This window comes from Streptomyces sp. NPDC005494, assembly GCF_042872025.1.
GTDB lineage: Bacteria > Actinomycetota > Actinomycetes > Streptomycetales > Streptomycetaceae > Streptomyces.
Map to the genome: position 1 here is coordinate 336,303 of NZ_JBIAJR010000009.1, position 56,787 is coordinate 393,089.

53 protein-coding genes and 1 riboswitch (2 of these 54 running past the window's edge) are annotated in these 56,787 nt (G+C 71.6%); of the genes, 42 read left to right on the forward strand and 11 right to left on the reverse strand.

All coding sequences use genetic code 11. The features are described 5' to 3' along the window. The 7 genes from aroC to nusB form a co-directional block, all read left to right on the forward strand. Positions 1–177 carry the 3' end of a chorismate synthase gene (gene aroC / locus ACFYQ6_RS25985; RefSeq protein ID WP_361574256.1) on the forward strand. 1,008 nt of this gene lie to the left of the window's left edge, so only the last 177 of its 1,185 coding nucleotides appear in the window; the start codon falls outside the window, past its left edge; its stop codon occupies positions 175–177. After that, positions 174–1,820, forward strand: a complete 1,647-nt coding sequence (aroB, locus tag ACFYQ6_RS25990; protein ID WP_388765148.1) for a 3-dehydroquinate synthase — start codon at positions 174–176, stop codon at positions 1,818–1,820. The genes aroC and aroB overlap by 4 nt, the downstream gene beginning before the upstream one ends. Next, positions 1,817–2,260: a type II 3-dehydroquinate dehydratase gene (aroQ, locus tag ACFYQ6_RS25995; protein WP_203185035.1), complete on the forward strand. Its 444-nt coding sequence runs from the start codon at positions 1,817–1,819 to the stop codon at positions 2,258–2,260. Before aroB ends, aroQ begins: the two co-directional genes overlap by 4 nt. 107 nt (positions 2,261–2,367) lie before the next feature. Next, the gene (locus tag ACFYQ6_RS26000; protein WP_388765150.1) at positions 2,368–3,207 is read left to right on the forward strand and encodes a Pro-rich N-terminal domain-containing protein; all 840 of its coding nucleotides are present in this window, start codon (positions 2,368–2,370) and stop codon (positions 3,205–3,207) included. 69 nt (positions 3,208–3,276) lie between these two features. Continuing rightward, a complete protein-coding gene (locus ACFYQ6_RS26005; RefSeq protein WP_361574250.1) occupies positions 3,277–4,383 on the forward strand; it encodes an aminopeptidase P family protein in 1,107 nt (368 codons plus the stop codon). 51 nt (positions 4,384–4,434) lie between these two features. Further along, on the forward strand, positions 4,435–5,001 hold the full coding sequence (efp, locus tag ACFYQ6_RS26010; RefSeq protein WP_311313502.1) for an elongation factor P: 567 nt from the start codon (positions 4,435–4,437) through the stop codon (positions 4,999–5,001). A 2-nt stretch (positions 5,002–5,003) separates the two neighbouring features. Continuing rightward, positions 5,004–5,435, forward strand: coding sequence for a transcription antitermination factor NusB (gene nusB, locus ACFYQ6_RS26015; RefSeq protein WP_356739804.1), 432 nt, complete (start codon positions 5,004–5,006; stop codon positions 5,433–5,435). Positions 5,436–5,589: 154 nt separating this feature from the next. Here the strand turns inward: nusB and bldD are convergent, their stop codons facing one another. After that, complete coding sequence (bldD, locus tag ACFYQ6_RS26020; RefSeq protein ID WP_014044812.1) at positions 5,590–6,090, reverse strand: transcriptional regulator BldD; 501 nt, start codon at positions 6,088–6,090, stop codon at positions 5,590–5,592. 221 nt (positions 6,091–6,311) lie between these two features. Between bldD and pyrR the strand changes: the two genes are divergently transcribed. The 14 genes from pyrR (at position 6,312) to ACFYQ6_RS26090 (ending at position 23,180) form a co-directional block, all read left to right on the forward strand. Beyond that, positions 6,312–6,896 (forward strand): bifunctional pyr operon transcriptional regulator/uracil phosphoribosyltransferase PyrR, encoded by a 585-nt coding sequence (gene pyrR, locus ACFYQ6_RS26025; RefSeq protein WP_361574247.1) that lies wholly within the window; start codon positions 6,312–6,314, stop codon positions 6,894–6,896. An 89-nt stretch (positions 6,897–6,985) separates the two neighbouring features. Further along, positions 6,986–8,002: an aspartate carbamoyltransferase catalytic subunit gene (locus tag ACFYQ6_RS26030; RefSeq protein ID WP_361574245.1), complete on the forward strand. Its 1,017-nt coding sequence runs from the start codon at positions 6,986–6,988 to the stop codon at positions 8,000–8,002. Positions 8,003–8,004: 2 nt separating this feature from the next. Further along, a complete protein-coding gene (locus tag ACFYQ6_RS26035; RefSeq protein ID WP_361574243.1) occupies positions 8,005–9,291 on the forward strand; it encodes a dihydroorotase in 1,287 nt (428 codons plus the stop codon). Beyond that, positions 9,288–9,899 (forward strand): hypothetical protein, encoded by a 612-nt coding sequence (locus ACFYQ6_RS26040; RefSeq protein ID WP_361574241.1) that lies wholly within the window; start codon positions 9,288–9,290, stop codon positions 9,897–9,899. Before ACFYQ6_RS26035 ends, ACFYQ6_RS26040 begins: the two co-directional genes overlap by 4 nt. Beyond that, positions 9,896–11,038, forward strand: coding sequence for a glutamine-hydrolyzing carbamoyl-phosphate synthase small subunit (gene carA / locus ACFYQ6_RS26045; RefSeq protein ID WP_361574239.1), 1,143 nt, complete (start codon positions 9,896–9,898; stop codon positions 11,036–11,038). Before ACFYQ6_RS26040 ends, carA begins: the two co-directional genes overlap by 4 nt. Further along, entirely contained in the window at positions 11,031–14,339 is a 3,309-nt protein-coding gene (gene carB, locus ACFYQ6_RS26050) for a carbamoyl-phosphate synthase large subunit (RefSeq protein WP_388765154.1), read from the forward strand. The genes carA and carB overlap by 8 nt, the downstream gene beginning before the upstream one ends. A 56-nt stretch (positions 14,340–14,395) precedes the next feature. Further along, entirely contained in the window at positions 14,396–15,505 is a 1,110-nt protein-coding gene (locus tag ACFYQ6_RS26055; RefSeq protein ID WP_361574926.1) for a quinone-dependent dihydroorotate dehydrogenase, read from the forward strand. Continuing rightward, the gene (pyrF, locus tag ACFYQ6_RS26060; protein ID WP_361574235.1) at positions 15,502–16,341 is read left to right on the forward strand and encodes an orotidine-5'-phosphate decarboxylase; all 840 of its coding nucleotides are present in this window, start codon (positions 15,502–15,504) and stop codon (positions 16,339–16,341) included. The genes ACFYQ6_RS26055 and pyrF overlap by 4 nt, the downstream gene beginning before the upstream one ends. Before the next feature lie 245 nt (positions 16,342–16,586). Continuing rightward, entirely contained in the window at positions 16,587–16,910 is a 324-nt protein-coding gene (locus ACFYQ6_RS26065) for an integration host factor (protein ID WP_014157387.1), read from the forward strand. A gap of 38 nt (positions 16,911–16,948) precedes the next feature. Then, positions 16,949–17,566, forward strand: a complete 618-nt coding sequence (gene gmk / locus ACFYQ6_RS26070) for a guanylate kinase (protein ID WP_388765156.1) — start codon at positions 16,949–16,951, stop codon at positions 17,564–17,566. 102 nt (positions 17,567–17,668) lie between these two features. Further along, positions 17,669–17,941 carry a DNA-directed RNA polymerase subunit omega gene (gene rpoZ, locus ACFYQ6_RS26075; protein WP_003970369.1) on the forward strand — a complete coding sequence of 91 codons (273 nt, stop codon included), beginning with the start codon at positions 17,669–17,671 and terminating at the stop codon, positions 17,939–17,941. A 177-nt stretch (positions 17,942–18,118) separates the two neighbouring features. Next, a complete protein-coding gene (gene coaBC, locus ACFYQ6_RS26080; protein WP_361574231.1) occupies positions 18,119–19,330 on the forward strand; it encodes a bifunctional phosphopantothenoylcysteine decarboxylase/phosphopantothenate--cysteine ligase CoaBC in 1,212 nt (403 codons plus the stop codon). A gap of 230 nt (positions 19,331–19,560) precedes the next feature. Further along, positions 19,561–20,769 (forward strand): methionine adenosyltransferase, encoded by a 1,209-nt coding sequence (gene metK / locus ACFYQ6_RS26085; RefSeq protein WP_361574229.1) that lies wholly within the window; start codon positions 19,561–19,563, stop codon positions 20,767–20,769. A gap of 266 nt (positions 20,770–21,035) precedes the next feature. Next, positions 21,036–23,180, forward strand: coding sequence for a primosomal protein N' (locus ACFYQ6_RS26090; RefSeq protein WP_388765159.1), 2,145 nt, complete (start codon positions 21,036–21,038; stop codon positions 23,178–23,180). Between the two features lie 29 nt (positions 23,181–23,209). Here the strand turns inward: ACFYQ6_RS26090 and ACFYQ6_RS26095 are convergent, their stop codons facing one another. Next, positions 23,210–23,722: a hypothetical protein gene (locus ACFYQ6_RS26095; RefSeq protein WP_361574225.1), complete on the reverse strand. Its 513-nt coding sequence runs from the start codon at positions 23,720–23,722 to the stop codon at positions 23,210–23,212. Between the two features lie 238 nt (positions 23,723–23,960). Here ACFYQ6_RS26095 and fmt point away from each other — a divergent pair, with 238 nt between their 5' ends. Together fmt and ACFYQ6_RS26105 are read left to right on the forward strand one after the other, a co-directional pair. After that, the gene (fmt, locus tag ACFYQ6_RS26100; protein WP_361574223.1) at positions 23,961–24,893 is read left to right on the forward strand and encodes a methionyl-tRNA formyltransferase; all 933 of its coding nucleotides are present in this window, start codon (positions 23,961–23,963) and stop codon (positions 24,891–24,893) included. Between the two features lie 135 nt (positions 24,894–25,028). Next, positions 25,029–26,462, forward strand: coding sequence for a transcription antitermination factor NusB (locus tag ACFYQ6_RS26105; RefSeq protein ID WP_361574221.1), 1,434 nt, complete (start codon positions 25,029–25,031; stop codon positions 26,460–26,462). Between the two features lie 85 nt (positions 26,463–26,547). Here ACFYQ6_RS26105 and ACFYQ6_RS26110 read toward each other — a convergent pair whose 3' ends face one another. The 4 genes from ACFYQ6_RS26110 to ACFYQ6_RS26125 form a co-directional block, all read right to left on the reverse strand. Beyond that, positions 26,548–27,483: a TauD/TfdA family dioxygenase gene (locus tag ACFYQ6_RS26110; protein WP_361574219.1), complete on the reverse strand. Its 936-nt coding sequence runs from the start codon at positions 27,481–27,483 to the stop codon at positions 26,548–26,550. A gap of 60 nt (positions 27,484–27,543) precedes the next feature. Further along, complete coding sequence (locus tag ACFYQ6_RS26115; protein WP_388765163.1) at positions 27,544–28,380, reverse strand: ABC transporter ATP-binding protein; 837 nt, start codon at positions 28,378–28,380, stop codon at positions 27,544–27,546. Beyond that, the gene (locus ACFYQ6_RS26120; RefSeq protein ID WP_361574215.1) at positions 28,364–29,419 is read right to left on the reverse strand and encodes an ABC transporter substrate-binding protein; all 1,056 of its coding nucleotides are present in this window, start codon (positions 29,417–29,419) and stop codon (positions 28,364–28,366) included. Before ACFYQ6_RS26120 ends, ACFYQ6_RS26115 begins: the two co-directional genes overlap by 17 nt. A gap of 71 nt (positions 29,420–29,490) precedes the next feature. Beyond that, positions 29,491–30,384 carry an ABC transporter permease gene (locus ACFYQ6_RS26125; protein ID WP_361574213.1) on the reverse strand — a complete coding sequence of 298 codons (894 nt, stop codon included), beginning with the start codon at positions 30,382–30,384 and terminating at the stop codon, positions 29,491–29,493. A gap of 643 nt (positions 30,385–31,027) precedes the next feature. On the opposite strand from ACFYQ6_RS26125, the gene rpe reads away from it, so the two are divergent. Beyond that, the gene (gene rpe / locus ACFYQ6_RS26130) at positions 31,028–31,711 is read left to right on the forward strand and encodes a ribulose-phosphate 3-epimerase (RefSeq protein ID WP_361574211.1); all 684 of its coding nucleotides are present in this window, start codon (positions 31,028–31,030) and stop codon (positions 31,709–31,711) included. A 139-nt stretch (positions 31,712–31,850) separates the two neighbouring features. After that, a complete protein-coding gene (locus tag ACFYQ6_RS26135) occupies positions 31,851–32,837 on the forward strand; it encodes a sugar-binding transcriptional regulator (RefSeq protein WP_187327288.1) in 987 nt (328 codons plus the stop codon). Positions 32,838–32,915: 78 nt separating this feature from the next. Here ACFYQ6_RS26135 and ACFYQ6_RS26140 read toward each other — a convergent pair whose 3' ends face one another. Continuing rightward, a complete protein-coding gene (locus tag ACFYQ6_RS26140; protein WP_361574209.1) occupies positions 32,916–33,968 on the reverse strand; it encodes a terpene cyclase in 1,053 nt (350 codons plus the stop codon). Positions 33,969–34,262: 294 nt separating this feature from the next. Here ACFYQ6_RS26140 and ACFYQ6_RS26145 point away from each other — a divergent pair, with 294 nt between their 5' ends. The 5 genes from ACFYQ6_RS26145 to ACFYQ6_RS26165 all read left to right on the forward strand — a co-directional run bounded on the left by ACFYQ6_RS26145 (position 34,263) and on the right by ACFYQ6_RS26165 (position 40,826). Next, positions 34,263–35,729: a GuaB1 family IMP dehydrogenase-related protein gene (locus tag ACFYQ6_RS26145; protein WP_361574207.1), complete on the forward strand. Its 1,467-nt coding sequence runs from the start codon at positions 34,263–34,265 to the stop codon at positions 35,727–35,729. Positions 35,730–35,975: 246 nt separating this feature from the next. Further along, entirely contained in the window at positions 35,976–37,433 is a 1,458-nt protein-coding gene (locus ACFYQ6_RS26150) for an aldehyde dehydrogenase family protein (protein ID WP_361574205.1), read from the forward strand. 178 nt (positions 37,434–37,611) lie between these two features. Next, the gene (locus tag ACFYQ6_RS26155) at positions 37,612–38,067 is read left to right on the forward strand and encodes an Lrp/AsnC family transcriptional regulator (RefSeq protein WP_356739758.1); all 456 of its coding nucleotides are present in this window, start codon (positions 37,612–37,614) and stop codon (positions 38,065–38,067) included. 221 nt (positions 38,068–38,288) lie between these two features. Beyond that, positions 38,289–39,086: a carbon-nitrogen hydrolase family protein gene (locus tag ACFYQ6_RS26160; protein WP_388765167.1), complete on the forward strand. Its 798-nt coding sequence runs from the start codon at positions 38,289–38,291 to the stop codon at positions 39,084–39,086. A gap of 48 nt (positions 39,087–39,134) precedes the next feature. Beyond that, positions 39,135–40,826 (forward strand): NAD(P)/FAD-dependent oxidoreductase, encoded by a 1,692-nt coding sequence (locus tag ACFYQ6_RS26165; protein ID WP_361574201.1) that lies wholly within the window; start codon positions 39,135–39,137, stop codon positions 40,824–40,826. Positions 40,827–40,892: 66 nt separating this feature from the next. Here the strand turns inward: ACFYQ6_RS26165 and ACFYQ6_RS26170 are convergent, their stop codons facing one another. Beyond that, on the reverse strand, positions 40,893–41,603 hold the full coding sequence (locus ACFYQ6_RS26170) for a DUF5995 family protein (protein ID WP_361574199.1): 711 nt from the start codon (positions 41,601–41,603) through the stop codon (positions 40,893–40,895). Positions 41,604–41,724: 121 nt separating this feature from the next. Here ACFYQ6_RS26170 and ACFYQ6_RS26175 point away from each other — a divergent pair, with 121 nt between their 5' ends. After that, complete coding sequence (locus tag ACFYQ6_RS26175; RefSeq protein WP_388765170.1) at positions 41,725–42,891, forward strand: glycoside hydrolase family 6 protein; 1,167 nt, start codon at positions 41,725–41,727, stop codon at positions 42,889–42,891. 15 nt (positions 42,892–42,906) lie between these two features. Here ACFYQ6_RS26175 and ACFYQ6_RS26180 read toward each other — a convergent pair whose 3' ends face one another. Together ACFYQ6_RS26180 and ACFYQ6_RS26185 are read right to left on the reverse strand one after the other, a co-directional pair. Continuing rightward, positions 42,907–44,301 carry a solute carrier family 23 protein gene (locus ACFYQ6_RS26180; protein WP_361574195.1) on the reverse strand — a complete coding sequence of 465 codons (1,395 nt, stop codon included), beginning with the start codon at positions 44,299–44,301 and terminating at the stop codon, positions 42,907–42,909. Positions 44,302–44,723: 422 nt separating this feature from the next. Further along, positions 44,724–45,953 (reverse strand): MFS transporter, encoded by a 1,230-nt coding sequence (locus ACFYQ6_RS26185; protein ID WP_388765172.1) that lies wholly within the window; start codon positions 45,951–45,953, stop codon positions 44,724–44,726. A gap of 142 nt (positions 45,954–46,095) precedes the next feature. Here ACFYQ6_RS26185 and ACFYQ6_RS26190 point away from each other — a divergent pair, with 142 nt between their 5' ends. The 11 genes from ACFYQ6_RS26190 to ACFYQ6_RS26240 all read left to right on the forward strand — a co-directional run bounded on the left by ACFYQ6_RS26190 (position 46,096) and on the right by ACFYQ6_RS26240 (position 56,304). Continuing rightward, entirely contained in the window at positions 46,096–47,328 is a 1,233-nt protein-coding gene (locus ACFYQ6_RS26190) for an ROK family transcriptional regulator (protein ID WP_388765174.1), read from the forward strand. Positions 47,329–47,395: 67 nt separating this feature from the next. Then, positions 47,396–47,526: riboswitch (FMN riboswitch) on the forward strand. A 162-nt stretch (positions 47,527–47,688) separates the two neighbouring features. Further along, positions 47,689–48,789 (forward strand): bifunctional diaminohydroxyphosphoribosylaminopyrimidine deaminase/5-amino-6-(5-phosphoribosylamino)uracil reductase RibD, encoded by a 1,101-nt coding sequence (gene ribD / locus ACFYQ6_RS26195; RefSeq protein WP_388765176.1) that lies wholly within the window; start codon positions 47,689–47,691, stop codon positions 48,787–48,789. Next, positions 48,790–49,410 (forward strand): riboflavin synthase, encoded by a 621-nt coding sequence (locus ACFYQ6_RS26200; protein ID WP_361574187.1) that lies wholly within the window; start codon positions 48,790–48,792, stop codon positions 49,408–49,410. Then, positions 49,407–50,051 carry a nicotinamide mononucleotide transporter family protein gene (locus tag ACFYQ6_RS26205; RefSeq protein WP_361574185.1) on the forward strand — a complete coding sequence of 215 codons (645 nt, stop codon included), beginning with the start codon at positions 49,407–49,409 and terminating at the stop codon, positions 50,049–50,051. The genes ACFYQ6_RS26200 and ACFYQ6_RS26205 overlap by 4 nt, the downstream gene beginning before the upstream one ends. Continuing rightward, positions 50,048–51,337: a bifunctional 3,4-dihydroxy-2-butanone-4-phosphate synthase/GTP cyclohydrolase II gene (locus ACFYQ6_RS26210; RefSeq protein ID WP_361574183.1), complete on the forward strand. Its 1,290-nt coding sequence runs from the start codon at positions 50,048–50,050 to the stop codon at positions 51,335–51,337. Before ACFYQ6_RS26205 ends, ACFYQ6_RS26210 begins: the two co-directional genes overlap by 4 nt. Before the next feature lie 25 nt (positions 51,338–51,362). Further along, a complete protein-coding gene (ribH, locus tag ACFYQ6_RS26215) occupies positions 51,363–51,848 on the forward strand; it encodes a 6,7-dimethyl-8-ribityllumazine synthase (protein ID WP_073751806.1) in 486 nt (161 codons plus the stop codon). A 35-nt stretch (positions 51,849–51,883) separates the two neighbouring features. Beyond that, entirely contained in the window at positions 51,884–52,156 is a 273-nt protein-coding gene (locus ACFYQ6_RS26220; protein ID WP_031097852.1) for a phosphoribosyl-ATP diphosphatase, read from the forward strand. A gap of 52 nt (positions 52,157–52,208) precedes the next feature. After that, the gene (gene hisG, locus ACFYQ6_RS26225; RefSeq protein WP_361574180.1) at positions 52,209–53,057 is read left to right on the forward strand and encodes an ATP phosphoribosyltransferase; all 849 of its coding nucleotides are present in this window, start codon (positions 52,209–52,211) and stop codon (positions 53,055–53,057) included. A 129-nt stretch (positions 53,058–53,186) separates the two neighbouring features. After that, the gene (locus tag ACFYQ6_RS26230; RefSeq protein ID WP_361574178.1) at positions 53,187–53,666 is read left to right on the forward strand and encodes a PH domain-containing protein; all 480 of its coding nucleotides are present in this window, start codon (positions 53,187–53,189) and stop codon (positions 53,664–53,666) included. A 188-nt stretch (positions 53,667–53,854) separates the two neighbouring features. Further along, the gene (locus ACFYQ6_RS26235; protein ID WP_361574176.1) at positions 53,855–55,222 is read left to right on the forward strand and encodes a hemolysin family protein; all 1,368 of its coding nucleotides are present in this window, start codon (positions 53,855–53,857) and stop codon (positions 55,220–55,222) included. Continuing rightward, complete coding sequence (locus ACFYQ6_RS26240) at positions 55,219–56,304, forward strand: hemolysin family protein (protein WP_361574174.1); 1,086 nt, start codon at positions 55,219–55,221, stop codon at positions 56,302–56,304. The genes ACFYQ6_RS26235 and ACFYQ6_RS26240 overlap by 4 nt, the downstream gene beginning before the upstream one ends. A gap of 46 nt (positions 56,305–56,350) precedes the next feature. Here the strand turns inward: ACFYQ6_RS26240 and ACFYQ6_RS26245 are convergent, their stop codons facing one another. Next, positions 56,351–56,787: the final stretch of an AAA family ATPase gene (locus tag ACFYQ6_RS26245; RefSeq protein WP_361574172.1), read on the reverse strand. 1,468 nt of this gene lie beyond the right edge of the window; only the last 437 of its 1,905 coding nucleotides appear in the window; its start codon lies off the right edge, out of view; its stop codon occupies positions 56,351–56,353.

The following is a 56,787-nucleotide window of genomic DNA, read 5'->3' on the forward strand; positions in this document are numbered from 1 at the left end:
GCCAAGGCGCACCACCAGCGCTCCGACGTCTGCGCGGTCCCCGCCGCCGGGATCGTCGCCGAGGCGATGGTCGCGCTGGTCCTGGCCGACGCGGTCGCGGAGAAGTTCGGCGGCGACAGCGTCGCCGAGACCCACCGCAACGTGCAGTCCTACCTCTCCCACCTCCAGATCCGGTGAGCGGCCCGCTGATCGTCCTGGTCGGCCCGATGGGCGTCGGCAAGTCGACGGTGGGCGAGCTGCTCGCCGAGCGGCTCGGAACCAGCTACCGCGACACCGACGCGGACGTGGTGGCCACGACCGGCAAGCCGATCGCGGACATCTTCGTCGACGAGGGCGAGGAGCACTTCCGCGCCCTGGAGCGCCAGGCGGTACGGGACGCGCTCGCCGAACACCCGGGCGTCCTCGCGCTCGGGGGCGGTGCGGTGCTGGACGAGGAGACCCGTGGGCTGCTCGGCGGCCGGCGGGTCGTCTACCTGTCGATGGACGTGGACGAGGCGGTCAAGCGGGTCGGGCTGAACACCGCCCGCCCCCTGCTCGCCGTCAACCCACGACGGCAGTGGCGTGAACTCATGGACGCCAGGCGCCATCTGTACGAGGAAGTGGCCGCCGCGACCGTCGCGACCGACGAACGTACCCCCGAAGAGGTCGCCCAGGCGGTCCTCGACGCAACGGAACTGCCGGAGCGCGCGGTCCAGGCCGTGCCGCCCGGCCGGGAGAACACACGCATGAGCGAGCAGGGCACCACGCGCATCCAGATCGCCGGCACGGCAGGCACCGACCCGTACGAGGTGCTCGTGGGCCGCCAGCTCCTCGGCGAACTGCCCGGCCTCATCGGCGAGCGCGCGAAGCGGGTCGCCGTCCTGCACCCCGAGGCGCTCGCGGAGACGGGCGAGGCGGTCCGTGAGGACCTCGCCTCCCAGGGCTACGAGGCGATCGCCATCCAGCTGCCGAACGCCGAGGAGGCCAAGACCGTCGAGGTCGCCGCCTACTGCTGGAAGGCGCTGGGACAGACGGGCTTCACCCGCACCGATGTCATCGTCGGAGTCGGCGGCGGCGCCACCACCGACGTGGCGGGATTCGTCGCCGCGTCCTGGCTGCGGGGAGTGCGCTGGATCGCCGTGCCCACGACCGTGCTCGCCATGGTCGACGCGGCGGTCGGCGGCAAGACCGGCATCAACACGGCCGAGGGCAAGAACCTCGTCGGCGCCTTCCACCCGCCGGCCGGAGTGCTCTGCGACCTCGCCGCGCTGGACTCGCTGCCGGTCAACGACTACGTCTCCGGTATGGCCGAGATCATCAAGGCCGGCTTCATCGCCGACCCGGTCATCCTCGACCTCGTCGAGGCGGACCCCCAGGGCGCCCGTACGCCTGCCGGGCCCCACACCGCGGAGCTCATCGAGCGCTCCATCCGGGTCAAGGCCGAGGTCGTCTCCAGCGACCTCAAGGAGTCCGGCCTGCGGGAGATCCTCAACTACGGGCACACCCTGGCCCACGCCATCGAGAAGAACGAGCGCTACAAGTGGCGCCACGGCGCCGCCGTCTCCGTCGGCATGGTCTTCGCCGCCGAGCTGGGCCGGCTCGCCGGACGCCTCGACGACGCGACCGCCGACCGGCACCGGGCCGTTCTGGAGTCCGTCGGGCTGCCGCTCACCTACCGCGGTGACCAGTGGCCCAAGCTCCTGGAGAACATGAAGGTCGACAAGAAGTCCCGCGGGGACCTGCTGCGCTTCATCGTCCTCGACGGCATCGGCAAGCCCACCGTCCTGGAGGGCCCCGACCCGGCCGTCCTGCTCGCCGCCTACGGGGAGGTCTCCGCGTGACGGCCCGCAGGGTCTTCGTGCTCAACGGCCCGAACCTGGGCCGCCTCGGCTCCCGCGAGCCCGACGTCTACGGTGCGACGTCCTACGCCGGTCTCGTCGACACCTGCCAGGCCCTCGGCAAGGAGCTCGGCTTCGATGTCGACGTCCGCGAGACCAACGACGAGGGCGAACTGATCCGCTGGCTGCACGAGGCAGCGGACGGATCAATTCCGGTCGTTCTCAACCCGGGTGCGTTCACGCACTACTCGTACGGCATGCGGGACGCGGCAGCCCAGCGGACCGCCCCGCTGATCGAGGTGCACATCTCCAATCCGTACGCACGGGAGGAATTCCGCCACACCTCGGTGGTCGCTCCCGTGGCCACCGGCACCGTGGCAGGGTTCGGAATCGGCTCCTACCGGCTCGCCCTGCGCGCCCTGGCCGACGAACTGACGGACTGACACCGGGCACTTCGTGCCTTCCCCGCCCGTTCACAGCCTGGCGGCCGGGGAAGGTACGGTTGCCGTCGACCAGCGCCAGTAGCCTGCACGAGACGGAGTGGCACCGGATGCAGCAAGCAGTGGGGGCCCCGCTGCCGCCTCCCCAGGGTCCCGGGAACGGGCCGTGGACGCACCAGGCCCAGGCCCAGCACTCAGGCAGGCCAGGCCCGCAAGGGCCGCCCCTTCCTCCCCAGGCGCCCCTGACGCCGATGCCCCAGGCCCCTGTGACCCAGGCGCCCGCGACTCAGCACGCCCCGGTGCCGCCGTCCCCGGAGACCACCGGGCACGTCCAGCTGCCGCCGGGCGGTCCCGTACCGCTGCCGGCGCAGCCCGCCGAGCCGGGCACGGGAGCCGCGACCCTGGCCGTGCTCCTGATCGGCCCGGCCGGAGCGGGCAAGACCACCGTCGCCAAGCTCTGGGCCGGCCGTCGCCGGGTCCCGACCGCGCACGTCTCCCTGGACGACGTCCGCGAGTGGGTCTGTTCCGGCTTCGCCGACCCGCAGGCGGGATGGAACGACCACTCCGAGGCGCAGTACCGCCTGGCCCGGCGCACCTGCGGCTTCGCCGCCCGTAACTTCCTGGCCAACGGCATCTCCTGCATCCTCGACGACGCCGTCTTCCCCGACCGGCCCGTCGTCGGCCTCGGCGGCTGGAAGCGGCACGTCGGACCCGGGCTGCTGCCCGTCGTCCTCCTGCCCGGCCTGGAGGTCGTCCTGGAGCGCAACGCGGCCCGCAGCGGGAACCGCAGGCTCTCCGACGAGGAAGTGGCCCGGATCCACGGCCGGATGGCCGGCTGGTACGGCTCGGGCCTGCCGATCATCGACAATTCCACCTACGACGTCGAGACGACCGCCCGAGTGCTCGACGACGTCCTGGCCCGCTCCATAGCCAGCCCGCCGGCCTGGTAGCGCCGCTTCCGTTCCCGGTCGGGTGCGCTGACCGGGCGGGCGGCCACCGGCGCTCGTAGGCTCGAAAACATGTCAGAGGTGTACGCCGTCCGACGCGGGCTGCTGCGCGACCGGTACGCCGCCGCCGGGTCGGCGGCAGCCCTGGTCTCCCGTCCCGCCAACGTCCGTTATCTGGCGGGCGGAGCCCCGCCGGGCGCCGTGCTGCTGCTCGGGGCGCGCGAGGACGTCCTGCTCTGCCCCCGCGCCCCGAGCGGCGACCCCTCCCACGGGCGCCCCGACGAGCAGCTGCGGGTGGACGTACTGCCCGATCCCGCCGGTGACCCCGTCGTCGCCGCTGCCGGACTGGCCCTCTCGGCGGACACGGAGTCGCTCGCCGTCGAGGAACACGACCTCACCGTCGCCCGGCACCGCGCCATGCTCTCCGTCGCCCCTCATCTGCGCCTGGCCGACCTCGGCCACACCGTGGAACAGCTGCGGATCGTCAAGGACGAGGAGGAGATCGCCTGCCTCCGGATCGCCGCCGAGATCACCGACCAGGCTCTCGGCGAGCTCCTGGAATCGATCCTGGTGGGCCGTACGGAGCGCCACCTCGCCCTGGAGCTGGAGCGCCGGCTCGTCGACCACGGTGCGGACGGTCCGGCGTTCCCCACATCCGTCGGGACCGGGCCCCACTCGGGCCTGGGCCGCCACCGGCCCTCGGACCGGAGGGTCGAGGAGGGGGATTTCCTTTCCGTGTGCCTCGGGGCGAACTACCGCGGATACCGCTGCGAGATCGGCCGGACGTTCGTCATCGGGACCAGCCCCGCGGACTGGCAGATCGAGCTCTACGACCTCGTTTTCGCCGCTCAGAGGGGTGCACGGGAGGCTCTCGTGCCCGGAGCCGCCTACCGTGACGTCGACCGCGCAGCCCGCCATCTCCTGGACTCGGCGGGCCACTCGGACGGCCTTCCGCCCAGCACCGGGCACGGCGTCGGGCTCGAAATCGACGAGGACCCGCAGTTGGCACCGACAGCCATGGGTAAACTGGACGCTTGTGTGCCGGTCACCGTCGAACCGGGGGTCCACCTCCCGGGCCGGGGCGGTGTCCGGATCGATGACACGCTCGTCGTGCGCCCCGAGGCGGACGGCGGACCCGAGCTACTCACCATTACGACCAAGGAGCTGCTCGCGCTCTAGCGCGCGTTCGTTGGTTGTCCACCAGCTTTCAGTCCAGGAGATTCCGCAACCGTGGCTTCCACGAACGACCTCAAGAACGGCCTGGTGCTCAAGCTCGACGGAGGCCAGCTCTGGTCCGTCGTCGAGTTCCAGCACGTCAAGCCCGGCAAGGGCCCCGCCTTCGTGCGCACCAAGCTCAAGAACGTGCTCTCCGGCAAGGTCGTCGACAAGACGTTCAACGCCGGTGTGAAGGTCGAAACGGCCACCATCGACCGCCGGGACATGCAGTTCTCGTACATGGACGGCGAGTACTTCGTCTTCATGGACATGGACACGTACGACCAGCTCATGGTCGACCGCAAGGCCGTCGGCGACGCCGCCAACTTCCTGATCGAGGGCTTCACCGCCTCGGTCGCCCAGCACGAGGGCGAGGTGCTGTACGTCGAGCTGCCCGCCGCGGTCGAGCTGACCATCCAGCACACCGACCCGGGCGTCCAGGGTGACCGCTCCACCGGTGGCACCAAGCCCGCCACCCTGGAGACCGGCTACGAGATCGGCGTCCCGCTCTTCATCACCACCGGCGAGAAGATCAAGGTCGACACCCGCTCGGGCGACTACCTCGGCCGGGTGAACAGCTAACCGTGGCTGCCCGGAACAAGGCCCGCAAGCGCGCCTTCCAGATCCTTTTCGAGGCCGACCAGCGCGGCGAGTCCGTGCAGACGGTCCTCGCGGACTGGGTACGGCTCTCGCGGACCGACGACCGTCAGCCGCCGGTCGGTGAATTCACGATGGAGCTGGTCGAGGGGTACGCGCAGTACGCGGACCGTATCGACGACCTCATCGTCACCTACGCCGTCGACTGGGAGATCGACCGCATGCCGGTCGTCGACCGGAGCATCCTGCGGCTCGGCGCGTACGAGCTGATCTGGATGGACTCCACCCCGGACGCCGTGGTGATCGACGAGGCGGTCCAGCTCGCCAAGGAGTTCTCCACGGACGACTCCCCGGCCTTCGTGAACGGCCTGCTGGCCCGGTTCAAGGACCTCAAGCCGAACCTCCGCCGGGATCAGTGATCCTGGCGGCGTCGAGCCGGACGAAGGGCCCACGGTCATGGACCGTGGGCCCTTCGGCGTCCTTCCGGGCGGATGAGTGACGGCACGAAAAAGCCGGCCCGGCGGGGTCCTCGGGACCCCGCCGGGCCGGCGGCACGTCGAACGCGAGAGCTGCTCAGCCCTCTTCGTGGGCGACGGCGCGACGCGCGTCGGCGTCCAGCACACCCCAGCTGATCAGCTGCTCCGTGAGCACGGACGGCGACTGGTCGTAGATCACGGCCAGGGTGCGGAGGTCGTCCTGGCGGATCGAGAGCACCTTGCCGTTGTAGTCGCCGCGCTGGCTCTGGATCGTCGCGGCGTAACGCTGCAGCGGTCCGGCCTTCTCCGGCGGCACGTGGGCGAGGCGCTCGAGGTCGAGGACCAGCTTCGGCGGCGGCTCGGCGGCACCGCCGGGGGTCGTGCCGGGCAGGAGCTCCTGCACCGGAACGCCGTAGAAGTCGGCCAGCTCGGCAAGGCGCTGCACGGTCACGGCGCGGTCGCCGCGCTCGTAGGAACCGACCACGACGGCCTTCCAGCGGCCCTGCGACTTCTCCTCCACGCCGTGGAGGGAGAGGCCCTGCTGGGTGCGGATGGCGCGGAGCTTGGCCCCGAGCTGCTTTGCGTATTCGCTGGACATAAGGCTCCCCGGACGCTGGAACATTCTGCGGCTGGGCCGCGTGGCTGGTAACTCACTGTGAGGTTACGCAGCGTTACTTGGCTGCGTCAAGCCGAAAGGTCCGGACTGCCACCTCCTGGGGGTGGGTCCGGGGCCTCACACAAGCCCTGGTAACGTGGATGACGCAATTTCGACGTCCTTTAACGTCCGTCCAGTGAGGCGGAGAAGGAGGTCCGTTTCTTATGGACGCACAGCATGACCGGACCGGCAATGCGGCACGCCCCGTTCTCGAGGCTCCCGACATCGCCCGGGTTCTGACCCGTATCGCCCACGAGATCGTCGAACGCGCCAAGGGCGCCGACGACGTGGTGCTGCTCGGCATCCCGACCCGCGGGGTCTTCCTCGCCCGCCGGCTCGCCGGAAAGCTCGAAGAAATCACCGGCCGAAAGACGCCGGTCGGGTCGCTCGACATCACGATGTACCGCGACGACCTGCGCATGCGCCCCGCGCGTGCCCTGGGGCGTACTGAGATCCCCGGTGAGGGCATCGAGGACCGGCTGGTCGTCCTGGTCGACGACGTGCTCTTCTCCGGCCGCACGATCCGAGCCGCGCTCGACGCCCTCGGCGACATCGGCAGGCCCCGTGCCGTACAGCTCGCGGTCCTCGTCGACCGCGGCCACCGCGAACTCCCGATCCGTGCCGACTACGTCGGCAAGAACCTCCCCACGTCGCTGCGGGAGACGGTCAGGGTCCAGCTCGCCGAGGAGGACGGCCGCGACGCCGTGCTGCTCGGTGTCAAGCAGACCGTCCCGGCAGGCGAGCAGTAGCCGCATCACCTCCCGTGCGCCCCACCGGCCGCACGGCTGCTCCGGCACGCCCGCCTGCCTGATCCCTCCACCCTTCACGGAGACCCCAGATGCTGCGCCCTCCCGGGGGAAGCCCCCGGACCCCCCGTCACCTCATCTCCGCCGCAGATCTCACCCGCGACGACGCCGTCCTGATCCTCGACACCGCCGAGGAGATGGCCCGGGTCGCCGACCGGCCGATCAAGAAGCTCCCCACCCTGCGTGGACGCACGGTCGTCAACCTGTTCTTCGAGGACTCGACGAGGACCCGCATCTCGTTCGAGGCCGCCGCCAAGCGCCTCTCCGCCGACGTCATCAACTTCTCCGCGAAGGGCTCGTCCGTCTCCAAGGGCGAGTCGCTCAAGGACACCGCCCTGACCCTGGAGGCCATGGGCGCCGACGCCGTCGTCATCCGGCACGGAGCCTCCGGCGCCCCGTACCGCCTCGCGACCTCCGGCTGGATCGACAGCGCCGTCGTCAACGCCGGTGACGGCACCCACGAGCACCCCACCCAGGCCCTGCTGGACGCCTTCACGATGCGCCGCAGGCTGGTCGGGACCGACGCCGGGATCGGCCGGGACCTCGAGGGCCGCCGGATCACGATCGTCGGTGACGTCCTGCACAGCCGGGTGGCCCGCTCCAACGTCCACCTGCTGCACACGCTCGGCGCGCACGTCACCCTGGTGGCCCCGCCCACCCTCGTGCCGGTCGGCGTCGAGCAGTGGCCCTGCGACGTCAGCTACCGCCTCGACGACGTGCTCCCGAAGTCGGACGCGGTCATGATGCTGCGTGTGCAGCGCGAGCGGATGAACGCCGCCTACTTCCCGACCGAGCGCGAGTACTCCCGCCGCTACGGCCTGAACGGCGACCGCATGGCGCGGATGCCCGAGCACGCCATCGTGATGCACCCCGGCCCCATGGTCCGCGGCATGGAGATCACGGCCGAGGTGGCCGACTCCGACCGCTGCACGGCCGTCGAACAGGTCGCGAACGGCGTCTCCACCCGCATGGCCGTCCTGTACCTGCTCCTGGGCGGCTCCGAGACCGCCCTGCCCTCCGCGTCCGCCCGTACCGAGGAGAACAAGTAATCATGAGCAAGATCCTGATCCGCGGTGCGAAGGTCCTCGGCGGCGAGCCGCTGGACGTCCTCATCGACGGGGAGACCATCGCCCGCACCGGCACCGGTCTCGAGGCCGGCGACGCCATCGTGATCGAGGCGGCCGGCCAGGTCCTGCTGCCCGGTCTCGTCGACCTGCACACGCACCTGCGCGAGCCCGGCCGCGAGGACAGCGAGACCGTCCTCACCGGCACGAAGGCGGCGGCGGCCGGCGGCTTCACGGCCGTCCACGCCATGGCCAACACCTTCCCCGTCGCCGACACCGCCGGCGTCGTCGAGCAGGTCTGGCGGCTCGGCAAGGAGTCCGGTTACTGCGACGTGCAGCCCGTCGGCGCCGTCACCGTCGGCCTGGAGGGCAAGCAGCTCGCCGAGCTCGGCGCCATGCACGACTCCGCCGCCGGGGTGAAGGTCTTCTCCGACGACGGCAAGTGCGTCGACGACGCCGTGATCATGCGGCGCGCCCTGGAGTACGTGAAGGCCTTCGACGGCGTCGTCGCCCAGCACGCCCAGGAGCCCCGTCTCACCGAAGGCGCCCAGATGAACGAGGGCGTCGTCTCGGCCGAGCTCGGTCTCGGCGGCTGGCCCGCCGTCGCCGAGGAGTCGATCATCGCCCGCGACGTGCTGCTCGCCGCCCACGTCGGCTCCCGCGTGCACATCTGCCACCTCTCGACCGCCGGGTCCGTGGAGATCGTCCGCTGGGCCAAGTCCAAGGGCTGGGACGTCACCGCCGAGGTCACCCCGCACCACCTGCTGCTCACCGACGAGCTCGTGCGGTCCTACAACCCCGTCTACAAGGTGAACCCGCCACTGCGTACCGAGGCCGACGTCATGGCCCTGCGCGAGGCACTCGCCGACGGCACCATCGACTGCGTCGCCACCGACCACGCCCCGCACCCGCACGAGGACAAGGACTGCGAGTGGGCCGCCGCCGCCATGGGCATGGTGGGCCTGGAGACCGCGCTCTCCGTGGTCCAGCAGACGATGGTGGAGACCGGGCTCCTCGACTGGGCGGGTGTCGCCGACCGCATGTCCTTCCGCCCCGCGGCCATCGGAAGGCTCGAAGGACACGGCCGGCCCGTCTCGGCGGGTGAGCCCGCCAACCTCACGCTGGTCGATCCGGCATACCGTGGAGCTGTGGACCCCGCGGGCTTCGCCTCCCGCAGCCGCAACACTCCGTACGAGGGTCGCGAGCTGCCCGGCCGAGTGACCCACACCTTCCTGCGGGGCCGTGCCACGGTCGTCGACGGGAAGCTCGCGTGACAACACTCCACCCCAATTACCAGCTGTACCGACTGGCCGCCGAGCAGAAGTCGGCCGAAGTGACGGACTGGTCCGCCCGCATCAGCTGGGTCGTCGGACTGATCGTCTTCGTCGCCTTCGTCTACTGGCTGATGCGCCAGGGATGGAAGTGGCGGGGAAGTCTCCAGTCCGGCCTGCCCGAGCTCGCCACCACCCCCGACGGGTTCCCGGGCGGGGAGAGCCTGCTCACACTCTCCGGGCGTTACCACGCGTCCACGACCGCGGGACAGTGGCTCGACCGGATCGTCGCCCACGGCCTCGGCACCCGCAGCAGGGTCGAGCTGACCCTCACGGAGCAGGGCCTCGACGTCGTACGCCCCGGGGCGGCCGACTTCTTCGTACCGGCCGGCGCGCTGCGCGAGGCCAGGCTCGACAAGGCGCTCGCCGGCAAGGTCCTGCCCGAGGGCGGCCTGCTCGTCATCACCTGGGCGCACGGCGACCAGCTGATCGACTCGGGCTTCCGCTCCGACCACGCGGCCGAGCACCAGGCATGGGTCGACGCCGTCAACCGGCTCGCCGGCACCACCGACAACAACCTCACCAGCTCGACGGAAGGCACCGCACGATGACCATCTCCACCCGGGGAGCCGGAAAAGCTCCCGCCGTACTCGTCCTGGAGGACGGCCGCTCCTTCCGCGGCCGCGCCTACGGGGCCGTGGGGGAGACCTTCGGCGAGGCGGTGTTCTCCACCGGCATGACCGGCTACCAGGAAACGCTGACGGACCCCTCCTACCACCGCCAGGTCGTCGTGATGACGGCCCCGCACGTCGGCAACACCGGCGTGAACGACGAGGACCCCGAGTCCAAGCGGATCTGGGTCTCCGGCTACGTCGTCCGCGACCCCGCCCGGGTGCCGTCCAACTGGCGCTCCCGCCGCTCGCTGGACGAGGAGCTCGCGAGCCAGGGAGTCGTCGGCATCAGCGGCATCGACACCCGCGCGCTCACCCGCCACCTGCGCGAGCGCGGAGCGATGCGCGTCGGCATCTTCTCCGGCAACGCGATCCAGGACGAGGGCATACTGCTCGCCAAGGTGCGCCAGGCCCCCGAGATGAGCGGTGCCGACCTCGCGGCCGAGGTCGCCACCAAGGAGGCGTACGTCGTCCCCGCCGTCGGCACCAAGAAGTTCACCGTCGCCGCGATCGACCTCGGCATCAAGGGCATGACCCCGCACCGCATGGCCGAGCGCGGCATCGAGGTGCACGTCCTGCCGGCCACCGCCACCCTCGACGAGGTCTACGCGGTCGAGCCCGACGGTGTCTTCTTCTCGAACGGCCCCGGCGACCCGTCCACCGCCGACCACCCCGTCTCCGTCATGCGCGGTGTCCTGGAGCGCAAGACCCCGCTCTTCGGCATCTGCTTCGGCAACCAGATCCTGGGCCGCTCGCTCGGCTTCGGCACCTACAAGCTGAAGTACGGCCACCGGGGCATCAACCAGCCCGTGCAGGACCGCACGACCGGCAAGGTCGAGGTCACCGCGCACAACCACGGCTTCGCCGTCGACGCCCCGCTCGACAAGGTCTCCGACACGGAGTTCGGCCGCGCCGAGGTCTCCCACGTATGCCTGAACGACCAGGTCGTCGAAGGGCTCCAGCTGCTCGACCAGCCGGCCTTCAGCGTCCAGTACCACCCCGAAGCAGCCGCGGGCCCGCACGACGCCGCGTACCTCTTCGACCGTTTCGTCACCCTGATGGAGGGCCAGCGTGCCTAAGCGCTCCGATATCCAGTCCGTCCTGGTCATCGGCTCCGGTCCGATCGTCATCGGGCAGGCCGCCGAGTTCGACTACTCCGGCACCCAGGCCTGCCGCGTACTCAAGGCCGAGGGCCTGCGCGTCATCCTGGTGAACTCCAACCCGGCGACGATCATGACCGACCCGGAGATCGCCGACGCCACGTACGTCGAGCCGATCACCCCCGAGTTCGTCGAGAAGATCATCGCCAAGGAGCGCCCCGACGCGCTGCTCCCCACCCTCGGCGGCCAGACCGCGCTCAACACGGCCATCTCCATGCACGAGAACGGTGTCCTGGAGAAGTACGGCGTCGAGCTCATCGGCGCCAACGTCGAGGCCATCAACAAGGGCGAGGACCGCGACCTCTTCAAGGGAGTCGTCGAGGCCGTCAAGGCCAAGATCGGTTACGGCGAGTCCGCCCGCTCCGTGATCTGCCACACCATGGACGACGTCATCGCAGGCGTCGACACCCTCGGCGGCTACCCCGTCGTCGTCCGCCCCTCCTTCACCATGGGCGGCGCCGGCTCCGGCTTCGCCCACGACGAGGAGGAGCTGCGCCGCATCGCCGGACAGGGCCTCACGCTCTCGCCGACCACCGAGGTGCTCCTGGAGGAGTCCATCCTCGGCTGGAAGGAGTACGAGCTGGAGCTGATGCGCGACAAGAACGACAACGTCGTGGTCGTCTGCTCCATCGAGAACTTCGACCCGATGGGCGTCCACACCGGCGACTCGATCACCGTGGCGCCCGCGATGACGCTCACCGACCGTGAGTACCAGCGGCTGCGCGACATCGGCATCGCGATCATCCGCGAGGTCGGCGTCGACACCGGCGGCTGCAACATCCAGTTCGCGATCGACCCGGCCGACGGCCGGATCATCGTGATCGAGATGAACCCGCGCGTCTCCCGCTCCTCGGCGCTCGCGTCGAAGGCCACCGGCTTCCCGATCGCCAAGATCGCCGCCAAGCTGGCCGTCGGCTACACGCTCGACGAGATCCCCAACGACATCACCGAGAAGACGCCGGCCTCCTTCGAGCCGACACTCGACTACGTCGTGGTGAAGGCCCCGCGCTTCGCCTTCGAGAAGTTCCCGTCCGCCGACTCCACCCTCACCACCACCATGAAGTCGGTGGGCGAGGCCATGGCGATCGGCCGCAACTTCACCGAGGCACTCCAGAAGGCACTGCGCTCCCTGGAGAAGAAGGGCTCCCAGTTCGCCTTCACCGGCGAGCCCGGGGACAAGGCCGAGCTGCTCGCCGAGGCCGTCCGTCCCACCGACGGCCGCATCAACACCGTGATGCAGGCGATCCGCGCCGGCGCCACCCAGGAAGAGGTCTTCGAGTCAACGAAGATCGACCCCTGGTTCGTCGACCAGCTCTTCCTCATCAAGGAGATCGCCGACGAGCTGACCGCAGCCGAGCGCCTCGACACCGAGCTGCTCGCCGAGGCCAAGCGGCACGGCTTCTCCGACGCCCAGATCGCCGAGATCCGCGGCCTGCGCGAGGACGTCGTCCGCGAGGTCCGGCACGCGCTCGGCATCCGCCCGGTCTACAAGACGGTCGACACCTGCGCTGCCGAGTTCGCCGCGAAGACGCCGTACTTCTACTCCTCCTACGACGAGGAGACCGAGGTCGCGCCCCGCACCAAGCCCGCGGTGATCATCCTCGGCTCCGGCCCGAACCGCATCGGCCAGGGCATCGAGTTCGACTACTCGTGCGTCCACGCCTCGTTCGCCCTGCACGACGCGGGCTACGAGACCGTGATGGTCAACTGCAACCCGGAGACCGTCTCCACCGACTACGACACCTCCGACCGGCTGTACTTCGAGCCGCTCACGCTCGAGGACGTCCTGGAGATCGTGCACGCCGAGTCGCTCGCGGGCCCGATCGCCGGTGTCGTCGTCCAGCTCGGCGGACAGACGCCGCTCGGCCTCTCGCAGGCGCTCAAGGACAACGGCGTGCCGGTCGTGGGGACCTCCCCCGAGGCCATCCACGCCGCCGAGGACCGCGGCGCCTTCGGCCGCGTACTCGCCGAGGCCGGTCTGCCCGCCCCGAAGCACGGCACCGCCACCACCTTCGCCGAGGCCAAGGCCATCGCCGACGAGATCGGCTACCCCGTCCTCGTCCGCCCGTCGTACGTGCTCGGCGGCCGGGGCATGGAGATCGTCTACGACGAGACCCGCCTGTCCTCGTACATCGAGGAGTCCACCGAGATCAGCCCCACCCGGCCGGTCCTGGTCGACCGCTTCCTCGACGACGCGATCGAGATCGACGTCGACGCTCTCTACGACGGCACCGAGCTCTACCTCGGCGGCGTCATGGAGCACATCGAGGAGGCCGGCATCCACTCCGGCGACTCGGCGTGCGCGCTGCCCCCGATCACCCTCGGCGGCTACGACATCAAGCGGCTGCGCGCCTCCACCGAGGGCATCGCCAAGGGCGTCGGCGTACGCGGGCTGATCAACATCCAGTTCGCGCTCTCCGGTGACATCCTCTACGTCCTGGAGGCCAACCCGCGCGCCTCGCGGACGGTCCCCTTCACCTCGAAGGCGACCGCGGTCCCGCTCGCGAAGGCCGCCGCCCGCATCTCGCTGGGCGCCACCATCGCCGAGCTGCGCGAGGAGGGCCTGCTGCCGAAGACCGGCGACGGCGGCACCCTGCCGCTGGACGCGCCGATCTCCGTCAAGGAGGCAGTCATGCCGTGGTCGCGTTTCCGCGACATCCAGGGCCGCGGCGTCGACACGGTCCTCGGCCCGGAGATGCGCTCCACCGGTGAGGTCATGGGCATCGACTCCGTCTTCGGCACGGCGTACGCCAAGTCGCAGGCCGGCGCCTACGGGCCGCTGCCCACCAAGGGCCGTGCCTTCATCTCGGTCGCCAACCGCGACAAGCGCACGATGATCTTCCCGGCCCGCGAGCTGGTCGCCCACGGCTTCGAGCTGATGGCCACCTCCGGCACCGCCGAGGTCCTCAAGCGCAACGGCATCAACGCCACGGTCGTGCGCAAGCTCTCGGAGGGCGAGGGCCCGAACGGCGAGAAGACCATCGTCCAGCTGATCCACGACGGCGAGGTCGACCTCATCGTCAACACCCCGTACGGGACGGGCGGCCGGCTCGACGGCTACGAGATCCGCACCGCGGCTGTTGCCCGGTCCGTGCCGTGCCTCACCACGGTCCAGGCGCTGGCCGCCGCGGTCCAGGGCATCGACGCGCTCAACCACGGCGGCGTCGGCGTACGTTCCCTCCAGGAACACGCGGAGCATCTGACCGCGGCCCGCGACTAGGAAGCCCACAGGGGGACACCGGAAACGGTGTCCCCCTCTTCATGAGGACACCCGTGATCTACACACTCTTCTTCCGCCTCGTCTTCAAGCGGATGGACCCGGAGCAGGCCCACCACCTGGCCTTCCGCTGGATCCGCCTCGCCGCGCGCATCCCCGTGCTGCGCACCTTCACCGCCGCCGCTTTCGCCCCCCGCTACGAGGAGCTGCGCACCGAGGCCTTCGGCCTGCGGATGCACGGACCCTTCGGGCTCGCCGCCGGCTTCGACAAGAACGCCGTCGCGATCGACGGCATGTCGATGCTCGGCTTCGACCACGTCGAGATCGGCACGGTCACCGGCGAGCCGCAGCCCGGCAACCCGAAGAAGCGGCTGTTCCGCCTCGTGGCCGACCGGGCCCTGATCAACCGCATGGGCTTCAACAACGAGGGCTCCGCGGCCGTGGCGGAGCGCCTCGCCGCCCGCACCCCGGTCTTCCGCACGACCGTCGGCGTCAACATCGGCAAGACCAAGGTGGTCCCCGAGGACGAGGCCGTGGGCGACTACGTGAAGTCCACCGAGCGGCTCGCCGCCCACGCCGACTACCTCGTCGTGAACGTCTCCTCGCCGAACACCCCCGGCCTGCGCAACCTCCAGGCCACCGAGGCGCTCCGCCCGCTGCTCACCGCCGTGCGCGAGGCAGCGGACCGCACCGTCACCGGCCGGCGGGTCCCGCTGCTCGTCAAGATCGCCCCGGACCTCGCGGACGAGGACGTCGACGCGGTCGCCGACCTCGCCGTCGAGCTCGGCCTGGACGGCATCATCGCCACCAACACCACCATCGCCCGCGACGGCCTGGGCCTGAAGTCCGACGCCTCCCTGGTCCAGGAGACCGGCGGGCTCTCCGGCGCACCCCTCAAGGAGCGCTCCCTGGAGGTCCTGAGCCGCCTGTACGCCCGCGTGGGGACCCGGCTCACCCTCGTGGGCGTCGGGGGCGTCGAGAACGCCGAGGACGCCTGGCAACGCATCCTCGCCGGCGCCACGCTGGTGCAGGGCTACAGCGCCTTCATCTACGAGGGCCCGTTCTACGCCCGCGCGATCCACAAGGGCCTGGCCGCCCGGCTGGCCGCCTCCCCGTACGCCACCCTCGCCGAAGCCGTCGGCGCCGAGACACGGAAGGTCATGCAGTGACCCTCGAACCCTTCGGCGCGCGCCTGCGCCACGCCATGGACACCCGCGGGCCGCTCTGCGTCGGCATCGACCCGCACGCCTCCCTGCTCGCCTCCTGGGGCCTGAACGACGACATCGCGGGGCTGGAGCGCTTCACGCGTACGGTCGTCGACGCCCTGGCCGACCGTGTCGCCGTGCTGAAGCCGCAGTCCGCCTTCTTCGAGCGCTTCGGCTCGCGCGGCATCGCCGTCCTGGAGAAGGCTGTCGAGGAGGCCCGCGCGGCCGGGGCCCTGGTGCTCATGGACGCCAAGCGCGGCGACATCGGCTCCACGATGGGGGCCTACGCGGCCACCTACCTCGACAAGGACTCGCCGCTCTTCTCCGACGCGGTCACCGTCTCGCCCTACCTCGGCTTCGGCTCGCTGCGCCCGGCGCTCGACGCCGCGGCCGTCTCCGGCGCGGGCGTCTTCGTGCTCGCGCTCACCTCCAACCCGGAGGGCGCGGAGGTCCAGCGCGCCACCGCCGCGGACGGGCGCTCGCTGGCCCAGCTGATGCTCGACCACATGGCGGCCGAGAACGCCGGCGCGACGCCGCTCGGGTCCGTCGGCGCGGTGGTGGGTGCCACGCTCGGGGACGCGGGGGCCGATCTGTCGATCAACGGTCCGCTGCTCGCTCCCGGCATCGGAGCCCAGGGCGCGACCCCCGCGGATCTTCCCCGGGTCTTCGGCGCCGCCGTGGGCAACGTGGTGCCGAGCGTGAGCCGGGGCGTGCTGCGCCACGGACCGGACGCGTCAGGGCTGCGCGAAGCCGCCGGACGGTTCGCGGACGAGGTCCGTGCGGCCGTCTCGGAAGGCTGACGATGCCACGTAACAGGCTGTTGACGGAATCCTGACCAGAATTCCGGGTTGTTATGGCCGAAATGTCCCGGTCGGCCAAGGCTGACCAGGACTTTTCGTCTGTTCTCGCTGACTCAGGCGGCCATGGCCGCTAGTCTCCGTCGAGAGCCAACGAGCACGCGTTGTTCGTTGCTCACCAGGTGTGGGGCCACAAGGTTCCTCACCGGGTCCGTATCCGACAGATCGACATCCGAGGTGACGTAGGCGTGGCTCTTCCGCCCCTTACCCCTGAACAGCGCGCAGCCGCGCTCGAAAAGGCCGCCGCGGCTCGCCGGGAGCGGGCCGAGGTCAAGAATCGACTCAAGCACTCCGGCGCCTCGCTCCATGAGGTCATCAAGCAGGGCCAGGAGAACGACGTCATCGGCAAGATGAAGGTCTCCGCTCTTCTCGAGTCCCTGCCGGGCGTGGGCAAGGTCCGCGCCAAGCAGATCATGGAGCGGCTCGGCATCTCCGAGAGCCGCCGGGTCCGGGGTCTCGGCTCCAACCAGATCGCATCCCTGGAGCGTGAGTTCGGCGGCAGCGCCGCCTGACGTTCTCAGGCACTCCTGAGAACGGGGATAATCGCCCCATGGCTGCAACATCCCGGGGGACGTCCCCCGTACCCCCGGACGCACGTCCGCGGCTGACCGTGCTCTCCGGCCCCTCCGGGGTCGGTAAGAGCACGGTCGTCGCTCATATGCGCAAGGTTCACCCCGAGGTCTGGCTCTCGGTGTCCGCCACGACGCGTAAGCCCCGCCCCGGCGAGCGCAACGGCGTCCACTACTTCTTCGTGGACGACGAGGAGTTCGACAAGCTGATCGCCAACGGCGAACTGCTGGAGTGGGCCGAATTCGCGGGCAACCGTTACGGCACCCCCCGCAGGGCGGTGCTCGACCGCCTGGAGGCGGGTGAGCCGGTGCTGCTGGAGATCGATCTGCAGGGCGCCAGGCTGGTCCGTCAGTCGATGCCGGACGCCCGGCTCGTCTTCCTCGCGCCGCCCAGCTGGGACGAGCTGGTGCGCCGGCTCACCGGCCGGGGGACGGAGGCGTCCGACGTGATCGAACGCCGGCTCGCCGCGGCGAAGATCGAACTGGCCGCCGAGGCCGAGTTCGACACGACGCTCGTCAACACCTCCGTCGAGGACGTCGCACGCGAGCTGCTAACGTTGATGCTGCAGGCTTCCGGCCTCCGCGGCACCGACGGCTGACCTCACAGGTCCTCACCGGTCCACGGACGCAGAGCAGCACCACTGCGGAACCCAGCACGATCAAAGATCTCTTTGATCTCTATCCCCTTCGGAAGGCAGAGAGTGTCCTCTTCCATCACCACGCCCGAGGGCATCATCAACCCGCCGATTGATGAGCTCCTCGAAGCCACCGACTCGAAGTACAGCCTCGTGATCTACGCCGCCAAGCGCGCGCGCCAGATCAACGCGTACTACTCGCAGCTCGGTGAAGGCCTCCTCGAGTACGTCGGTCCGCTCGTCGACACCCACGTGCACGAGAAGCCGCTCTCGATCGCGCTCCGCGAGATCAACGCGGGCCTGCTGACCTCCGAGGCCATCGAGGGCCCCGCGCAGTAGTCAGGCGGTATGCAGGAAACGCACCTTCACCACAGGCCCGGCGGCCGCGTCCGCCGGGCCTGTGGTGTGTCCGCAGCCAGGCCCGCCGCAGTGCCGAGGGCACGGTGAGGCAGCATGGAGTGCGTACGTCATGAGGCCGCACGCGAGTGCGCGGAGACACGAGTGCGGGGAGACGCAGTGGAGAAGCCGAAGGTCGTCCTGGGGGTCAGCGGAGGCATCGCCGCGTACAAGGCGTGCGAGCTGCTGCGCAGGCTGACCGAGTCCGGCCACGACGTCCGGGTCGTCCCGACCGCCGCGTCGCTGAACTTCGTCGGAGCGGCGACCTGGTCCGCCCTCTCCGGAAACCCGGTGTCGACCGAGGTCTGGGACGGTGTGCACGAGGTGCCGCACGTCAGGATCGGCCAGGCCGCCGATCTCGTGGTGGTCGCTCCCGCGACCGCGGACATGCTCGCCAAGGCCGCCCACGGCCTCGCCGACGACCTCCTGACGAACACCCTGCTCACCGCACGCTGTCCGGTCGTCTTCGCGCCCGCCATGCACACGGAGATGTGGGAGCACCCCGCCACCCAGGAGAACGTCGCCACCCTCCGCCGCCGGGGCGCCGTCGTCATCGAGCCCGCCGTGGGCAGGCTCACCGGCGTGGACACGGGCAAGGGCAGGCTGCCGGACCCCGGGGAGATCTTCGAGGTCTGCCGGGGCGTCCTGGCCCGTGGTCCCGTGGCGGCCGACCTCGCCGGCCGGCACGTGGTGATCAGCGCGGGCGGCACCCGTGAGCCGCTCGACCCGGTCCGCTACCTGGGCAACCGCTCCTCCGGCAAGCAGGGGTACGCCCTGGCCCGCACGGCGGTCGCCCGTGGCGCCCGGGTGACCCTCGTCGAGGCCAACACCGGGCTCCCCGACCCGGCGGGCGCCGACGTCCTGCACGCCGGGACCGCCGTACAGCTGCGCGAAGCCGTGCTGAAGGCCGCGGCCGACGCCGATGTCGTGGTGATGGCCGCGGCGGTCGCCGACTTCCGGCCTGCCGTCTACGCCTCGGGCAAGATCAAGAAGAAGGACGGCCAGGAGCCCGCGCCCATCGCCCTCGTCCGCAACCCCGACATCCTCGCCGAGGTCGCCGCGGAGCGTGCCCGGCCGGGACAGATCGTCGTGGGCTTCGCCGCCGAGACGGACGACGTCCTCGCCAACGGCCGCGCAAAGCTCCGCCGCAAGGGCTGCGACCTCCTCGTCGTCAACGAGGTGGGGGAGCGCAAGACCTTCGGATCGGAGGAGAACGAGGCGGTCGTGCTCGCGTCGGACGGTGCGGAGACCGCTGTGCCGTACGGTCCCAAGGAAGCGCTCGCCGACACGGTGTGGGACCTGGTGGCGGCCCGTTTCGGCCAGACCGGCTAGACCGGACCGACTGGGAGGAATCTCACGACAATCAGCCTTATTGTGCCCCCGAAAGGGCGGATTTTCGTACTGCCGTCAACGGTGCCGCAGGTCACAGACCCTCCAAGGGGCGAGACGTGTCGCCCATTCACCGGGAGCGACCGATAAACTGGTCGACGGAATGTGCCGGGCGCAGCTCCCGGCGGTCCACCAATGATCAGCCAGCAGCCGCTGCAACCCCAGGGAGCGATGTGTCCCGCCGTCTCTTCACCTCGGAGTCCGTCACCGAGGGCCACCCCGACAAGATCGCTGACCAGATCAGCGACACGATTCTGGACGCGCTCCTGCGCGAGGACCCTTCCTCGCGCGTCGCCGTCGAGACCCTGATCACCACTGGTCTGGTGCATGTCGCGGGTGAGGTCACGACCAAGGCCTACGCCGACATCCCCAACCTCGTGCGCAACAAGGTCCTGGAGATCGGCTACGACTCCTCCAAGAAGGGCTTCGACGGAGCCTCCTGCGGCGTCTCCGTGTCCATCGGGGCGCAGTCCCCGGACATCGCCCAGGGCGTCGACACGGCGTACGAGAAGCGTGTCGAGGGCGACGAGGACGAGCTCGACAAGCAGGGTGCCGGCGACCAGGGGCTGATGTTCGGCTACGCCTGCGACGAGACGCCCGAGCTGATGCCGCTCCCGATCTACCTCGCGCACCGCCTCTCGCGCCGGCTGTCCGAGGTCCGCAAGAACGGGACCATCCCGTACCTGCGCCCCGACGGCAAGACCCAGGTCACCATCGAGTACGACGACGACAAGGCCGTCCGCCTCGACACCGTCGTCGTCTCCTCGCAGCACGCCTCCGACATCGACCTCGACTCGCTGCTCGCGCCCGACATCCGCGAGTTCGTCGTGGAGCACGTCCTGGCGCAGCTCATCGAGGACGGCATCAAGCTCGACACCGAGGGCTACCGCCTCCTGGTGAACCCGACCGGGCGCTTCGAGATCGGTGGCCCGATGGGCGACGCCGGTCTGACCGGCCGCAAGATCATCATCGACACCTACGGCGGCATGGCCCGCCACGGCGGCGGCGCCTTCTCGGGCAAGGACCCGTCCAAGGTGGACCGCTCGGCCGCCTACGCCATGCGCTGGGTCGCCAAGAACGTCGTCGCGGCCGGCCTCGCCACCCGGTGCGAGGTCCAGGTCGCCTACGCGATCGGCAAGGCCGAGCCCGTGGGCCTGTTCGTCGAGACCTTCGGCACCGCCGCGGTCGACACGGAGAAGATCGAGCACGCCATCGGCGAGGTCTTCGACCTCCGCCCGGCCGCGATCATCCGCGACCTCGACCTGCTCCGTCCGATCTACGCCCAGACCGCGGCGTACGGCCACTTCGGCCGGGAGCTCCCCGACTTCACCTGGGAGCGGACCGACCGCGTGGACGCGCTGCGCCAGGCGGCGGGGCTCTGAGCCGAGCCCTTCGTTCCTCACCCGGGGCCCGGACACCGCGACGCGGAGTCCGGGCCCCGGGTGTGTGCCAGGGCCCGGAAAACGGTGTGCGGTGCGCGGGTCCCGTGCCGCATGATGGCTCCGGCTCCCGGTGCGAAGGCTGCGGATACTTCTGGAGCGGGGCGGTGTCCCCGCAGTGAAAGAAACCCGCCGCGGCCGGATCCTGATCTCGGGGGCCGTTTCGCCGTCCGGCGCCGCTGTCGGTGGCGTCTGGTAGGAATTTGGCTGTGAGCAGCGACAACGAGCGGTCCGACGACCCCGGCGCAGGGGCCCCGGAGCAGCTTGCGCTCATCCGGGAGACGGTGCGCCAGGCCAAGGTACCGCGCGCCAAGCCCAGGACGTGGCGGGGAGCGGCGCTCGCCACGGAGCTGCCGGTCGCCCGCGTCCTGGTGAACAAGGGCGCGCTCCACCTCGACCAGTACTTCGACTACGCCGTCCCGGAGGAGCTCGACGCCGAGGCACAGCCCGGTGTCCGCGTCCGGGTCCGTTTCGGCGCCGGAGGCCGCCAGGTACGCGGCGGGCGGCGCGAGGGCGGCGGTCTCATCGACGGCTTCCTGATCGAGCGGCGCGCCTCCTCGGACTACCAGGGCGCCCTCGCCGCCCTGGCCTACGTCGTCTCACCCGAGCCGGTGCTCGGGCCCGAGCTGCTGGAGCTCTCCAGGGCCGTCGCCGACCGCTATGCCGGCAGCCTCGCCGATGTGCTGCAGCTCGCCGTGCCGCCCAGGAACGGCCGGGCCGAGTCCAAGCCGTCGCCCGCGCCCCTTCCGCCCCCGCCCGCTCCGGAGCCGGGGACCTGGGAACGCTATGCCCAGGGGCCCGGTTTCCTGCGGGCTCTGGCGGAGGGCGGGGCGCCCCGCGCCGTGTGGACCGCGCTGCCCGGACCGCACTGGCCCGAGGAGATCGCCCGCGCCGTGGCCGCCACCCTGGCCTCCGGCCGGGGCGCGCTCGTCGTCGTACCGGACGGGCGCAGTGCCGGGCGGGTCGACGCGGCTCTGACCGGGGTCCTGGGGGAGGGGCGGCACGCGCTGCTGACGGCCGAGTCGGGCCCCGAGAAGCGCTACCGCCAGTGGCTCGCCGTCCGGCGCGGATCGGTGCGTGCGGTGGTCGGCACGAGGGCCGCCATGTTCGCCCCCGTCACCGATCTCGGGCTGGTGGCCGTCTGGGACGACGGGGACTCCAGCCACAGCGACGACAACGCCCCCTTCCCGCACGTCAGGGAGGTTCTGGAGCTGCGGGCCGCGCACGGACGGTGTGCGTTCCTGCTGGGCGGGACGAACTGCACGGTCGAGGCCGCCCAGCTGGTCGAGAGCGGCTGGGCCCTGCCCCTGCGCGCGGACCGGGAGCAGCTGCGGATCGCCGCTCCCCTGATCCGCACGGTCGGCGACGGGGAGCTCGCACGGGACGGCGCGGCCCGCTCGGCGCGGCTGCCCAGCCTGGCCTGGCAGACCGTACGGGACGGACTGCGCAGCGGGCCCGTGCTCGTCCAGGTCCCGCGCAGGGGTTACGCCCCCAGACTGGCCTGCGAGCGCTGCCGCGAACCCGCGCGGTGCCGGCACTGCGCGGGTCCCCTGGAGGCGCCGGACCAGCGCGAGCTCGACTGCGCCTGGTGCGGGCGCGCCGAAACGGCCTGGAGCTGTGGCGCCTGCGGTGGTGTGCGGCTGAGGGCGCAGATCGTCGGGGCCCGCCGGACCGCCGAGGAGCTGGGCCGGGCGTTCCCGGCCGTGCCCGTGCGGACGTCGGGCCGCGACCATGTGCTGGACTCCGTGCCCGGACAGCCCGCCCTGGTCGTCAGCACCCCCGGGGCCGAACCGGTGGCCGAGGGCGGGTACGCGGCCGCACTGCTCCTGGACGGCTGGGCGATGGTCGGCAGGCCCGACCTGCGGGCCGGCGAGGAGGCGCTGCGGCGCTGGACGGCGGCCGCCGCGCTGGTGCGCGGCCAGCCGGAGGGGGGCACGGTCGTGATCGTGGCCGAACCGACCTTGCGGCCCGTCCAGGCGCTGGTCCGCTGGGACCCGGTCGGCCATGCCCGCCGAGAGCTCGCGGAACGGGCCGAGCTCGGTTTCCCGCCCGTGTCCCGGATGGCGTCGGTGACAGGCCCCGCCGAGGCGGTGGCCGCCTTCCTCGCGGGTGCCGATCTGCCACCGGAAGCGCAGGTGCTCGGCCCGGTGCAGGTGCCGGGCGTCGCTCCCGGCAGACCCCGCAGGCAGGGTGACGCCCCGCCCGGAGACACCTGGGAGCGGGCGCTGATCAGGGTTCCGCCGGGGCGGGGCGCGGCGCTGGCGACCGCCCTGAAGACGGCGCAGGCGGCCCGGACGGCCAAGGGCACCGGAGATCCGGTACGGATCAGGATCGACCCCCTGGACATCGGCTGACGACGCCCGGGCCCGGACCCTGGCGCTTCTCAGCCGTTGCGGGGCCCCGGGAACGCTCCCGGGCGGTCCGAGGGCTGCGGCGGCATGGAGCGGGCCGCGGGCACGGAGGGCAGCGCGGGGGAGGAGTTCGGCGCCGCGGGCAGCGGGCGGTTCACGGTCTCGGCAGCCGCCTCCGCCGACCCCGGCTGCGGGGTGTTGCGGCGCGCGCCGTAACGGCGGTGCACCGCCTGCTTGGTGACGCCCAGGGCGGAACCCACCGCGTCCCACGAGAACCCCAGCGAACGGTCGAAGTCCACCGCCGCCGTCACCAGCGTCTCGACGCTGTCCCGCAGTTCCTGGGCCAGTCGCACCGTCGGGGCCGGCGCCCTCCCGTAGACGACGAAGCCCGCGGACGGGCCGGAGCGGCGCGGACGGTAGACGTTGCCCAGCTGCGCAGTGAGGGTGCGCAGGGCGTCCACCTGCCGCCGGACCCGCTCGATGTCCCGCACCAACAGGTGCAGGCTGGCACGCGCTTGGGCGTCGTGGGTTGCGTGGTCGGCCATGAAGAAGCCTCTCGAACCGGCGTTGAAAGGGATCGGACCGCGTGAAGGCGGTCCACTTCGGTCAATCTCACTTGACCAACGCGTCACCCGGCCATGTGGTCACGCAACAGGGGCGTATGTGTCTGTGCGCGGGGCGCACGACGTCCGCGTACGCTCCCCGTGGCCGGGTTCACGCGAGGCCCTAGACTGGTGTGCTGCTCGCCACGTACGTTCCGGCCCGAGAGGCAGTCCGCCACCCATGAAGCTCGTCTTCGCAGGCACCCCCGAGGTCGCCGTTCCCGCCCTGGACGCCCTGATCGCCTCCGGCCGCCACGAGGTGGCCGCCGTGGTGACCCGCCCCGACGCCCCCGCCGGGCGAGGGCGCCGGCTCGTGGCCAGCCCCGTGGCGGAGCGGGCCGAAGAGGCCGGGATCGAGGTGCTCAAGCCGGTCAGGCCGCGCGACGAGGACTTCCTGGCCCGGCTGCGTGAGATCGCACCCGACTGCTGTCCCGTCGTCGCCTACGGCGCTCTGCTGCCCAGGACCGCCCTGGACGTCCCGGCCCGGGGCTGGGTGAACCTCCACTTCTCGCTGCTGCCCGCCTGGCGTGGGGCCGCGCCCGTGCAGCACTCCGTGATGGCCGGGGACGAGGTCACCGGCGCCTCGACCTTCCTGATCGAGGAGGGGCTGGACTCGGGACCCGTGTACGGAGTGCTGACCGAGGAGGTCCGCCCCACCGACACCAGCGGCGACCTCCTCACCCGGCTCGCCTTCGCGGGCGCCGGGCTGCTCGCGGCGACCATGGACGGCATCGAGGACGGCACCCTGCACGCCGTCCCGCAGCCCGCCGACGGTGTGACGCTCGCCCCCAAGATCACCGTCGAGGACGCCCAGGTGCAGTGGTCCGCGCCCGCCCTCCGGGTCGACCGCGTCGTGCGCGGCTGCACCCCCGCGCCCGGCGCCTGGACCCTCTTCCGCGGGGAGCGCCTGAAGCTGGTCCAGGTCGCGCCCGTCCTCGACCGCACGGACCTGGCCCCGGGCGAGCTGTCCGTGGGCAAGAACAACGTGTACGTGGGCACCGGCTCGCACGCCGTGGAGCTCCTGTGGGTGCAGCCGCAGGGGAAGAAGCCGATGCGCGCCGCCGACTGGGCCCGCGGGGTGCGCATCGCCCACGGGGAGCTGCTGGGCCTCTGAGGCTCCGGGACGGCCGGCGGCCTCGGGGCGGGCCGTCCCGCCCAGTCCCGTCGGCGGCCTCGGGACCGGCCGGCGGGAACCGGCGACGTACGCTGGACGGGATCGCCCCCTCACCATCAGCGGAGCACCTTTCACGTGAACGACCAGCAGCGTCGCCGTCCCGCAAAGCCCCACCGCCGCCCGAAGAAGGACCCGGTCCGCTTCCTCGCCTTCGAGGTGCTCCGGGCCGTCGACGAGCGCGACGCCTACGCCAACCTCGTCCTCCCGCCGCTGCTGAAGAAGGCACGTGCCAAGGGCGACTTCGAGGGCAGGGACGCCGCGCTGGCGACCGAGCTGGTCTACGGCACGCTGCGCCGCCAGGGCACCTACGACGCGATCGTCGCCGCCTGCATCGACCGGCCGCTGCGCGAGGTGGACCCGCCCGTGCTCGACGTCCTCAACATGGGTGTGCACCAGCTGCTCGGCACCCGCATCCCGACCCACGCGGCCGTCTCGGCCAGTGTGGAGCTCGCCCGGGTGGTCCTGGGCGAGGGGCGCGCCAAGTTCGTCAACGCCGTGCTGCGCAAGGTCACCGCGCACGACCTCGACGGCTGGACGGAGCGCGTCGCCCCCTCGTACGAGGAGGACGCCGAGGAGTACCTCTCCGTCGTCCACTCGCACCCCCGCTGGGTCGTCTCCGCACTCTGGGACGCCCTCGGCGGAGGGCGCGCGGGGATCGAGGACCTGCTGGAGGCGGACAACGAGCGGCCCGAGGTCACGCTGGTGGCGCGCCCCGGCCGCTCGACCCCCGACGAGCTGCTTGACGCCCTCGGCGAGGAGAGCGGCCTGCCCGGCCGCTGGTCGCCGTACGCCGTGCGGATGGCCGAGGGCGGCGAACCGGGGGCCCTGGCCGCGGTGCGGGACGGCAGCGCCGGGGTGCAGGACGAGGGCAGTCAGCTCGTCGCCGCCGCCCTGGCCGCCGCGCCCGTCGAGGGCGAGGACACCCGGTGGCTCGACGGCTGCGCGGGACCGGGCGGCAAGGCCGCGCTGCTGGCCGCGCTGGCCGCCGAGCGCGGCGCGACCCTGCTCGCAGCCGAGAAGCAGCCGCACCGGGCCCGGCTCGTCGAGCGCGCGCTCGCCGGCAACCCCGGGCCGTACCAGGTGATCACCGCCGACGGCACCCGGCCGCCGTGGCGGCCCGGCTCCTTCGACCGGGTCCTGATGGACGTCCCGTGCTCCGGCCTCGGCGCACTGCGCAGGCGCCCCGAATCCCGCTGGCGGCGCCGGCCCGAGGACCTGGAGGGCTTCGCACCCCTGCAGCGCGGTCTGCTGCGCGAGGCGCTGAAGGCCGTACGCATCGGCGGGGTGGTCGGTTACGCGACCTGCTCGCCGCATCTGGCCGAGACGCGCGTCGTCGTCGAGGACGTGCTCAAGGGACGCGGAGGATCACCGGTCGAGGCCGAGTGGGTCGACGCCCGTCCGCTGCTCCCCGGAGTTCCCGCGCTGGGCGACGGGCCCGACATCCAGCTCTGGCCGCACCTGCACGGCACCGACGCGATGTACCTGGCCCTGCTGCGCCGCACGGGCTGACACGGCGCGGTGCCGCACGAGCAGCCTCGCCCGGACCGTCGCGACGCGGCGCCGCACGGGCGCCCGCGTCGCGGGCGGTCCGGGGTCAGCGCGGGCGGTCCCCGGCGACGGCGACACGCTCGGCCACCCTGCGGTGCGGGGCGTAGTCGTTCACCGCGTAGTGCTGTGTGGCCCGGTTGTCCCAGAACGCGACGTCACCCGCGCGCCAGGTGAAGCGCACCTGGTACTCGGGGACGTGTGCCTGCTGGAAGAGCAGGCGCAGCATCCGGTCGCTCTCCTCCTGGTCCCAGCCCACGATCCGGGTGGTGAACGAGGTGTTGACGAAGAGCATCCGGCGCCCGGTGGCGGGATGCGTCCGCACCACCGGGTGCTCGACCGGCGGGAAGCGGTCCTGGAAGGGGAGCAGCCGCTCCGGAGGGGTGAACCGCGCGAACCCCGGCACGAAGTCGTGCACCGCCCGCGCCCCCTCCAGACGTGCCTTGGTCTCCGGCGGAAGGTTGTCGTACGCGGCGGCCATGTCGGCCCACATCGTGTCCCCGCCGTAGGGCGGCACCTCGCGCAGGTGCAGTACGGCGCCGAGCGCGGGCCGCTCGCGGAACGTCACATCGGTGTGCCAGACGTTCTCGAAGCCCGGCGTGGACGAGCGGTCGAAGCGCGCCACCTCCGGATCGTCGCCGGTGGCCAGCAGGGGGTTGGTCTCCAGCTCGCCCCAGTTGCGGGCGAAGGCACGCTGCTCGGCCGAACCGGGGTGCTGCCCCCGGAAGAAGAGCACCTTCCACTCCAGCAGCGCCCGGTCGAGCTCCGCGCGCACGGCCGGCGTGAGCGGACGGGTCAGGTCGACACCGCCGATCTCCGCGCCGATGACAGGCCCGAGCGGTACGACGTCGAACAGCGTGTAGGGCCGGTCGGGCTGACCCGGCGCCAGCCTGCGCAGCTCGCGGGGGCCCTCGTACAGCCCGTCCGGAGGCAGCCGGGTGGAGCGCAGCGCGGAGGCGGGACCGAGGGGCGTGGTGAGGGACATGGGGACTCCTGTCTCCGTGGGGGTGTGCGGGGCCGCCCGCCGGGACGGGCGGCCCCGGGGTCAGCGGGCCGCGTCGCGTACGGCCGCGCCGATCTCGGCGCGCAGTGCGGCGTACTCCGGCAGTCCGCGCAGCCCGTCCGGGTCGTCGTCGCCCGTACGGGGCAGAGGGATCGGGACGTCCAGGGCGACGGTGCCCGGGCCACCGCTCAGGACGACCGCGCGGCTGCCGAGGAAGACGGCCTCGTCCACGCTGTGCGTGACGAAGACCGACGTGATCCCCGTACGCGCGCTCACCGTTCTCAGGTCCTCCTGGAGCCGCTCACGGGTCAGCGCGTCCAGTGCGGCGAACGGCTCGTCCAGCAGGAGCAGGTCCTTGCTGCCGGCGAGGGCCCGGGCGATGGCCACCCGCTGCTGCTGGCCTCCGGAGATCTGCCACGTCCTGCGCCGGGCGGTGCCGGCCAGCCCGACCCGCTCCAGCAACTCCTCGACGCGTGCCGGGCGTTCGGCTCGGGGGATCCCCGCGTAGCGCAGAGCCAGGGAGATGTTCTCCCCGACCGTGTGCCAGGGGAACAGTCGTGGCTGCTGGAAGACGACTCCCGCCTGACGCCCCGGCTCGGGCTCGCCGCCGTGCACGCTCACGTCGCCGGACGAGGCCCGTTCGAAGCCGGCGATCAGCCGCAGCAGTGTGCTCTTGCCGCTCCCGGAGGGGCCGACGAGCACCAGGAACTCGCCGGCCGGGACGTCGAGCGACAGCGGGCCGAGGGCCGTGACGGTGTCCGGGCCGCGACCGTAGCGATGGGTCACGTCACGGACGGAGACGGCGGGAGTGACGGTCGCGGGTCCGGCCTCCCGGGCGCCGTCCCGGCTGCTCTCGCGGGGGTCAGCCGGAGACGGCATCGCTCAGCCCTTCCACGTAGACGGCCTTCTCCAGCTCCGAGAGCTCCGGTGCGGCGGGGATCTGCTTCTGCCCGGCCAGGAACTCCGCCGCGCTGTGCAGGTTCTCCGCCAGTCCGCCGACCTTTCCGGGGCGGCCCAGCCACTTGTCGTCCGCCTGTTCGGCCGGCTTGAGGAAGATGCCCTGCTTCAGCTGGGCGGCGGCGTCGCCCGGGTCGATCCCGAGCTGCTTGCCGACGGCCGCGGCGGCGGCAGACGGGTCGTCATGGATGAGGTCCAGGGCCTGTGCCTGCGCCGTGCGCCAGGCGGCGATCACCTCGGGCTGCTTCTCGATGAAGGCGGTGGACGCCACCCCGAGGTCGAGGGTCGGCTTCCCGGACGCGGCCAGTTCCCGGCTGGAGAGCAGGGTCTCGCCGGTCTTCCCGAGTTCGTCGAGCGTGGGCAGCCAGACGTAGGCGGCGTCGATGTCCCCCCGCGACCAGGCCGCGACGATGTCCTGCGGTTCGAGGTCGAGCAGTTCGACCTCGGACGTGTCCACTCCCGCCTCGTCGAGCGCGGCCAGCAGGCTGTAGTGCGAGGTGGAGCTGAAGGGGGTGGCGACCTTGTGGCCCACCAGGTCCTCGACGTCCTCGATGCCGGAGCCGTCCCGGGCCACCAGCGCCTCGTTGTCACCGGCGACGTCCAGGACCCAGGTGACCTGGTACGGGATGTTCAGCGGCTCGGACAGTCCGCGCGCCACCGGGCTGGAGCCGATCGCGGCCAGATCGATCGAGCCGGCGACGAACGCGGTGTTGATGCTCGCCCCGGAGTCGAATTTGATCCACTTGACGGTGTGGTCGGGAAGGGCCTTCTCCAGCAGGCCCTTCTCCTTCACGATCAGGTCGCCGCTGGGGAAGGCCTGGTAGCCGATCCGGATCGTGCTGCCGCCGCCCTGGTCGTCACCGCCTCCGCCACCGCCGGTACCGCAGGCCGTGGTGACGACGAGCGCCCCCAGCGCCGCGAAGAGCAGGGAGGTGCGGCGCAGACCGCGTGTTCCGGGCATGACGTAGTCCTTCGTTCGTCGATCGTGGGATCCGCGGGGGGAGGGAGCTCGGGTGGGGAGGCGCAGGAGGGTCACGAGAGCCTGCGCCAGGGGGCGAAACGGTTCTCGGCACCCCGCAGCAGGGCGTCGATCAGCAGGCCGGAGACGCCGATCGCGAAGAGGCCGAGGACGACCACGTCGGACTGGTTGTAGCGCTGGGCGTCACGGATCATGCCGCCGATGCCGGGCAGCCCGTTGACGGTCTCGGCGGCGACCACCGAGGAGTACGCGATCCCGAACGCCAGCCGTACGCCGACCAGGATCTCCGGCAGCGCGGACGGCAGGACGACGGAGGCCACCACCTGCGAGCGGCGGGCCCCGATGGCCCGCGCCGCCTCCACCAGCGAGGCGGGAGCGGAGGCGACGGCGGACGCGGTGGCGACGGCCACGGGCGGCATGGCGGCGATCGCCAGCAGCCACAGTTTGGGAGCCTCGTCGATGCCGAACCAGATGATCAGCAGGCTGAAGTAGGCCAGCGGCGGAAGCGTCCGGAGGAAGGCCACCGCCGGTTCGAACACCACCCGCACCCAGGGCAGCGTGCCCATCAGCACCCCGGCCACGAGCCCGGCCAGGACACCGGCGCCGGCACCGATCGCGATCCGGCGCAGGCTGATGCCCAGATGCTCGATCAGGGTGTGGCCCTGGTAGCCGCGTACCCCGTCGTGGGTGCCCGACGTCGCGACGAGCGCGTCCCAGACGGCCGACGGCGGCGGCACCAGCAACGGCGACCACAGGCGCAGGGTGGTGACGAGCTGCCAGAGGGCGAGCAGCACGGCCAGTGCGAGGAGCCGCAGCCCCACACGCCGCAGCCGTGCGGTTCTCTCGGCGGTTCTCCCGGGCGAGCGGCGGCTCGGCGGGGGTACGGCCGAGGGATCACGTGAGGGTGCCGGGCCGGGCGGCCGCTTCTGAGTCGTGGGTGTGGTCATGGCGGGCTCCGTCGGGAGGTGCCGAAGGCACCCGGCCGCCGACAAGGGCGGACGGGGCCGGGCAGGCGGGTGCGGGGCGCGGACGAGGGCGCCCGCGGCAACGGGGGAGGGGCCCCGCAGAACGTGGGTGTGCCTGCTTGCCGTACGCGGACACAGGTCCGGTCCGGCTCGCGGACGGAGTTCTGGAGGGGGACCGCCGGCTCACCCGAGGGGCGGCCGGAAGGCGGGCGGACGACGCCGCACAGTTCTGGAAGCGCTCAGCGCTGCCGGGCCAGGCTCAACAGGAGCAGCTGGTCACGCGGCAGAGATCGATGCTGAGGCGCTCCCTCAGGAACTGGTCGCTGATCACGCAGCGTTTCTAACACAGCCTCACGGCGGGCACCAGAGGCTGTCCGCGCCCTGGTACGGCCCGAGGCGGATCCGACCGCTGCTGCGGGCCCGCAGGGTTCGCCGGGCGGAGGCCGGAAGGGAAACGGTGAGGGCTGCGAGATCCACCTGCCCGCCGGTGCCGCCCCCCGGGTCAGGTCCGGGAGACGGAATCGCGGGGCGAAAAGGCCGGGATCGTGAGAACCGTAATGATCCCGTGAGGCTTTGGGGCGCACCGAGGCGGGGAAGTGGCGCGGAGCATGGCAGGCTTGGGTGCATGGCCCAGATCAACCCCAGCATCCTGTCCGCCGACTTCGCCCGCCTCGCCGAGGAGGCGAAGGCCGTCGAAGGCGCCGACTGGCTCCATGTCGATGTCATGGACAACCACTTCGTGCCCAACCTGACGCTCGGGGTGCCCATCGTGGAGGCCCTGAGCAAGGCCACGGACACCCCGCTGGACTGCCACCTGATGATCGAGGACGCGGACCGCTGGGCCCCGCAGTACGTCGAGGCCGGTGCGGGATCGGTGACCTTCCACGCGGAGGCCGCCGCCGCGCCCGTGCGGCTCGCGCGGGAGATCAGGGCCAAGGGGGCCCGCGCCTCCATGGCGCTGAAGCCCGCCACGCCCATCGAGCCGTACGAGGACCTGCTCCCCGAGCTCGACATGCTGCTGATCATGACCGTGGAGCCGGGATTCGGCGGGCAGGCGTTCCTGGACATCATGCTGCCGAAGATCCGCCGCACCCGTGAGCTGATCTCCAAGCACGGACTCGAGCTGTGGCTCCAGGTCGACGGCGGCGTCTCCGCCTCCACCATCGAGCGGTGCGCCGAGGCCGGCGCGGACGTGTTCGTCGCGGGTTCGGCCGTGTACGGGGCCGAGGACCCGGCCGAGGCGGTGCGTGCGCTGCGCGCGCAGGCGGACACGGCCACGGCCGCTGCCGCCTGGGCGTGCGGCCACTGAGACAAGAGCAGATGAACGCGGCCCGACGGGCCGGATCAAGGATCGCCGGATCTGACAGGATGAACGGCGTATCGGGCGTGTGAACAGCAGTGAGGAGATCGCGGTGTCTGGCATCTCGGCGGGTCGGTCAGCCATGCGGATGGGACCCGCGGAGCTGGTGCAGGCGGCGGCCATGGCCCGCCGGTTCTACCTCGAGGGAAAGTCGAAGATCCAGATCGCCGAGGAGTTCGGCGTCAGCCGCTTCAAGGTGGCCAGGGTTCTGGAGACGGCCCTCGAGCGTGATCTCGTACGGATCGAGATCCGGGTACCGGCGGAGCTCGACGCGGAGCGCTCCGACGCGCTCCGGGCACGCTACGGCCTGCGGCACGCTGTCGTGGTCGAATCCCCGGCGGAGGAGCAGGACGACGCCGCCGACCCGGAGAACCTCGGTGAGGTCGCGGCCGAGCTGCTCGGTGAGCTGGTGAACGAGGGCGACGTGCTGGGCCTGGCCTGGGGCCGCTCCACCATCCACATGGCGGCGGCCCTCGACCGGCTGCCGCCGTGCACGGTCGTGCAGCTGACCGGCGTCTACGACGCGGGGACTGCGGAGCGCGGCTCGGTCGAGGCGGTGCGTCGCGCGGCTCAGGTGTCCGGAGGCGAGGCGCACCCCATCTACGCCCCGATGCTGCTGCCCGACCCGGCCACGGCCGCCGCCCTGCGCCATCAGACGGGTATCGCACGCGCCTTCGAGTACTTCGACAAGGTGACGGTGGCGGCGGTCTCGATCGGGTCGTGGGAACCGGGCATCTCCACCGTCCACGACATGCTCTCGGACGAGGAGCGCGGCCACTACGCCTCGCTCGGTGTCGCCGCGGAGATGTCGGCGCACCTCTTCGACTCCGACGGCCGCAGGGTCGGCCGGGATCTCGGCGAGCGGTGCATCACGGTGGAGGCCGACCGGCTGCGCCGGATTCCCGAGGTGGTGGCCATCGCCGGTGGCCAGCGCAAGGCGGCGGCGATCGGCGCGGTGCTCCGCTCGGGTCTGGTCACCAGCCTCGTCACGGACACGGCGGCGGCCGACTACCTCCTGACGGAGTCCGCCGCGGGCCAGCGCCCGGCGCTGGAGCGGGCCGACCCCGACGACTGAGACGGATCAGGCCGGCCGAGCCGGACGGCACGGAGGCCGGGCACCCGCACGGGTGCCCGGCCTCCGCGCCGTCCGGCCTCAGCGGCTCTCGCCCGCCGTCTGCCGCGCGTGCTCCGCGCGCACGCCCAGTACGGCCTCCTCCAGATACGCCCCCGGCTCCGCGTACTGGCTGACGGCGTCCGGGTTGTAGCGCGGGGTCTGCCGCGACCAGTCGAGATTGCCCCGCATCCAGCTCCGCATGCCGTCGAGGTAGGGCACGAGCACCCCCGCGAGCTGCGGGTACAGCTCGAGCAGCTCCTCCTCGGCCGTGAGGAACCGTTCCGTCTCGGTGGCGATCTCGGCGCACACGTGCTCGAGTGCCTGCTGCTTGCCGTAGCCCCGGTGGTGCCGGACCAGGTGGACGAGGTTGTGGATCTCGCCGAGCACCTGCTCCTTCTCGTAGGAATAGACGTCGTTCGCCCAGCACACGACGTTGCAGGAGGCTTCCAGCGCCGTGATGAAGCGGGGATCGTTGTGGACCCACTCGGGCGCGCCGATGCCGGCCACGATCTCGATCAGGTCCATGCAGACGTGGATGGCGCCGGTGTGCCTGCGCCGGGTGATGTAGGTGGCCTCGGACGGCACGACGTCGGCGGCGCGGTTGCCCGCCTCCCAGGTGGTGGCCGTCGTCAGATAGGCCATGAGGTGCCACGAGAACCGGCTGCGCCAGTGCGGAGCGGCCTTGGGGACCGTACGTTCCCACAGGTCCATCAGGGCCACGACGGCGGCGGGAGCCTCCTCGCCCGGCAGAAGGCCGGGAGCGGTGCCCTCGACCACGGCGCGCATGCGTTCGACCACATGGCGTACCCGCTCGGGGTCACGTCCGAGGTGGCCGTCGTCCAGCTGGTCGTCGACGAGGAAGAGCCAGACGAACCAGTCGGCGACCAGATCGAGATGCTCCCCGTTCGCCGTCGGGTAGACCATGCCGACGAATGCGCCGAAGTCGGCCTGCTCGAACCGTTCTCTGGCAGCCTCCCGGTGGACCAGGCCGGTGCGTCGTGTCCATGTGTCGAGGTGCTCGCGGGTGTGTTCCACGTGCGGATTACTCCGCTGGGGGAACGGGCAGTAGATGTCCGGCAGTTCGCTCTCCACAGGCAGACCCCACATCCTCTCCGGTCGAGCGCGTGGCAGGTGTTCCGGCGGACGGGCGGCGTTGCCTTTACCGCAGAGACCTGCGAATTTGAAGCTACCTGACCCTTCGTCACCTGGTCCAGGGATAATGATCGGGAGTGCTCGAATCCTGTTCGGGTAAGGTCCCTGGGTAAGGCAGGGTTCCACTTGCCCGGTCCCCGAAGCGGCTCCTTGGAGGAACCGACGAACGAGGGGGCGCATTGCTGTGTCTTCGTGGAAGCGACCTGCACCGATTCGTATGAAAAAATGGGTGTTATGCGTTTTCTTGAACCCGGCACCGGTCGTTACACGGCCTCCCCCTCGGTCCCGTACGACCTGACGTACGACGACGTCTTCATGGTCCCCGGCCGTTCCGCGGTCGGATCCCGCCAGGCCGTCGACCTCTCGTCGCCCGACGGCAGCGGCACCACCATCCCCCTCGTCGTCGCGAACATGACCGCCATCGCGGGCCGCCGGATGGCCGAGACCATCGCCCGGCGCGGAGGACTGGTGGTCATCCCCCAGGACATCCCGATCGAGGTCGTCACTGAGGTCATCGGCTGGGTCAAGAAGCGCCACCTCGTGCTCGACACGCCGATCGTCCTGGCCCCCGGCCAGACCGTCGCCGACGCGCTGTCGCTCCTCCACAAGCGGGCCCACGGAGCCGGTGTCGTCGTCGATGCCGAGCACCGGCCGGTCGGCGTCGTCACCGACCACGACCTGAGCGGTGTCGACCGCTTCACCCAGCTGTCCGAGGTCATGTCCAAGGACCTCGTCGTGCTCGACGCGGAGATCGACCCGCGCGAGGCCTTCAACAGGCTGGACGGAGCCAACCGCAAGCTCGCTCCCGCGGTCGACGCGGACGGGCGGCTCGTCGGCATCCTCACCCGTAAGGCCGCGCTCCGCGCGACGCTCTACACCCCCGCGACCGACGCGAGCGGCAAGCTGCGCATCGCGGCCGCGGTCGGCATCAACGGCGACGTGGCCGGCAAGGCCAAGCAGCTCCTCGACGCCGGCGTCGACACCCTGGTGGTGGACACCGCGCACGGCCACCAGGAGTCCATGATCAGCGCCGTCGCCGCCGTGCGCGCGCTCGACCCGCAGGTGCCGATCGTCGCGGGCAACGTCGTGGCGGCGGAGGGTGTACGCGATCTGATCGAGGCGGGCGCCGACATCATCAAGGTCGGTGTGGGCCCCGGCGCGATGTGCACCACCCGGATGATGACCGGCGTCGGCAGGCCCCAGTTCTCCGCCGTGCTGGAGTGCGCCGCCGAGGCGAGGAAGCACGGCAAGCACGTCTGGGCCGACGGCGGCGTCCGGCACCCGCGCGATGTGGCCATGGCCCTGGCCGCCGGTGCGTCCAACGTCATGATCGGGTCGTGGTTCGCGGGGACGTACGAGTCGCCCGGCGACCTCCAGCAGTCCGCCGACGGGCGGTACTACAAGGAGTCGTTCGGCATGGCCTCGGCGCGTGCGGTCAAGAACCGCACCTCGGAGGAGTCCGCCTACGACCGTGCCCGCAAGGGGCTCTTCGAGGAGGGCATCTCCACCTCGCGGATGTTCCTCGACCCCACCCGTCCCGGTGTGGAGGATTTGATCGACTCGATCATCGCCGGCGTGCGGTCCTCCTGCACCTACGCGGGCGCCGCCTCGCTGGAGGAGTTCGCCGAGAAGGCGATCGTGGGTGTGCAGAGCGCCGCCGGTTACGCGGAGGGCAAGCCGCTGCACGCCAGCTGGAGCTGACGGCCCGGCGGCTGTCGGCCGCCCCGCCCCACAGGTGCCCCTCCCGGGAGTCTCCCGGGAGGGGCACCTGTTTCTGAACGCAGTCGACATCTTTACGGCAACGACCGTCGACTTCTGTACGACAACGATCGCTGGGCGACCGTTCGTCTTCACGTATGAGCGAGCCGGACTTCCCTCAACGTGGTTGAACGGTAAGTAATATGAGCGCCAATCAATGGCCCCCTCGTCTCTGCGGTAAGGGATCTCATGACCTTCTTCACCGAACTGGCCCAGCAGTACATCGACGGCGAGTGGAGGCCGGGGAAGGGATCCTGGGACATCATCGACTTCAACCCCTACAGCGGGGAGAAGCTCGCCTCGATCACCGTCGCCACGGCGGGCGAGGTCGACCAGGCCTACCGGGCCGCCGAGCGAGCCCAGGAGCAGTGGGCGGACACCAACCCGTACGCCCGGCGGACCGTGCTGGAGAAGGCGCTGCGCGTCGTCGAGGAGCGCGAGGCCGAGATAGCCGAGGCGATCGTCGCGGAGCTCGGCGGCACCCGGCTGAAGGCGGGCTTCGAGCTGCACCTGGCCAAGGAGTTCCTCCGTGAGGCGGCCCAGCTCACGCTGCGGTCCACGGGTCAGATACTCCCCTCGCCGACCGACGGCAAGGAGAACCGCGTCTACCGGGTGCCCGTGGGCGTCGTGGGCGTCATCAGCCCCTTCAACTTCCCCTTCCTGCTGTCCCTCAAGTCGGTCGCGCCCGCCCTCGCCCTCGGCAACGCCGTGGTCCTCAAGCCGCACCAGAACACCCCGGTCTGCGGCGGCACGCTCATAGCCAGAGTGTTCGAGGAGGCGGGGCTCCCCGCCGGGCTGCTGAACGTCGTGGTCACCGACATCGCCGAGATCGGGGACAGCCTGCTGGAGCACCCCGTCCCGCAGGTGATCTCCTTCACCGGCTCCGACAAGGTCGGCCGGCACGTCGCGACGGTCTGCGCCGCCAACCTCAAGCGCGCGGTGCTCGAACTGGGCGGCAACAGTGCCCTGATCGTCCTGGACGACGCCGATGTGGACTACGCCGTCGACGCCGCGGTCTTCAGCCGCTACATCCACCAGGGCCAGGTCTGCATGGCGGCCAACCGCATCCTGGTGGACCGCGCGGTGGAGCAGGAGTTCACCGAGAAGTTCGTCGCCAAGGTCGCCTCCCTGCACGTCGGGGACCCTGCCGACCCCGCCACCCACATCGGCCCGCTGATCAACTCCTCGCAGGCCGAAGCGGTGTCCAGGCTCGTCGACGAGACCGTGGAGGCCGGCGCCACGGCACTGCTGCACGGACGGGCCGAGGGCAACGTGGTGAGCCCGTCCGTACTGACCGGCCTCGCCGCCGATTCCCCCGTGCTCCAGCAGGAGATCTTCGGCCCCGTGGCCCTGCTCGTCCCCTTCGACGGCGAGGACGAGGCCGTCCGGATCGCCAACGACACCCCGTACGGGCTGAGCGGCGCGGTCCACACCGCGAACGTCGAGCGCGGCGTACGGGTGGGGCAGCGGATCCGCACCGGCATGATCCACGTCAACGACGGCACGGTCCACGACGAGCCCATCGTCCCCTTCGGCGGGGAGAAGAACTCGGGCCTCGGACGGCTGAACGGCGACTCGATGCTGGAGGCCTTCACCACGCAGAAGTGGATCTCGGTCCAGCACGGACGTTCGCAGTTCCCCTTCTGACCCACCTCCCCACGGCGGGCGCGCCCCGCGCGGCGGACCCACTCCCCGCGGCGGCGCGCCCTGCGCGGCGGACCCACTCCCCGCGGCGGCGCGCCCCGTGCGGCGGACCCGTGGTCTACTTCGGGGGCGGCCCTCGCCGCCCCCGAACCGTCCGTCGCAGAGAAGTGACCCACCCGAAGTGCGCCTGAACGACCTCGACGAACGCATCGTCCACGCCCTCGCGGAAGACGCCCGACGCTCCTACGCGGACATCGGCGCGCTCATCGGACTCTCCGCACCCGCGGTCAAACGCCGAGTGGACCGGCTGCGCGCCGAAGGCGCCATCACGGGTTTCACCGTGCGGGTCGACCCGGCGGCACTCGGCTGGGAGACCGAGGGCTTCATCGAGATCTACTGCAGCCGCAACACCGCCCCCGAGGCGATCAAGCGTGGTCTGTCCGCCTACCCGGAGGTCGCGTCCGCCTCCACCGTGACCGGCGACGCCGACGCGATCGTGCAGGTCTTCGCCGCCGACATGCGGCACTTCGAGCAGGTGCTGGAGCGGATCGCGGGCGAGCCGTACATCGAGCGGACGAAGTCCGTGCTCGTGCTCTCCCCGCTCCTTCGGCGCTACACCTCGGGCCCGCCCGCCTGAGCCCGCCGCCCCTCGGCCCACGGGTGGCCGGGCGGAGCGTACCGAGACCGAAATCACTCGCCTGACCTGCGATGACGCGGCACGCAACGAATCTTCGCGCAGCGGCCCGGGCGCGCAACGGATCGACGGTGAACGCGCAACAAACGCGTCTTGTCGGCCGTGCCGCCCGCGCCGTACCTTCGATACGTCTCCCACCCCACCCGTCCCGCCCGAGGTCAGCCATGCCGCCGTTGCGTACCGCCCTGCTCCAGAGCTCAGGACGTCCCGGCTCCGTGGCCGACAACCTCGCGACCCTGGACGAGGCCGCCGGGCGTGCCGCGTCCGCCGGCGCCCGGCTGCTGGTCTGCCCGGAACTGTTCCTCACCGGGTACGCCGTCGGCGACGCGCTCCCCGAGCTCGCCGAACCCGCCGACGGCCCCGGCGCGCGGGCCGTCGCCGACATCTGCGTACGCCACGGGCTCGCCGTCCACTACGGCTACCCGGAGCGGGAGGGCGCGCGGCTCTTCAACGCGGCCCAGCTGATCGGCCCCGACGGCGCCCGGCTCGCCGCCTACCGCAAGACCCACCTCTTCGGCGCCTTCGAGCAGAAGTGGTTCACCCCCGGTGAGCGTCCCGTGGTGCAGGCCGAGCTGGACGGCGTACGGATCGGACTGCTGATCTGCTACGACGTCGAGTTCCCGGAGAACGTCCGCGCCCACGCCCTGGCCGGGACCGAGCTGCTGCTCGTGCCGACCGCGCTGATGCACCCGTACCCGTTCGTCGCCGAATCCGTCGTACCGGTCCGCGCGTTCGAGAGCCAGATGTACATCGCCTACGTCAACAGGACCGGCAGCGAAGGCGAGTTCGAGTTCACCGGGCTGAGCTGCCTCGCCGCCCCCGACGGTGCCGTCCGCACCCGCGCCGGCCGGGGCGAGGAGCTCGTCCTCGGCGAGGTGGACCCCGGCCTGCTCGCCGCGTCCCGCGCGGCCAACCCGTATCTGCGGGACCGCGTACCCGGTCTGTACGGCTCCCTCGTCTGAGCCCCGCCCCGTCATCCCCACGCTTCCCCCGCTAGGAGTCCGCACCCCATGACGTCCACGGTGCCCAACGCCGTCCAGCACACCGACGCGCAGCCGCCGATCACCATGTTCGGGCCGGACTTCCCCTACGCCTACGACGACTTCCTGGCCCATCCGGCGGGCATCGGGCAGATACCGGCGACGGAGCACGGCACCGAGGTCGCCGTCATCGGCGGCGGGCTCTCCGGCATCATCACCGCCTACGAACTCATGAAGATGGGCCTGAAGCCGGTCGTCTACGAGGCCGACCGGATCGGCGGCAGGCTCCGGACCGTCGGCTTCGACGGCTGCGACCCCTCGCTGACCGCCGAGATGGGCGCCATGCGCTTCCCGCCCTCGTCCACGGCGCTCCAGCACTACATCGACCTGGTCGGGCTGGAGACGAAGCCGTTCCCCAACCCGCTCTCCCCGGCCACCCCGTCGACCGTCGTCGACCTCAAGGGTGAGTCCCACTACGCGCGCACCATCGACGACCTGCCCCCGGTGTACCGCGAGGTGATGGATGCCTGGAACTCCTGCCTGGAGGAGGGCGCCGACTTCTCCGACATGAACCGCGCCATGCGCGAGCGCGACGTACCGCGCATCCGGGAGATCTGGTCCGAGCTCGTCGAAAAGCTCGACGACCAGACCTTCTACGGCTTCCTCTGCGGTTCCGCGTCCTTCTCCTCCTTCCGGCACCGCGAGATCTTCGGGCAGGTCGGCTTCGGCACCGGCGGCTGGGACACCGACTTCCCCAACTCCATCCTGGAGATCCTCCGCGTCGTCTACACCGAGGCCGACGACCACCACCGCGGGATCGTCGGCGGCAGCCAGCAACTGCCGCTACGCCTCTGGGACCGTGAGCCGCAGAAGATCACGCACTGGCCGCTCGGCACGTCGCTGTCCTCCCTGCACGGGGGGCAGCCGCGCACCGCCGTGACCCGCCTCGACCGCACGGCCGGGAACCGGATCACCGTCACCGACGCCACCGGCGACATCCGTACCTACCGGGCCGCCGTCTTCACCGGACAGTCCTGGCTGCTGCTCTCCAAGATCGCCTGCGACGACGCTCTCTTCCCCATCGACCACTGGACGGCGATGGAGCGCACCCACTACATGGAGTCGTCCAAGCTGTTCGTGCCGGTCGACCGTCCGTTCTGGCTCGACAAGGACGCGACCACCGGCCGGGACACGATGTCCATGACGCTCACCGACCGGATGACCCGGGGGACCTACCTCCTGGACGACGGACCCGACAAGCCGGCCGTCATCTGCCTCTCCTACACCTGGTGCGACGACAGCCTGAAGTGGCTGCCCCTCTCGCCGGAGGAGCGCATGGACGTCATGCTCAAGTCCCTCGGCGAGATCTATCCGGGTGTCGACATCCGCAAGCACGTCATCGGCAACCCGGTCACCGTGTCGTGGGAGAACGAGCCGTACTTCATGGGCGCGTTCAAGGCCAACCTGCCCGGGCACTACCGCTACCAGCGCCGCCTGTTCACCCACTTCATGCAGGACCGGCTGCCGGCCGACAAGCGCGGCCTGTTCCTCGCCGGCGACGACATTTCCTGGACCGCCGGATGGGCCGAGGGCGCCGTGCAGACGGCACTCAACGCCGTGTGGGGCGTGATGGCCCAGTTCGGCGGCACCACCGATCCGACGAACCCGGGGCCGGGCGACGTCTTCGACGAGATCGCGCCGGTCGAGCTCCCGGAGGGCTGAGACCACCCGCCGCCCCGGCCACGGGGCCGGTTCCTCCTCGGCAGGACGCTGCCGGGGAGGAACGTATCAGCGGCACGGAGTCAGCAGGAAGCGGCCCACCAGCCCGGCCCCCGCGTCCATCCGCACCCTGAACTCCTCGGCCAGGAGCGGCAGCCCACGCAGACGCCACAGCACCCCGGCAGCGGTCCACGACGCCTCACGGGCCCGCTCCAGGCTCCAGGCACCCGCCAGGTGGGTCAGCGGATCGGCGATCTCCAGCAGATCGGGACCGGGCATCAGATCGTCGCGGATCCGCTCCTCCAGCATCACGAGGAGATCGCCCACCCGGTCGAACTCCTCCTCCAGGTCCGCCGGAGCGCAGCCGAGCGTACGGCAGGTGTCCACGACGGCCAGCGCGAGATCGTGCCCGATGTGTGCGTTGATACCGGCCAGGGCGAACTGCAGCGGGCGTACGCCGGGATGGCGGCGGAACTGGAACAGCGGGCGCCAGCACGCCGGCGGACTTCCGCCCGCGGCGGCCGTGTCCACCGCCGTCAGATAGCGCAGGGCGAACCGGACGTCCAGTGCGGACACGGCCTCGACGTCCCCGAACGCCCCGTCCGTCAGGTGCCGGCCGAGCGTCTCCGTGACCGTCAGATACACCTGGTTGAACACGCCCAGCCCGTCACCCGGGGGCCAGTCGGAGCGGAACGCGCGCATCCGCTCGATCACCGCGCCGACGTCGGACACCGTGCCGGCCGCGCCGGCCGGAATTGCGAACTGCTCGATCCGGTCCATCCGGGCAGCGTCCCAGCCATAGGCTCGCCACGGCGCCGACGGGCCGGAGACTTCATCGGAACGGACGAACAGCGGGCGCCGGAGGAGAGGACGAGGGGTGCCGGGTGTACGGGCGGAGCGCATGAGCGAGGCGAGGCGCCGCAGGGGCGCCGCACGGCGTCACACCATGGCCGTGCTGGCGTCGGCCGTGGTGGTGGCCGGCGCCGCGACGGGGGTGATGGCCGCCGCCGACGGGGACGGGGGACGCCCGGTCGCGCGGCCCGACGCCGGCGCGTCGACCGTGCTGGGACCGCTGCCCGCCGCGCCCACACCTTCCGTCCTGCCGTCGCCCTCCGGGCCGGCCTCGGCCGCACCGGAACCCACCCGGACGGCCCGCGCGAGCACGGCCCCGGCCACGGCCGGGCAGCCCTCGCGGCGTGCCGAGCGGGCCACCGGTCTCTACCGCCACCCCCGATCCCAGGTCCTGGACTGGGTCGACGCCCACCGGAGCGATCCGCGCCGCCCTCTGATCGAGTCCAGGATCGCTGCGCGGCCCGCGGCCGTCTGGTTCCCCGCCCACAACCCGGGTGCCGTGACCGGACAGGTCCGCGCCGTGACGGCCGCCGCGGCGGCCGCGGGGCGCACTCCCGTCCTCGTGCCGTACGCCATCCCCGACCGTGACTGCGGCGGTGCGTCCGAGGGCGGAGCACCCGGACTCGGCGCGTACGACGCGTGGATGGAGGACTTCGCCGCCGGTCTCGGCAACGGCCCGGTGATCGTGATCCTGGAGCCGGACGCCATCGCCCTGTCGGACTGTCTGTCGGCCGCCCAGCGGGCGGCCCGCTTCGCCTCGCTGGCCCGCGCGGGCCGTACCCTGCACGCCGCCGCCCCGCGGGCCAAGGTCTACTTCGACGGCGGGCACTCGGGCTGGCACACCGCCGCGAAGCAGGCGGCGGCGCTCAGGGAGGCGGGAGCGGCGACCAGCGGCGACGGCATCTTCACGAACGTGTCCAACTTCCACACCACCGCGGACGAGACGGCTTACGCCCGGCGGGTGCTGGCCGCGCTCGGCGGCCCGCCCGGGCTGGGCGCCGTCATCGACACCAGCCGCAACGGCAACGGCGCTCTGAAGGCCGGTGAGTGGTGCGACCCGGCCGGACGGGCCCTGGGCAGGGCCCCCACCACGGACACCGGCGCGGCCGGGATCGACGCGTATCTCTGGGTGAAACTGCCGGGGGAGTCCGACGGCTGCAAGGGCTCGGCCGGATCCTTCACCCCTGACTACGCCTACGAACTGGCCACCGGCTGAGCGCCACGGCCGAGCTCAGCCCTTGCCGGGGGCGGGCGGCTCCTCGTCGTACTGGGAGGTGCCCGAGTCCAGCAGGGGCTCCTGCGTCTTGAGGTGGGCGGGGGCGAACGCCCGCAGTGCGTGGTAGCCGGTGATGACGACGAGCGTGCCGAGCGCGATGCCGCTCAGCTCGAAGTTGTCGGTGATCTTCAGGCTGACCCCGCCGACACCGATGATGATGCCCGCGGCGGCCGGTACGAGGTTGAGCGGGTTGCGCAGGTCGACCTTGGCGTTCAGCCAGATCTGGGCGCCCAGGAGACCGATCATGCCGTAGAGGATGACGGTGATCCCGCCGAGCACCCCACCGGGGATCGCGGCCACCACAGCGCCGAACTTGGGGCAGAGACCGAAGAGCAGGGCGAAGCAGGCCGCGGCCCAGTAGGCGGCGGTCGAGTAGACCCGGGTCGCCGCCATGACTCCGATGTTCTCGGAGTACGTGGTGTTCGGCGGGCCGCCCACGGCCGTGGACAGCATCGAGGCGGCGCCGTCCGCCGCGATGGCGGTGCCCAGCTTGTCGTCGAGCGAGTCGCCGGTCATCTCCCCGACGGCCTTCACGTGACCGGCGTTCTCCGCGATCAGCGCGATGACGACGGGCAGCGCGACCAGGATCGCCGACCACTCGAAGCTCGGCGCGTGGAAGGACGGCAGACCGATCCAGTCGGCGTCCGTCACGGCCGACAGGTCCAGTCGCCAGTGGTCGACGGCCTCGGCTCCGCCGGCCGGGGAATGGATCTTCCCGAAGACCAGGTCGAGCACCCAGGACAGGACGTATCCGAAGACCAGACCGAGGAAGATCGCGATACGGGAGAAGAACCCGCGCAGGCAGACCACGGCCAGCCCGGTGAACAGCATGACCAGCAGAGCGGTCCACTGGTCCTGGGGCCAGTACGTCGACGCGGTGACGGGGGCCAGGTTGAACCCGATCAACATGACGACCGCGCCCGTCACCACCGGAGGCATCGCCGCGTGGATGATCCGCGCCCCGAACCGCTGGACGAGGAGCCCCACCAGGAAGAGCACGGCGCCGACGACCAGGACCGCGCCCGTGACCGTGGCGCTGCTGCCGCCACTGGCCCGGATCGTGGCGGCCACACCCACGAAGGAGAGGGAGCAGCCGAGATAGCTGGGGACCCTGCCCCGGGTCGCCAGCAGGAAGATGGCGGTCGCGACACCGGACATCATGATCGCGAGGTTCGGGTCGAGGCCCATCAGGACGGGCGCGACGAAGGACGCGCCGAACATGGCCACGACGTGCTGGGCGCCGAGGCCGAACGTCCGCGGCCAGGAGAGCCGCTCGTCGGGACGCACCACGGCCCCCGGTGCGGGCGTCTTTCCGTCGCCGTGCAAGGTCCAGCGCACGCCGAGGCCCATGGTCGCTCCCTGATTGGTGTGTGCGGTGCGCCCTGTGGGTCCATCCGCGGAAAAAGATCAGAGCCATGGTAGTGCCGCAGCGCCGTGACCTCGTGCTCGGGCCCCACCGCCGCCCGGTCCGCGACGTGCTGCGACGGGGCGCCGGTCCGCGCCACGCCCGGGCGGGACGCGGTCCGCGAAGCCGGTGGGCGGAGTCCCACCACGCCGGTGGGCGGAGTCCCACCACGCCGGTGGGCGGAGCCCCGTCACGCCGGGAGGCGGAGCCCCCACGCCCGTATGCGGGGAGCCCCCCACACCGCGCCGGGATGCGGAGCCCTCACGCCGGTATGCGGGGAGCCCCCCCACACCACGCCGGGAGGCGGAGCCCCGTCACGCCAGGGCGCGGGGCTCCGCCGGTCTCCCCGCCGTCCTGGCGGCGGCCGTCAGCCGCCCGTCGGGCTCTCGGCCGGGGCCTGCTTCGGGACGCCGCCCCCCGCGACGGTGCGGTCGCCGGCCCGCAGCACCCCCGCACCGAGGACCAGCCCGAAGGCCAGCACCGTGACCAGGCCGAAGGACACGAGCAGCGAGGTCGCCTCGGCCAGCGAACCGATCGCGGACGGGGCGATGAGCCCCGAGGTGTACGTGATGGTGGCGACACCCGCGATGGCCCGGCTCGGGTTCGTACCGCTGCGCCCGGCCGCCGCGAACGCCAGCGGTACGACGACGGCCACGCCGAGGCCCAGCAGTCCGAAGCCGCAGAGCGCGAGGGCCGGGCCGGGCGACAGGACCACGAGCAGTCCGCCGGCCGTGGCCAGGACGCCTCCGACCCGTACGGTGCGCACCGCTCCGAACCGGTCGACGACCTTGTCGCCGGCGATCCTCGCGATGGCCATCATCAGGGCGAACGCCGTGGTGGAAGCCGCCGCCAGACCCGCCGAACTGCCCATCACGTCACGGAGGTACACCGCCGACCAGTCCATGCTGGCCCCCTCGGCGAACACCGCGCAGAAGCCCACCGCGCCGATGACCAGCGCGGACTTCGGCGGCAGGGTGAAGCGCGGCGGCGGCTCCTCGTCGGGCTCGCTGCGCAGGTCCAGGACGCCCTGGCAGGCGGCCAGGCCGAGTCCCGTCAGCACCAGGGCGGCCAGGGTGTGGTGCAGCCGGGCGTCGGCCCCGATGTGCGCCGCGACCGTGCCCGCCGCCGAACCGACCAGGGCGCCCACGCTCCACATGCCGTGCAGCCCGGACATGATCGACTTGTTCAGCCTGTTCTCGACCTCGACCCCGAGCGCGTTCATCGCCACGTCCGACATCCCGGCGGTCGCCCCGTACACGAACAGCGCGACGCAGAGCGTGAGCAGGTTCGGCGACAGCGCGGGGAGGATCAGCGCCAGCGTCCACAGGGCCAGCAGCCCGCGCAGGGCGGTCCGGGCTCCGAAGCGGTGGCTGACGCTGCCCGCCAGGGGCATGGCCAGTGACGCGCCGATGGCGGGGAAGGCGAGGGCGAGGCCGAGCTGGCCCGCGCTCACCGAGGCGTGGTCCTGGATCCACGGGACCCGGGTCGCGAAGCTGCCGGTCACCGCCCCGTGCACGGCGAAGACCGCCGCGATCGCGTACCTGGCCCGTCTGATCTGCTCCGTACCGAAGACCGGGACCGCTGGATCCGTTGTCATACGCCGTGCCCTCCCCTGGGAATTCTCGCTCGCCGGTGTCTCCGGCGCCCGTCGCGTGGTGCGGGCCGTAAACTATCAGGAACCCTGCCTGATAAATAACCCCTCTGGCGGCGGACCGTCAGCGATCTGGAAGGATCCCGGCATGCCCGCATCCCCGAGCACCGCCCGGGCCATCAACGACCGGCTCGCCCTGCGACTGCTCCAGCAGGACGGCCCGCTGACGGCCACTCAGCTCAAGACCCTGACCGGGCTGTCCCGCCCCACGGTCGCCGATCTGGTGGAGCGGCTCCAGGACGCGGGCCTGGTCCGGGTCGTGGGGGAGAGCGGCGCGGACCGCCGCGGGCCCAACGCCCGTCTGTACGGGATCGTCGCCGACCGTGCGCATCTGGCCGCCCTCGACGTCCGCACGGACAGCGTCGCCGTGGCCGTCGCCGACCTGCTCGGTGTCACGCTCGCCGAGGCCACCCTGCCGATCGGCAGCGACACCGGGACGGGACCGGCCGTCGAGAGGGCCGTGGCGATGCTGGAGCGCACCGCCCGCAGGGCGGGCCCGGCCCCCCTCCACAGCGTGGGCATCGGCGCCCCCGGCCTGATCGACCCCCTCAGCGGCGAACTCCGTTCCACCGCGGGCCTCCCCGCCTGGCACCGGGGCCTGGTGAAGGAACTCCAGCGACGGCTGCCCGCGACGGTCCTCGTGGAGAACGAGACCAACCTCGCCGCCGTCGCCGAACACCGCATCGGCGCCGCCCAGGACCGCGACACCTTCGTCCTGCTCTGGCTCGGCCACGGCATCGGCGCGGCCGTCATGCTCGACGGGAAGCTGCGCCGGGGTGCCTCGGGAGGGGCCGGCGAGATCGGTTTCCTGCCCGTGCCGGGCACGTCCGGGGTTCCCTCGTCGGTCAACTGTGACGGCGGTTTTCACTCCTTGGTGGGATCCGCGGCCGTCTGCGACCTGGCCACGGAGCACGGCATCACGGCCTGGGCCCCCTCGCCGGACGCGGCGCAGGAGCAGGACCCCGCCGCCGCCTTCGCTGTACGGGCCGCCCTGCGCGACGGCGGTGCGCGCGGCGAGGCGTTCCTGGCCGCACTCGCCGACCGCCTCGCCCTCGGTGCCGCCTCCGTCGTCTCCGTGCTCGACCCCGGCTGCCTCGTCCTGGCCGGTGAGGTCGGCCGCGCCGGCGGCGACGCGCTCGCCGCGCGGGTGGAGGAGCGGCTGGCCCGTATGTCACCCCTGCGCACCGAGGTCAGGGCCGGGATGCTCGGCGGCGGCGCGGTCATGAGCGGGGCGCTGTTCGCCGCCCGGGACGCGGCCCAGGACGCTCTCTTCGCCCCGGGGGCCGGGTCCGCCGGCCCCGTGGCGCACAGTCACCTGTGAGCGGTGCCACACAAGGCACCCGGATGGACCATTGCCATACGTGGCAGAATGACCTCTGTACCAGCAGCAGCGCACTCCGGGGTCGGTGTAATTCCGAACCGGCGGTTATAGTCCGCGACCCGTCCGCATCCAGCGGCCGGTTGACCAGGTGAGATTCCTGGACCGACGGTGAAAGTCCGGATGGGAGGCAGTGCGCGGCGGGCCGTCACAGGTATGCCGCCGTAGGCGGATGCGTTCCGGGATGTCCCGGGGCGAGCACATCCGTTCCTTCGGAATTCGGCGTGTCCCTGTTCGCGTTCCGCTTCATCTGTCGTCATCGACAGGCCCCGGAGTCCGTGCCCGAAGAGGCAGGAGGACCCGGTGGCCACCGCAGCCGAAAGAACCGCCATGCGGCGGGCGATCACGCTCGCAGCCCGCGGACTCGGCGCCACCAGCCCGAACCCGGTCGTCGGATGCGTCATCCTCGACGCGGCCGGGGAACAGGCCGGAGAAGGCTTCCACCAGCGCGCCGGGGGACCGCACGCCGAGATCCACGCCCTGCGTGAGGCCGGCGAGCGGGCCCGTGGCGGAACCGCCCTCGTCACCCTCGAACCCTGTAACCACACCGGACGCACCGGTCCCTGTGCCCAGGCACTCATCGAGGCCGGCGTCCGCCGTGTCGTCCACGCGGTGAGCGACCCGAACCCCCAGGCCACCGGCGGCGCGGACACCCTGCGCGCCGCGGGCGTCGAGGTCGAGCAGGGTCTCCTCGCCGACGAGGCGGAGGCCGGTAACACCGCGTGGCTCACCTCGGTCCGCCTCGGCCGCCCGTACGTCCTGTGGAAGTACGCCGCCACCCTCGACGGCCGGATCGCCGCCGCCGACTCCACCAGTCGCTGGATCACCTCCCCCGAGTCCCGCGCCGACGTCCACCGGCTGCGCGCCGAGGCCGACGCGGTCGTGGTCGGTTCGGGCACCGCCCGCGCCGACGACCCCCAGCTGGGCGTACGCGGCGTCGAGGGCGCCACCCAGCCGCTCCGGGTGGTCGTCGACACCGGTGCCACCGCCGTGCGGCCGGGAGCCCGCGTCCTCGACGGGACCGCGCCCACCCTGGTCGCGGTCGCCGCCGACGCCGACGCCGGTCACCTCCCCGAAGAGGCAGTGCTGCGCCTCCCGCGCGCCGCCGCGGGCCCCGGACTGGACATCGACGCGCTGCTCTCCGCCCTCCACGGGCGGGGCGTCCGTTCCGTACTCCTCGAAGGAGGTCCGGTCCTCGCCGGGTCCTTCGTCGCCGCGGGAGCGGTCGACACCGTCGTCGGCTACCTCGCTCCGGTCCTCCTCGGCTCGGGCCCGGCGGCCCTCGCCGACGCCGGAATCTCCACCATCTCCCAGGCGTTGCGCCTCGATGTGACCGAGACCGTCCGAATCGGCCCCGATCTGCGCATCACCGCCGTCCCCGTTCCTGCTCGGAAGGGAAACTGAGTGTTCACCGGAATTGTCGAAGAACTGGGTGAGGTCACGGCCGTCGAGGAACTCGACGACGCCTCCCGCTTCCGACTGCGTGGCCCCGTCGTCACCGAGGGCGCCAAGCACGGCGACTCCATCGCCGTCAACGGTGTCTGCCTCACCGTCGTGGACCTGGGGGACGACGAGTTCACCGCCGACGTCATGGCCGAGACGCTGGAACGCTCCAGCCTCGGCGCGCTGGCGGCCGGCTCCCGGGTGAACCTGGAGCGCCCCATGGCACTCGGCGGCCGGCTCGGCGGGCACATCGTCCAGGGGCACGTGGACGGTACGGGCACCATCGTCGAACGCACGGTCTCCGAGAACTGGGAGATCGTGAAGATCTCCCTGCCCGCCGGTCTGACCCGCTACGTGGTGGAGAAGGGCTCGATCACCGTCGACGGCGTGAGCCTGACCGTCGTCGAGGCGGGTCCCGACTACTTCACCATCAGCCTCATCCCCACCACCCTCGCGCTGACCACGCTCGGCATCAAGAAGGCCGGCGACCCGGTCAACCTCGAGGTGGACGTCCTCGCGAAGTACGTCGAGCGGCTGCTCGCCCACGGCTCCGCCGCGGAAGCCGGGGAGCCGGTCGCATGAGCGCCCTGGACTGGCTGAACTCGGAGGCCTTCAGCGCCTTCGGGCAGCACATCATCTGGTCGGACATGATCGGCAACACGATCGGCCTGATCGCCCTGGCCCTCGGCTGGCTGCGCTCGGTGTGGACCTGGCCCGCCCAGCTCCTGTCCGGCGTCGTCCTCGTCGCCGCCAACGTCTCCGTGCAGCAGGCGGGCAGCGTCGGCAAGCAGCTGATCGTCATCGCCGTCGCCGTCTGGGGCTGGCAGCAGTGGACCCGCGGCCGGCAGCAGGCCCAGGACGGCTCCATCGCCGTGCGCTTCGCCACCTGGCGCGAGCGCGGGTACCTGGTGGGCGGCGCCGCGCTCGGCACCCTCGCGGTCGGCGGACTGTTCACCGCCTTCCCGTCGCTCTCCTGGAGCCCGTGGGCCGACGCCTACATCTTCGCCGGGACCCTCGTGGCGATGATCGCCCAGGCGCGCGGCATGGTCGAGTTCTGGTTCGCCTGGCTGCTCGTCGACCTCGTCGGCGTACCGCTGAACTTCCACAGCGGCCTCGCCTTCTCCGGCCTCATCTACGTCGTCTACGGGGCGCTCGTCCTGTGGGGCATGCGCGACTGGTGGCTGCGTACGCGGACACCCGCTCTGAAGGGAGCCACGGCATGACAGCCCGACCCGCCTGGTTGCACGACCGCACCCTCGACGACCTCTCCCTCGACCCCGTCGAGCAGGCGATCCGCGACATCGCCGCCGGACGGCCCGTCGTGGTCGTCGACGACGAGGACCGGGAGAACGAGGGCGACCTCGTCATCGCCGCCGAGAAGGCGACCCCCGAGATCATCGCCTTCATGATGAGCGAGTGCCGGGGCCTGATCTGCGCGCCCATGGAGGACGACGAGCTGGAGCGCCTCGAACTCCCGCAGATGGTCACGCACAACACCGAGTCGATGAAGACGGCCTTCACGGTCTCCGTGGACGCCTCCGCCGAACACGGGGTGACCACCGGGATCTCCGCAGCCGACCGCGCCACCACCCTCCGGATGCTGGCGGGCGGCACGGCCGGCCCCGGCGACTTCGTACGGCCCGGTCACATCTTCCCGCTCCGCGCCCGCACCGGCGGCGTGCTCGTCCGCAACGGCCACACCGAGGCCGCGGTCGACCTGGCCCGGCTCGCCGGGCTGCGCCCCGCCGGAGCCATCGTCGAGATCGCCGGCGAGGACGGCGTGATGCTGCGGCTGCCCGAACTCGTCCCGTTCGCCCGCAAGCACGGACTCACGATCATCTCCATCGAGGACCTGATCGCCTACCGCCGCAGCGCCGAGCCGACCGTGCGCCGTGAGGCCGAGGTGCGGCTTCCCACCAGCTTCGGCCCGTTCACCGCGTACGGGTACCGCTCCACCGTCGACGGCGTCGAGCACGTGGCGCTCGTCCACGGCGACATCGGGGACGGCGAGGACGTCCTCGTCCGGGTGCACTCCGAATGCCTGACCGGCGACATCTTCCAGTCCCAGCGCTGCGACTGCGGCCCCCAGCTGCACACCTCCATGGAGCGTGTCACGGCCGAGGGACGCGGGGTCGTCGTCTACCTGCGCGGCCACGAGGGCCGGGGCATCGGACTGGTGTCCAAGCTGCGCGCGTACGAACTCCAGGAGCGCGGCTCCGACACCCTCGACGCCAACCTCGAACTCGGCCTGCCCGCCGACGCCCGGGACTACGCGGCGGGCGCGCAGATACTGCGGGACCTCGGCGTGCGCACCCTGCGCCTGATGACCAACAACCCGGACAAGACCGCCGCGCTCGTCCGGTACGGCCTCGGGATCACCGGGCGCGAGCCCATGCCCGTCCAGGCCGGCGAGCACAACCTCCGCTACCTGCGTACCAAGCGGGACCGGATGGGGCACGACCTGCCGTGGCTCGACGCCACCGTCGCGTCCGCCTGCGGCAACCAGTAACCACCGACGAACACACAGGAGAGACATGAGCGGCAAGGGCGCACCCGAACTGTCCGTACGCAACTGCGGAGACCTGCGGGTGGCGGTGATCGCGGCCCAGTGGCACGAGAAGGTCATGGACGGGCTGGTCGACGGGGCACTGCGCGCCCTGCACGACCTCGGCATCGACGAGCCGACGCTGCTGCGGGTCCCCGGCAGCTTCGAGCTCCCGGTGGTCGCCAAGGTGCTCGCCGGCCGCGGCTACGACGCGATCGTCGCACTCGGCGTGATCATCCGTGGCGGCACACCCCACTTCGAGTACGTGTCCCAGGGCGTCACCAACGGCCTCACCCAGGTCACGGTCGACACCGGAGTACCCGTCGGCTTCGGCGTCCTCACCTGTGACAACGAGGAACAGGCCCTGGACCGTGCCGGACTCGAGGGTTCCAACGAGGACAAGGGCCACGAAGCGGTCACCGCGGCCGTCGCCACCGCGGCCACGCTGCGGACCGTAAGCGAACCCTGGCGCTGAGCAGTGCTCCGGGACCCCGTATTCTAAGGACCATCATGGCGAACAAAACCTTCGAAGAGCTCTTCGCCGAGCTCCAGCTCAAGGCCGCCGACGGCGACCCCTCCACCTCCCGCACCGCCGAACTGGTGGACAAGGGCGTGCATGCCATCGGCAAGAAGGTCGTCGAGGAGGCCGCCGAGGTCTGGATGGCCGCCGAATACGAGGGCAAGGAAGCCGCCGCCGAGGAGATCTCGCAGCTGCTGTACCACGTCCAGGTGATGATGGTCGCCCGCGGGATCTCCCTCGACGACGTCTACGCCCACCTCTGAGCACCGCCGCACTCTCCCCGAACATCCCTCCGCACAAAGGAAACCCGACCTCATGCTGCGCATCGCCGTCCCCAACAAGGGTTCACTCTCCGGGCCTGCGATGGCGATGCTCCATGAGGCCGGCTACCAGCAGCGCAAGGAGTCGAAGGAACTCGTCCTCGTCGACCCGTCGAACGAGGTCGAGTTCTTCTACCTGAGGCCGCGCGACATCGCGATCTACGTCAGCTCGGGCCGCCTCGACATCGGCATCACCGGCCGCGACCTGCTCCTGGACTCGGGCGCCGAGGCCGAGGAGATCCTCCAGCTCGGCTTCGCGCGCTCCACCTTCCGCTACGCCACGAAGCCCGGCACGGCCGAGGGTCCCCAGGACTTCGACGGTATGACGATCGCCACCTCCTACGAGGGCATCGTCGCGGCCCACCTTGCCGAGGCAGGGGTCAAGGCCTCCGTCGTCCACCTCGACGGCGCGGTCGAGACCGCCATCGAGCTGGGGGTCGCGCAGGTCATCGCCGACGTCGTGGAGACCGGCACCAGCCTGCGCAACGCCGGCCTCGAGGTGATCGGCGAGCCGATCATGACGTCGGAGGCCGTCGTGATCCGGCGCAAGGGAGCCGACGCGGAGGACCCCAAGGTCCAGCAGTTCCTGCGCCGCCTTCAGGGCGTCCTGGTCGCCCGCACCTACGTGATGATGGACTACGACTGCCGCGTCGAGCACCTGGAGCGCGCCGTCGCCCTCACCCCGGGCCTGGAGTCGCCGACCATCTCCCCGCTGCACCACGAGGGCTGGGTCGCCGTCCGCTCCATGGTCGCGTCCAAGGAAGCCCAGCGGATCATGGACGACCTGTACGAGCTGGGGGCGCGCGCCATCCTCACGACCGCCATCCACGCCTGCCGCCTCTGACAGCCGGACGCACCGGGCCCCGGCCGGATCAGCACACCAGGCCGGGCCACCGCACATCTCCGGACCACCGCGCCCGACGAACCACCGCGCCGGACGAACCACCGCACACCTAAGGACGACAGCGCCGCCATGTCCGCCCCCGCGACCCGGCAGCCCGGGCTTCCCTCCCTTCCGGCCACCTTCCGGCCCACCCTCACCCGAGTGGTCCTGCTCGCCGTGGGGGCGGCGACGTTCGTCGTCATCACCGCGATCGCGCTGATACTGGAGAACCTCGGTCCGGGGGAGCGCGCCAGCTTCGTCCTCGTCGCCCTGCTGTTCTTCGGGGTCCTGGCCCTGCTCAGCAGGCCCCACATCACCGTGGACGAGGACGGGGTCACCGTCGTCAACATCACCCGCACCCGGCGGCTGGCATGGGCCGAGATCCTCCGCGTCAACCTGCGTGCCGGAGACCCGTGGGTCTTCCTCGACCTCAGCGACGGCACCAGCATGCCCGCACTCGGAATCCAGCCCGGAATGGCCAAGGAGCGGGCGATCCGTGACGCCCGCACCCTGCGCGCTCTCGCCGAATTCCACGGCAGCGGAGTGAACGACGCCACGGAGAACGGCTGAGCCCCCTGCCCCGCGGAGCCGAATCCCGATTATTCTGGGACCGGTGGCGCACCGGGTGCGCCCCGCCCCGCAGCAGACGGCCCCCGAGGCCCGCGGGGCACTTTCCTGCGACCCAAGGAGTGACTCCCTCCAGCAATGGACGGATCGTCCGGTAGTACCTGCGCCGCCCTCTCCCCGGAGGCGGCGGCATGACCACCCCCCTGTTGCTGCTCCTCGCGGCATTCCTTCTCATCCTCGCCAACGGATTCTTCGTGGCAGCCGAATTCGGGCTCGTCACCGTGGACCGGCCGGACGCCGAGCGCGCCGCCGCCGAAGGCGACCGCCGGGCCCGCACCGTCGTCGCGGCCCTGCGGGAACTCTCCTTCCAGCTCTCCGGCACCCAGCTCGGCATCACCATCACCTCGCTGGTCGTCGGCATGCTCGCCGAACCCGCGCTCGCCCAGCTGCTCGCCGGACCGCTCACCACCGTCGGACTGCCCGCGGGGGCCGTCCCCGGAGTGAGCGTCGTGATCGGCATGCTGTTCGCCTCCGCCGTCCAGATGGTGGTCGGCGAGCTCGTACCGAAGAACTGGGCGGTCTCCCGGCCGCTCCAGGTGGCCCGGTTCGTCGCCGGACCCCAGCACCGCTTCTCCACCCTCCTGCGCCCGGTGATCACCGCGCTGAACACCGTCGCCAACCGGCTGGTGCGGCTGCTGGGCGTCGAACCCACCGACGAACTGGCCTCCGCCCGCACCCCGGGCGAACTCGTCTCCCTCGCCCGGCACTCCGCCGAGGCCGGCACCCTGGAGCAGGACACCGCCGACCTCTTCGTGCGGACCCTGTCCCTCGCCGGCCTCACCGCGCAGCACGTCATGACCCCGCGCGTGAAGGTCAGCGCGCTGCAGTCCTCGGCGACCGCGGCGGACGTCCTCAACCTCACCCGGGCCACCGGGCTGTCCCGCTTCCCCGTCTACCGGGAGCGCATCGACGAGGTCGTCGGCATGGTCCACCTCAAGAACGCCCTGGCCGTCCCCGGCCAGGACCGGCTGCGCACCCCGGTGAGCAGGATCGCCGTACCACCGCTCCTGGTGCCGGAGTCCCTGCCCGTCGAGCAGCTCCTCCAGCGGCTGCGCAGCGAGCAGCCGATCGCGGTGGTGGTCGACGAGTACGGCGGCACCGCCGGCGTCGTCACCCTGGAGGACATCATCGAGGAGCTCGTCGGCGAGGTCAGGGACGAGCACGACGCCGAAGGCGCCGACCGTCCCGAGCTGACACCCGTCGTCGCCGACGACGGGCGCTCGGGCTGGGACGTGGAAGGCAGCACCCGGGTGCTGACCCTGCGGCGGATCGGCCTCGACGTGCCCGAAGGGCCGTACGAGACCGTGGCAGGACTGGTCGCCGATCTCCTGGGGCGCATCCCCGCACCGGGTGACCGCGCGGAACTGCCCGGATGGCGGATCTCCGTCCGCCAGGTCGGCCACTACCGCGCCGAGCAGGTCCGCTTCGTCCGGCTGGCGGACATACCGTCCGCGCCGCCGGAGCGCCTCACCCAGGATCTGCTGGAGGCCGTGCGATGAGTCTCGTACAGCTGATGTTCGCCGGTCTCCTGGTGCTCGCCAACGGGTTCTTCGTCGGCGCGGAGTTCGCGCTCGTCTCCGTACGGCGCAGTCAGGTCGAACCCCTGGCCGCGGCCGGGTCGACCCGGGCCAGGCAGGTCCTGCACGGCCTGGAGAACCTGCCGCAGATGATGGCCGCCGCCCAGTTCGGCATCACCGTCTGCTCGCTCACGCTCGGCGCCGTGGCCGAGCCGACCGTCGCCCACCTGCTGGAACCCGTCTTCCACGCGGCGCACGTGCCCGAAGGCCTCATCCACCCGCTCGGCTTCGCGGTGGCCCTCGTCTCCGTCGTCTTCCTCCACCTCGTCATCGGCGAGATGGTCCCGAAGAACCTGGCGATGGCCGCCCCCGAGAAGACCGCGATGTGGCTCAGCCCCGGTCTGGTCGGCTTCGCCCGGCTCTGCCGGCCGGTCACATCGGCCCTCGGGGCCTGTGCCCGGATGGTGCTGAGGCTCTTCAAGGTCGAGCCGAAGGACGAGGTCGAGGCCGTCTTCACCAGCGAGCAGCTCAACCGGCTGGTGGAGGACTCCGGCATGGCGGGCCTGCTCGAACCGGAGGCGCAGGAACGCCTCGGGGACGCTCTCGAACTGGGCAGCCGTCCCGTGACCGATGTGCTGCTCGACCGGGCCGCCCTGGTGACGGTGGACCCCTCGGTCACCCCGCGCCGCGTCGAGGAGCTGACCGTACGGACCGGCTACTCGCGCTTTCCCGTCTGCGCGGAGGGCGGCGGCCCGTTCATGGGCTATCTGCACGTGAAGGACGTGCTGGAGCTCGAGGACACCGAGCGGGCCGTACCCCAGCAGATCTGGCGTCCGATGGCGACCGTACGGGCCGAACTCCCGCTGGACGACGCGCTGACGGTGATGCGACGGGCGGCCACGCACCTCGCCCAGGTCGCCGACGCGTCGGGCAGGGTGCTCGGGCTCGTCGCCATGGAGGACGTCCTGGAGATGCTCGTGGGCGAGGTCCGCGACCCGGCCCACCGGGTCTCGGTGCCCCGCCGCACGGTGGAGGCGCCGAAGGCCATGGCACCCCTGGGCTGATCACCACCGCCGGGCGGGCCCTTCGGGTCCGTCCGGCGGTCGCGCCCTACAGCCCGCCCGGCTCCTGCTTCCCCCGGCCCGCCGGACCCCGCCCGGACAGCACCTCGCCGTACGCCTGCATCAGGTCGGGGAGCCGCAGGGTGGCCAGGTCGTCCCGGGTCGGCGCGGCCGTGTATCCGGAGAGCCGCAGGTCACGGTAGGCGCAGCTCTTCTCGTACAGGGTGCGCAGGAACCGGCCGTTGCCGAGCTCGTCGATCCAGCCCTGGTCCACCACGTGCCCGCTGATGCTGCGCAGTTCGTCCAGGGACTCTTCGTCCCACACGTCGCCGTTCTCGGCGGCCAGCACCCCGCCGATCGCGGTCAGTTCGAGGGGGCGGTAGCTGGGGAAGTCCACCCGGGTGGTGAAACGCGAGGAGAGCCCCGGGTTGGTGGAGAGCAGCCGGTCCATGCCCTCCGGATAGCCGGCGAGTATGACGACCAGGT

Coding starts and splice junctions, on each gene's coding strand:
- ACFYQ6_RS26165 (WP_361574201.1), top strand. CDS start 39,135: ATGACGTCCACGGTGCCCAACGCCGTCCAGCACACCGACGCGCAGCCG.
- ACFYQ6_RS26115 (WP_388765163.1), bottom strand. CDS start 28,380: ATGCCGTCTCCGGCTGACCCCCGCGAGAGCAGCCGGGACGGCGCCCGG.
- rpe (WP_361574211.1), top strand. CDS start 31,028: ATGGCCCAGATCAACCCCAGCATCCTGTCCGCCGACTTCGCCCGCCTC.
- ACFYQ6_RS26125 (WP_361574213.1), bottom strand. CDS start 30,384: ATGACCACACCCACGACTCAGAAGCGGCCGCCCGGCCCGGCACCCTCA.
- ACFYQ6_RS26235 (WP_361574176.1), top strand. CDS start 53,855: ATGACCACCCCCCTGTTGCTGCTCCTCGCGGCATTCCTTCTCATCCTC.
- ACFYQ6_RS26185 (WP_388765172.1), bottom strand. CDS start 45,953: ATGACAACGGATCCAGCGGTCCCGGTCTTCGGTACGGAGCAGATCAGA.
- carA (WP_361574239.1), top strand. CDS start 9,896: ATGACCATCTCCACCCGGGGAGCCGGAAAAGCTCCCGCCGTACTCGTC.
- ACFYQ6_RS26150 (WP_361574205.1), top strand. CDS start 35,976: ATGACCTTCTTCACCGAACTGGCCCAGCAGTACATCGACGGCGAGTGG.
- ACFYQ6_RS26180 (WP_361574195.1), bottom strand. CDS start 44,301: ATGGGCCTCGGCGTGCGCTGGACCTTGCACGGCGACGGAAAGACGCCC.
- ACFYQ6_RS26145 (WP_361574207.1), top strand. CDS start 34,263: ATGCGTTTTCTTGAACCCGGCACCGGTCGTTACACGGCCTCCCCCTCG.
- ACFYQ6_RS26005 (WP_361574250.1), top strand. CDS start 3,277: ATGTCAGAGGTGTACGCCGTCCGACGCGGGCTGCTGCGCGACCGGTAC.
- ACFYQ6_RS26035 (WP_361574243.1), top strand. CDS start 8,005: ATGAGCAAGATCCTGATCCGCGGTGCGAAGGTCCTCGGCGGCGAGCCG.
- ACFYQ6_RS26000 (WP_388765150.1), top strand. CDS start 2,368: ATGCAGCAAGCAGTGGGGGCCCCGCTGCCGCCTCCCCAGGGTCCCGGG.
- ACFYQ6_RS26175 (WP_388765170.1), top strand. CDS start 41,725: ATGAGCGAGGCGAGGCGCCGCAGGGGCGCCGCACGGCGTCACACCATG.
- ACFYQ6_RS26205 (WP_361574185.1), top strand. CDS start 49,407: ATGAGCGCCCTGGACTGGCTGAACTCGGAGGCCTTCAGCGCCTTCGGG.
- gmk (WP_388765156.1), top strand. CDS start 16,949: ATGGCTGCAACATCCCGGGGGACGTCCCCCGTACCCCCGGACGCACGT.
- ACFYQ6_RS26190 (WP_388765174.1), top strand. CDS start 46,096: ATGCCCGCATCCCCGAGCACCGCCCGGGCCATCAACGACCGGCTCGCC.
- ACFYQ6_RS26030 (WP_361574245.1), top strand. CDS start 6,986: ATGCTGCGCCCTCCCGGGGGAAGCCCCCGGACCCCCCGTCACCTCATC.
- pyrR (WP_361574247.1), top strand. CDS start 6,312: ATGGACGCACAGCATGACCGGACCGGCAATGCGGCACGCCCCGTTCTC.
- ACFYQ6_RS26110 (WP_361574219.1), bottom strand. CDS start 27,483: ATGTCCCTCACCACGCCCCTCGGTCCCGCCTCCGCGCTGCGCTCCACC.
- ACFYQ6_RS26095 (WP_361574225.1), bottom strand. CDS start 23,722: ATGGCCGACCACGCAACCCACGACGCCCAAGCGCGTGCCAGCCTGCAC.
- bldD (WP_014044812.1), bottom strand. CDS start 6,090: ATGTCCAGCGAATACGCAAAGCAGCTCGGGGCCAAGCTCCGCGCCATC.
- ACFYQ6_RS26135 (WP_187327288.1), top strand. CDS start 31,851: ATGGGACCCGCGGAGCTGGTGCAGGCGGCGGCCATGGCCCGCCGGTTC.
- ACFYQ6_RS26160 (WP_388765167.1), top strand. CDS start 38,289: ATGCCGCCGTTGCGTACCGCCCTGCTCCAGAGCTCAGGACGTCCCGGC.
- ACFYQ6_RS26120 (WP_361574215.1), bottom strand. CDS start 29,419: ATGCCCGGAACACGCGGTCTGCGCCGCACCTCCCTGCTCTTCGCGGCG.
- hisG (WP_361574180.1), top strand. CDS start 52,209: ATGCTGCGCATCGCCGTCCCCAACAAGGGTTCACTCTCCGGGCCTGCG.
- ACFYQ6_RS26210 (WP_361574183.1), top strand. CDS start 50,048: ATGACAGCCCGACCCGCCTGGTTGCACGACCGCACCCTCGACGACCTC.
- ACFYQ6_RS26230 (WP_361574178.1), top strand. CDS start 53,187: ATGTCCGCCCCCGCGACCCGGCAGCCCGGGCTTCCCTCCCTTCCGGCC.
- ACFYQ6_RS26240 (WP_361574174.1), top strand. CDS start 55,219: ATGAGTCTCGTACAGCTGATGTTCGCCGGTCTCCTGGTGCTCGCCAAC.
- ACFYQ6_RS26170 (WP_361574199.1), bottom strand. CDS start 41,603: ATGGACCGGATCGAGCAGTTCGCAATTCCGGCCGGCGCGGCCGGCACG.
- ribH (WP_073751806.1), top strand. CDS start 51,363: ATGAGCGGCAAGGGCGCACCCGAACTGTCCGTACGCAACTGCGGAGAC.
- fmt (WP_361574223.1), top strand. CDS start 23,961: ATGAAGCTCGTCTTCGCAGGCACCCCCGAGGTCGCCGTTCCCGCCCTG.
- ACFYQ6_RS26220 (WP_031097852.1), top strand. CDS start 51,884: ATGGCGAACAAAACCTTCGAAGAGCTCTTCGCCGAGCTCCAGCTCAAG.